Below are 56,489 nucleotides of genomic sequence, written 5' to 3' on the forward strand. Positions count from 1 at the left end.
AGTCAGAGCGACACGGACACCGACTCAGCCGCCCAGCGGCCGAGACACGAGGTAGGACGATGAGCGCCTGGCTGATCATGTGTTCAGACCGACTCGGTACGGATTTGCTTCCGACCGGTTGCCTGAGCTAAAGTACGAACCCTTGCCTCACCGAAACCCCTCCGAGAAGTTGTGGGTAGAAGTGTGTGCGTGTGTTCTTTGAGAACTCAATAGTGTGTCGATGAATGTCAGTGCCAATAATTATTATTGGTGCCAACTTCTCATGTACCCCCCGGTCATGAGAGTTGGACATTGAAAACAACAGCGAATCTTTTTTGCTGGTGTTTGGCTTTGCTAGGTTTTCGGACTCTAGTTAGATAATTTTGATTGCGCCCTTCGGGGTGTTTTCGAGAGTCTTCAACGGAGAGTTTGATCCTGGCTCAGGACGAACGCTGGCGGCGTGCTTAACACATGCAAGTCGAGCGGTAAGGCCCTTCGGGGTACACGAGCGGCGAACGGGTGAGTAACACGTGGGTGATCTGCCCTGTACTTCGGGATAAGCCTGGGAAACTGGGTCTAATACCGGATATGACCACCGATCGCATGGTCGGTGGTGGAAAGATTTATCGGTACAGGATGGGCCCGCGGCCTATCAGCTTGTTGGTGGGGTAACGGCCTACCAAGGCGACGACGGGTAGCCGACCTGAGAGGGTGACCGGCCACACTGGGACTGAGACACGGCCCAGACTCCTACGGGAGGCAGCAGTGGGGAATATTGCACAATGGGCGAAAGCCTGATGCAGCGACGCCGCGTGGGGGATGACGGCCTTCGGGTTGTAAACCCCTTTCGACAGGGACGAAGCGCAAGTGACGGTACCTGTAGAAGAAGCACCGGCCAACTACGTGCCAGCAGCCGCGGTAATACGTAGGGTGCGAGCGTTGTCCGGAATTACTGGGCGTAAAGAGCTTGTAGGCGGTCTGTCGCGTCTTCTGTGAAAACTTGGGGCTCAACCTTAAGCTTGCAGGGGATACGGGCAGACTAGAGTACTTCAGGGGAGACTGGAATTCCTGGTGTAGCGGTGAAATGCGCAGATATCAGGAGGAACACCGGTGGCGAAGGCGGGTCTCTGGGAAGTAACTGACGCTGAGAAGCGAAAGCATGGGTAGCAAACAGGATTAGATACCCTGGTAGTCCATGCCGTAAACGGTGGGTACTAGGTGTGGGTTTCCTTCCACGGGATCCGTGCCGTAGCTAACGCATTAAGTACCCCGCCTGGGGAGTACGGCCGCAAGGCTAAAACTCAAAGGAATTGACGGGGGCCCGCACAAGCGGCGGAGCATGTGGATTAATTCGATGCAACGCGAAGAACCTTACCTGGGTTTGACATACACCGGAAACCTGCAGAGATGTAGGCCCCCTTGTGGTCGGTGTACAGGTGGTGCATGGCTGTCGTCAGCTCGTGTCGTGAGATGTTGGGTTAAGTCCCGCAACGAGCGCAACCCTTATCTTATGTTGCCAGCGCGTAATGGCGGGGACTCGTGAGAGACTGCCGGGGTCAACTCGGAGGAAGGTGGGGACGACGTCAAGTCATCATGCCCCTTATGTCCAGGGCTTCACACATGCTACAATGGCCGGTACAGAGGGCTGCGATACCGCGAGGTGGAGCGAATCCCTTAAAGCCGGTCTCAGTTCGGATCGGGGTCTGCAACTCGACCCCGTGAAGTTGGAGTCGCTAGTAATCGCAGATCAGCAACGCTGCGGTGAATACGTTCCCGGGCCTTGTACACACCGCCCGTCACGTCATGAAAGTCGGTAACACCCGAAGCCGGTGGCCTAACCCTTGTGGAGGGAGCCGTCGAAGGTGGGATCGGCGATTGGGACGAAGTCGTAACAAGGTAGCCGTACCGGAAGGTGCGGCTGGATCACCTCCTTTCTAAGGAGCATCTGCATTTCTCGCCTCGTGTAGTCGAGGTTCGAGGATGCCAGAGCCGTTTCGGACTCATATGTAGTCCGGCGGTGCTCATGGGTGGAACACTGACAACTTTCATCGCATACGGTCGAAGCAATGTCTTCGACCGCGATGGGTATACCGACACACTATTGGGTCCTGAAAGAACACGCGAAAGTGTTTTTTCAAGGCAAAACATACGATCCGAGAGAGTTTTCCTCGAAACCGCCGGCCGTAAGGTTGGGTAGGTCTGGGTACGGAATTTTCGCGGGTGTGTTGTTTGAGAACTGCACAGTGGACGCGAGCATCTTTGTTAGTAAGTGTTTAAGAGCGTACGGTGGATGCCTTGGCACCAGGAGCCGATGAAGGACGTAGGAGGCTGCGATAAGCCTCGGGGAGCTGTCAACCGAGCTGAGATCCGAGGATTTCCGAATGGGGAAACCCAGCACGAGTGATGTCGTGTTACCCGCATCTGAATATATAGGGTGTGTGGAGGGAACGTGGGGAAGTGAAACATCTCAGTACCCACAGGAAGAGAAAACAACAGTGATTCCGTGAGTAGTGGCGAGCGAAAGCGGATGAGGCTAAACCGTGTACATGTGATACCCGGCAGGGGTTGTGTATGCGGTGTTGTGGGGTCTTCTTTCTTGATTCTGCCGGATCAAGCGGAAGTAAGAAACCAAGTTGTTAGTCGAAGTGGTCTGGAACGGCCTGTCGTAGAGGGTGATAATCCCGTAGACGAAAACATCTTGGCTTCCGTAGGAGATACCCGAGTAGCAGCGGGCCCGTGAAATCTGCTGTGAATCTGCCGGGACCACCCGGTAAGCCTGAATACTCCCTGGTGACCGATAGCGGACTAGTACCGTGAGGGAAAGGTGAAAAGTACCCCGGGAGGGGAGTGAAATAGTACCTGAAACCGTGCGCTTACAATCCGTCAAAGCCCTCGTACTTGTACGTGGGGTGATGGCGTGCCTTTTGAAGAATGAGCCTGCGAGTCATCGGTGTGTGGCGAGGTTAACCCGTTGAGGGGTAGCCGTAGCGAAAGCGAGTCTGAATAGGGCGAAATTTAGTCGCACATTATGGACCCGAAGCGGAGTGATCTACCCATGGCCAGGGTGAAGCGACGGTAAGACGTCGTGGAGGCCCGAACCCACTTAGGTTGAAAACTGAGGGGATGAGCTGTGGGTAGGGGTGAAAGGCCAATCAAACTCCGTGATAGCTGGTTCTCCCCGAAATGCATTTAGGTGCAGCGTCACGTGTTTCACATCGGAGGTAGAGCTACTGGATGGCCTAGGGGGCCTACAAGCTTACCGAAGTCAGCCAAACTCCGAATGCCGGTGTGTGAGAGCGTGGCAGTGAGACTGCGGGGGATAAGCTTCGTAGTCGAGAGGGAAACAGCCCAGATCGCCGGCTAAGGCCCCTAAGCGTGTACTAAGTGGAAAAGGATGTGGGGTCGCTTAGACAACCAGGAGGTTGGCTTAGAAGCAGCCACCCTTGAAAGAGTGCGTAATAGCTCACTGGTCAAGTGATCCTGCGCCGACAATGTAGCGGGGCTCAAGTACACCGCCGAAGCCGCGGCATTCACACAATAACCCGTCCTGCATTCGTGCAGGGCCAGGTGTGTGGATGGGTAGGGGAGCGTCCTGTGGCCGTGGAAGCAGCAGTGTGAACTAGCTGTGGAGGCCACGGGAGTGAGAATGCAGGCATGAGTAGCGAAAGACGAGTGAGAAACTCGTCCGCCGAATGACCAAGGGTTCCTGGGCCAGGTTAATCCGCCCAGGGTGAGTCGGGACCTAAGGCGAGGCCGACAGGCGTAGTCGATGGACAACGGGTTGATATTCCCGTACCCGTGTATCCGCGCCCAATGCTGAATCAGTTGTGCTAACTGTCCAAATGTTGTCTTATCGAGCCTTCGGGTGAGAGGGATGATTGCTGCACAGGACCCCGATTGTAGTAGGTAAGCGATGGGGTGACGCAGGAAGGTAGCTGGGCCAGGTGATGGAATACCTGGTGTAAGCGTGTAGGGCGTTGTGTAGGCAAATCCGCACAACATGTAGCCTGAGACGTGATGCGTACCCGTTGAGGGGAATTCAGTGATCCTATGCTGCCGAGAAAAGCCTCTAGCGAGCTGGTACACGGCCCGTACCCCAAACCGACACAGGTGGTCAGGTAGAGAATACTAAGGCGATCGAGAGAACTGTGGTTAAGGAACTCGGCAAAATGCCCCCGTAACTTCGGGAGAAGGGGGACCTGCCCTGGTGACGAGTCTTGCACTCAGAGCTGGGGAAGGTCGCAGAGACCAGAGAGAAGCGACTGTTTACTAAAAACACAGGTCCGTGCGAAGTCGTAAGACGATGTATACGGACTGACGCCTGCCCGGTGCCGGAAGGTTAAGAGGACCGGTTAGCGGACTTTGTCCGCGAAGCTGAGAATTTAAGCCCCGGTAAACGGCGGTGGTAACTATAACCATCCTAAGGTAGCGAAATTCCTTGTCGGGTAAGTTCCGACCTGCACGAATGGCGTAACGACTTCTCTGCTGTCTCAACCACAGACTCGGCGAAATTGCATTACGAGTAAAGATGCTCGTTACGCGCGGCAGGACGAAAAGACCCCGGGACCTTCACTATAGCTTGGTATTGGTGTTCGGTACGGTTTGTGTAGGATAGGTGGGAGACTGTGAAAGCGGCACGCTAGTGTTGTGGGAGTCGTCGTTGAAATACCACTCTGATCGTATTGGACTTCTAACCTCGGACCATGATCTGGTTCAGGGACAGTGCCTGGTGGGTAGTTTAACTGGGGCGGTTGCCTCCCAAAATGTAACGGAGGCGCCCAAAGGTTCCCTCAGCCTGGTTGGCAATCAGGTGTTGAGTGCAAGTGCACAAGGGAGCTTGACTGTGAGACTGACAGGTCGAGCAGGGACGAAAGTCGGGACTAGTGATCCGGCACCGGCAAGTGGAAGCGGTGTCGCTCAACGGATAAAAGGTACCCCGGGGATAACAGGCTGATCTTCCCCAAGAGTCCATATCGACGGGATGGTTTGGCACCTCGATGTCGGCTCGTCGCATCCTGGGGCTGGAGTAGGTCCCAAGGGTTGGGCTGTTCGCCCATTAAAGCGGCACGCGAGCTGGGTTTAGAACGTCGTGAGACAGTTCGGTCTCTATCCGCCGCGCGCGTAAGAAACTTGAGGAAGGCTGTCCCTAGTACGAGAGGACCGGGACGGACGAACCTCTGGTGTGCCAGTTGTTCCGCCAGGAGCACTGCTGGTTGGCTACGTTCGGAAGGGATAACCGCTGAAAGCATCTAAGCGGGAAGCCTGTTCCAAGATGAGGTTTCTCTCCCACTTGATGGGTTAAGGCCCCCTACAGACCATGGGGTTGATAGGCCAGAATTGGAAGCCAGGTAACTGGTGTAGGTGACTGGTACTAATAGGCCGAGGGCTTACTACAAAGGTGTTACGCGTCCACTGTGCGGTTTCTGAAACAACAGACACTGCAGCAAACCTGGTCATCGGGTCCCGTTCGGGGGGTCGGTGTTTCGGGGAGCGCTGTCGATAGTTTCATAGAGTTACGGTAGTTATAGCGGTGGGGAAACGCCCGGTCCCATTCCGAACCCGGAAGCTAAGGCCACCTGCGCCGATGGTACTGCACTCGACAGGGTGTGGGAGAGTAGGACACTGCCGGAACATCATTGCGAAAGGCCCTCAACCATTGGTTGGGGGCCTTTTTGCGTTCCCGAGCACCTGCCACACCGGGCCAGCAGTCCGAACCATCAACATTTCAGAAAACCTCCATGCCCGGGGTTCCGGTGCGCGACGATGATGCGACGTCGCTTCGGGAGGTCACCATGGACTGGCTCTGCACTCACCAGACACTGCGTCGTTACGCGACAGCGTTCGTGCTGCCTGCCGCACTGATCGCAGTAGTGGCGGCAACCGCCGCACCCGGCGCTGCGGCGCCCGCTCCCGACCCGCTGATCGGTGCGGTCGGCTCGGTCGCCGGCCTCGCCGGGATCGAGCTACCGGCCACCTACGGCCCCGAGACCGCGATCGTGGTGCTCGGGTACGGCCTGCTGCCGGACGGCACCATGCGGGCCGAACTCGGTAATCGCTTGCACGCGGCCCTGATTCAGGCCTACATGTCACCCGCTTCCCCGGTGATCGTGACCGGCGGCAACCCGCGCAACGGTGTCACCGAGGCGCAGGTGATGGCCGACTGGCTCAACATTCGCGGCGTCGCCAGGCACCGGCTGCATGCGGAGACCGAAGCGGGCTCCACCGTGCAGAACGCCGAGTTCTCGGCACGGATAATGGAAGCCCTCGGCGTTACCAAAGCAGTCCTCATCACCTCCGCCGACCACATGCGCCGAGCCCTGGACAATTTCCTCGCCGCGGGAATCCCGGTAGTCGCCACTATGACCCCGGACGTCGCCCCTCTCTGGGCCCAGCCCTACGGCGCGAACCGATAGTCGCGCCGATGTCGGTGATGCCGTTTACGATTCGGTGGCGTCACTGCGGGGTTGCGAGGGCGCTGTCGAAGTAATGGCGGATAGGGGAATGTGATGGACAGGCCGGTATGGGCGCCCGAGGGTGTCGATATTCAGTATCCGAGTCCGGCTCGGATGTATGACGCGCTGCTCGGTGGCTCGCATAATTTCGCGGTGGACCGTGAGGCCGCGGAGTACGCGATCAAACTGGTTCCCGATCTGCCGCGGCTCGCGCTGAGCAATCGGGCCTTCCTGCGCCGAGCGGTCCGCTTCATGCTCGATGCCGGGATCCGGCAGTTCCTCGACATCGGATCGGGCATTCCCACTGCGGGCAATGTGCACGAGATCGTCCACGAGCTGGACCCCGGGGCGCGGGTGCTCTACGTCGACATCGATCCGGTGGCGGTCGCGCATTCGCGGACCATCCTGCAGGGCATCGAGAAGGCAGGCGCGATCGAGGCCGATCTACGCAAGCCCGGCGACTTGTTCGCGGCGGTGCGCGAGACCGGGCTGATCGACTTCGACGAACCGGTGGGATTGCTGCTGATCGCGGTGCTGCATCTGGTGCACGACGACGAGGATCCGATCGGCAAGGTGGCCGCGCTGCGTGCGGCGGTCGCCCCCGGCAGTTTCATAGCCATTTCACATCTCACATCCGAGCTACGTCCCGAGGATGCCAGTAAACTGGGCGTGCAGTCGGTGAATCATGCCAAGGTCGGCATTCATTTCCGGTCCAAGGACGAGATCGTCGCACTGTTCGAGGGATGGGATTCGGTCGAGCCCGGCGTAGTCGAGCTGCCGCTGTGGCGGCCCGAGTCCGAGCGCGATCAGCACGAGAAGCCGGGCCGTTCGCTCGGTCTGGGCGGAGTCGCGATCAAGAAGTAGAGCCGCCTGCCATGGCGGTGGGATCGACGATGACAGGTGGATGAAGCAGTGGGGTCGTGGGAGTTGGGGCAGCGGTGGGCGGATGCCCTGGACGGTGTCGTAGCTCCTACGCTCAACCGCTCTCAGATCGACGAGATGCTGGCCGCCCTGTGTACCGGTCTGATCGACGCGGCGCGCGGTGGTGAAGACCCCGATATCGCCCGCCGCGCCGCTCGGATGCTGGTCGCGGCTAATTTTCGCGACCCGTCGGCGGTGAGCCGGTCGGTGCCGGTGCTGTGTTCGGATCTGGTCGAGGTCGCTGCCGACGGTCCCGCCGACCCAGCGCTGCCGCAGATCCGCGCGCGGGCCATCGGGCTGGCCGCCGATTTCGCCGCCGGCTTCACGGCGGCGTTACGTGCCGCCGCACTCGCCGAGCAGGAGGCCACGCTGGCCGCGGTGCTGGCCGCGGCCCAGGAGGCCGAAACCCGCCGAGCGCTGTCGGAAGTACGGTTCGAGGCGGTTTTCGACGGTGCGCTCGTCGGTATCGGCACTGTCGACATGACGGGTCAGGTGGTGAACTGCAATGCCACCATGGCCCAGATGCTCGGCCGGACCCCGGAGACGATGCCGGGCCGGACCGTCGCCGACATCCTCGGCCCACAGAACCTGAACTTCGCGTTCGAACAACTCCAGCGCATGGTCGCGGGTGAAACCGAGAGCTTCCGCACCGAGACCGAGCACCTGCACACCGACGGCAGGATCACCGCGATCGACCTGTCGATGTCGGCGGTGCGCGGCGCCGACGGCGGTATCGAATTCCTGATCGGCGTCGCGGTCGATGTCACCGAGCGTAAGCAGCTCGCCGACCGGCTGTGGCACGACGCCAACCATGACGCACTCACCGGTCTGCCGAACCGCCCGCACCTGTTCAACAAACTGGCCGACGCGCAACCCCCGATCGGGGTCTGCTACCTCGACCTCGACGGTTTCAAGGAGATCAACGACCTGTGGGGGCACACGATCGGAGACCGCGTGCTCCAGGTCGTGGCAGACCGGATGCGTGACGCGGTGCGTCCGGCCGACGCGGTCGCCGCCCGCATCGGCGGCGACGAGTTCCTCGTGCTTGTCGAAAACTGTTCCGGCGAAGCGCAATTGGCGACACTGGCCGATGAGCTGCTGTCCGCGCTCACCGAGCCGCTCGCGGCGAACGGGCACATGCTCGTTGTCGGAGCGAGCATCGGCACTGCCTTCTTCGAGCAATTGCCCGGTGCCGTAGACGAACTGGTGCACGCCGCCGACGCGGCGATGTATCGCAACAAGAACGACGCGCGCCGCGATCCGGCCCGGTAGCGGCCGGGCCGGAGTCGATCAGATCGATTGGGGCTCGCGCTTCGCCGCCCGCGCCAGTGAGCGATCGCGTTGCTCCTCGAAGCGCAGGACGTCCCCGCTCAGCCGGTCGAGGAACGCCGCGAGATCCTCGCGGGCACGCTCGCCACGGGGGCTGAAGTCGTTGCGCTCGAAGATGTCCCATTTGCGCAGCACCGGCATCAGAACCTCTTCGAGATGCTGGCGCAGATCGTAGATTCCGTGCTTGGCCATCAGCACACCGTTGCGTCGCCAGCCTGGCATGCCCGCGCCGGGCATCTGGAAGTTCTGCACGATGGTGTTGATCGCCTCGATGGTCTGGTCGGGGGCCAGGTCGAGCGAGGCGGCGCACAGGTTGCGGTAGAAGATCATGTGCAGGTTCTCGTCTGCGGCGATGCGGGCCAGCATCTTGTCGGCGACCGGGTCGTCGCAGACGCGACCGGTGTTGCGGTGGCTGACCCGGGTGGCCAGTTCCTGGAAGGTCACATAGGCGACGGAGAACAGGAATCCGGCACCGGTCGAGCTGTGGATGTCGAAGCCGGGCGCCTTGTCGTCGACGACGGCCATCGCCGAATATCCGTTGGTCATGTGGATCATTCGCGCCTGTTCGAGCGCGACCGGATCGACCCCACGGGTCACCACGAGGTAGTCGCGCAGCACGATGCCGTGCCGGTTCTCCTCGGCGGTCCAGCGGCCGACCCAGGTGCCCCACGCGCCGTCCTTGGAGAAGTTCTCCGCGATCTCGCGGTGGTAGGAGGGCAGGTTGTCCTCGGTGAGCAGGTTGGTGACCATCGCGGCCTTGGCCAGCTCGCTGAGTGCGGATTGTTCTGGGTCCCAATCGATTCCGCCCATCGCCGCGAAATTGCGGCCCTGGTCCCACGGCACATAATCATGCGGGTGCCAGTCCTTGGCCATCGCCAGATGGCGGTTCACATTGCTCGCGGCGATGGGTTCCAGCTCGATCAGTAGTTCCAGTTGGGTCAGGTTCCTGGCCACGCTCGTTGCCCTTTCCGGTTAGTGAAAAGCGAGAGTTGCGTCGGTCCGGTAGTGTTGCCCGTCGTCACAATAGACCCGGCGCACGGCGCCTGGAAACGACACGGTGCGCTCAGCACTGTTGAAGAATTTGGGCGCGTCGCGTCGAGTGCATATACGCTCCACCAGTTCAGCTCCATCAGCGGTTCCCGTTCAGTCGTGGCATAGCTAGAGAGAGTGAGCGAAAAATTATGACGGACATCGTGGTCACGAGCCTGGCGGCGACCACGTCGATCGCGGGCGACGTCGACTCGACCTGGAAGGGTCTGCTCAACGGCGAGAGCGGGATCGACGTCTTGGAGGATTCCTTCATCGACGACTTCGAACTGCCGGTGCGGATCGGCGGCCACCTCAAGGTGTCGCCCACCCTCTCGCTCACCCGCGAAGAGGCGCGCAAACTGTCCTACGTCGAGCAGATGGCCGTGGTCCTCGGCCGTGAGGTCTGGCGCAACGCGGGCAGCCCCGAAGTGGACCGCGACCGGCTCGGCGTCTCGATCGGTACCGGTCTCGGCGGCGCGGAATCGCTGATCTACGCCCGCGATCGCCTGCGCAACGGCGGCTACCGCAAGGTCTCGCCGCTGACCGTGCAGGCCATCATGCCCAACGGCCCCGCCGCCTGTGTCGGCATCGAATTGGGTGCGCGCGCCGGGGTTTCCACGCCGGTATCGGCCTGCTCGTCGGGCTCGGAGGCGATCGCCAACGCGTGGCGGATGATCATGATGGGCGATGCCGACATCGTGGTCACCGGCGGTGTCGAGGGCTCCATCCAGGCGGTGCCGATCGCGGCGTTCACGCAGATGCGGGCCATGAGCACCCGCAACCACGATCCCAAGGCCGCCTCGCGTCCCTTCGACGCCGACCGTGACGGGTTCGTCTTCGGCGAGGCAGGCGCGATGATGGTGATCGAGACCGAGGAGCACGCCAAGGCGCGTGGCGCGACGATTCACGCGCGACTGCTCGGGGCGGGCATCACCTCCGACGGATTCCACCTCGTCGCCCCGGATCCCGAGGGCACCGGCGCGGCACGGGCGATGACGCGGGCGATGGAGACCGGCGGGATCAGCCGCACCGACGTGACCCACATCAACGCCCACGCCACCGCGACGCCGATCGGCGACACCGCCGAGGCCAATGCGATCGGCAAGGCCATCGGCTCGCACGCTTCGGTGTACGCGCCGAAATCGGCACTCGGGCACTCGATCGGCGCGGTCGGTGCGCTCGAATCGGTGCTCACCGTGCTCAGCGTGCGCGACAGCGTCGTTCCGCCCACCCTGAATCTGGACAATCAGGACCCCGCGATCGATCTGGACGTGGTGTCGGGTCAGGCGCGGCGTGGTCGCATCGATTACGCGGTGAACAACTCCTTCGGTTTCGGCGGTCACAACGTGGCGATCTCGTTCGGGCGGTATTGACGATCCGCCCGGCAGTGGCGGGTTCTGGTCAATGTGCGTTGAAAAGGATTGGGAATGATCGGCGAGACTTTCGACGACTATGTAGACGAGCTGGGGACTATCCGGATTCCCGGCGATCAGACCTTGATCGACTTCGTCGACAAACACAGCGAGGCCAACGGGGACGACCTGGCCTACCGCTTCATCGACTATTCAACCGAGCGCGAGGGGGAATATCGGGAACTGACCTGGCGCGAATTCGGCGTGCGGTTGCGCGCGGTTGCCGCGCGGTTGCAGCAGGTGACCAAGCCCGGCGACCGGGTGGCGGTGTTGGCGCCGCAGGGTCTTGACTATGTCGTGGCGCTGTTCGCGGCGGTGTACGCGGGAAATGTGGCTGTGCCGCTGTTCGATCCGGAGGAGCAGGGCCACAGCGACCGGCTGCACGCCGTCCTCGGCGACTGCGAACCCGCCGCGGTGCTCACCGTCGGTAGCGCGGCGGCGGGGGTGCGCAACTTCTTCCGCGAACAACCGGCCGCGCAACGGCCCAGAATCATTGCGGTCGAGGCGATTCCCGATACCGTCGGCACGCGCTGGCGCAGGCCCGATATCAATATCGACAGCGTGGCGTACCTGCAATACACCTCGGGGTCCACCAGGGTGCCCGCCGGTGTCGAGATCACCCACCGCTCGGTGGGAACGAATCTGCTGCAGATGATCGACGCCATCGGGATCACCGAGAACGCACGCGGAGTCACCTGGCTGCCACTGTTCCACGACATGGGGCTGCTCACGGTGATCCTGCCGACCATCGGCGGCAAGTTCATCACCATCATGTCGCCGAGCGCGTTCGTGCGCAGGCCCGCGCGCTGGATCAAGGAGCTGGCCGCCCAGGCCGATGGTGCCGAAATCTACTCGGCGGCACCGAACTTCGCCTTCGAGCACGCGGCGATGCGCGGGTTGCCCAAGGGGAACGAGAGCCTCGACCTGTCGAACGTGATCGGTCTGATCAATGGCAGTGAGCCGGTGTCGGTGGCCTCGATGCGCAAGTTCAACGAGGCGTTCGCGCCGTACGGGCTGTCCAAGACCGCGATCAAGCCGTGCTACGGGATGGCCGAGGCGACGCTGTTCGTGTCGGCGACCAAGCGCGACGACGAGGCGCGGGTGGTCTATGTCGATCGCGGGCAGTTGAACGAGGGCCGGATGGTGGAGTGCGACGAGCACGCCGCGAACGCGGTGGCACAGGTGTCGTGCGGGCACGTCGCGCGGTCGCAGTGGGCGGTGATCGTCGATCCAGGCACCGGGGTGGAGCGCCGCGACGGCGAGGTCGGCGAGATCTGGTTGCACGGTGACAATATGGGCATCGGGTATTGGGGACGGCCGGAGGAGACCGCGGAGACCTTCCACAACCGGGTGGTCGCGCGCATGTCGGTCGGTAGTCGCGCCGAGGGGGCGCCCGACGACGCCAAGTGGATGCGCACCGGCGATTACGGTGCTTATCACGACGGCGAGTTGTTCATCACCGGTCGGGTGAAGGATCTGGTGATCGTCGACGGGCGCAATCATTACCCGCAGGATCTCGAATACTCGGCGCAGGAAGCCAGTACCGCCCTGCGGCCCGGGTTCATCGCGGCCTTCTCCGTGCAGGCGGGACAGTTGCCCGCGCCGGTGCTCGAGACCGGGAGTGGGTCCGACCCGGCGGCGGAGCAATTGGTGGTCGTCGCCGAAAGGGGCACGGGCGCCGCGAAACTGGAGCCGGGGCCGATCACGGATACGGTGCGGGCGGCCATCGCACGCAGGCACGGGGTGATGGTGCGGGATCTGTTGCTGGTGCACGCGGGATCGATTCCGCGGACGTCGAGCGGGAAGATCGCCCGGCGGGCCTGTAAGGCGGCGTATCTGGACGGGACGCTGCGCGGTGGGTACCGGCAGCAGGCGTATCCGGACGCACCGGAGGAGTGAGAAGCGGTCGGCCACCGGGTAATTCCGGTGGCCGGCCGGATACTGTCGCGCTCAGTGGGCGGCCGCCGGAGCACGGGGCGGCTCAGTTGACGCAGGGGATGGTGTCACCGATGTTGGTGGACAGGGGTTTTCCCGCATCGGGCAATGGCATCGAACCGGACGTCGTGGGTTTCGGTGGTGTGGTCGTCGATGTCGCCGGGCTCAGCTCGCTGGGCATGGTGAAGTCCGCGCCGAGCGCGATTCGCACCCGCCCGTCCTCGATCGACGGGGATGCGGAAACCGGCAGTCCACCGAGGAGTTCCGCCAGGGCGCCCGCGTCGTCGGCGGCGCCGAGGCCGTAGGTGATGGACGAGTACTGCCCGTCGCTCGAATCACCGTTGCCGATCAGGCCCGCAGCGTAACCGCGGCTCTCCAGTGCCGCCGAGAGCACCGCCGCCTGACCCTTCGCGGCGCCGACATTGTGCACATCGACCACGCTCGTCGGAACGGGGGCCGCCGCGCTGGTTTTCGGCACCTCCTGGCCGAAAGCCGCCCGCACCTCCCGTTTGATCGCCGCCGGATCGACGATGTTCACGTCCTGACCATCGATCACGTCGTAGCGCACCACCGGCAGCGTGCGGAATTCCACCGGCACCGAGCCCGCGGAGCCGAGGTCACGGGCGAAGTCGAACAGGTTCCAGCCGTCGGAGAGCACCACATCGCGATGGGCCACATCCATCAGCGCCGCGAGTTGGCTCAGGTTGGTCAGCGTCCCGGAATCCTTGAGCGACTTGGCAACCGAGGTGAGGAACGCCTGCTGGCGATGGGTGCGGTCGAGGTCGCCGTTCAGTAGGCCGTGACGTTGACGGACGAACGCGAGGGCTTGCGAACCGTCGAGATGCTGCCTGCCCGCGGGGAAGACCGCGCCGGAGAACTCACTGTCGTCGACGGCGTGGTTGAGGCACACGTCGACCCCGCCGACCGCGGTGGCCAGGTCGTAGAAGCCCGCGAGCGAGATCTCGGCGAAGCGGTCGATCGGCACCCCGACGAGATTGCGGACGGTGGTGACGATGGACGCGCGTCCGGCCTCGCGGCCGCGTCGCTCCAGGACAACCGGGTCCTTCTCGCCCTGCTCGATCAACTTCGCCTGCACCGCAGCCTTTTTCAGCCCGTACGCCTCTTTGATCTTGACCTGCTGGTAGCCGGGAATCCCCGTCACCGGCACGTAGTCGTCGCGCGGGATCGAGAAGGCGACGACCTTGCTCGCGTCGGCCGGAATATGCAGCAGGATCAGTGAATTCGCGTTGTAGCCGCCCTCGGAGCCGTCACCGGCGTGGAGCTGGTCGAGCACCTGTTTCGGCAGGTCGTTGCCGTTGAGGTCTTTGCGGGTGTCCAAGCCGATCAGCAGGATATTGACCGCGCCGCCACCGGAACGTGGGGCGTCCTCACCGAGCGCGGTGGAATGGGTGAAGCCGGAGTCGAAGTCCTGCTTGGCCGACCAGGCCAGACCGGTGCCCGCGAGGACGGCCAGCGCAGTGGTCGCGACCAGCGTGCGCGCCAGGATCATCCCGACTCGGCGAGCGCGGCCGCGCCGCGGAGCGCGGTGGTCGGTGACCTGCCTGCCCACGCGCTCCGGCCCCCGCCGTCTGTGCTCCCCGCGCGCCGTGCCCGCGGGAAAGTCGTTGTCCCCGTTCACCGCAGTGCGCTACCTGCCTGCCACTGTTCCCACGGCACACTCCAGTCGCCGTTCTGCCACACCTCGAGCGGGGCGCCGCCGGTATTCCTGATCTCGACCACGTCGCCGGGTTGGGAGAAATTGTAGAACCAGCGGGCGTTCTCGCCGCTGAGATTGAGGCAGCCGTGTGAGACGTTGGTGTTTCCCTGCGCCCAGATTGTGTCGTCGAGTTGGTGTAGGTAGATGCCGTCGGTGCTGATCTTCGTCGCCCAGCCGATGGTCTCCTTGTAGCCGAGCCGGGAGTTCACCGGCAAGCCGTAGGTGGACGAATCCATCACCACCGGATTGGCCTTCTCCATCACGGTGTAGATCCCGGGCTGGGTCCAGAAGGTGATGGTCTTGCCCGCGACGGTCTGACTGCCGCCCATACCGAGCGAGGTGGGCATGGTCCTGACCAGGGTGCCGTTCTCGTACACCCGCACCTGCTTGTCGTTGTCGTCGACGATCGAAACGTGCGAGTCGCCGATGGTGAAACCGGTCTCGGTGTCCTCTTGGCCGTAGAGGCCGCCGCCCAGATCCTTGCCGTAGATGTCGGCGGTGAGCGTCACCTTCGTGCCAGGTGTGTAGTAGTTCTGGGGGCGCCAGTGGGCATTGCGGTTGTCGACCCAATACCAGGAACCGGTGACGGGCGGATCGGTGCTGACCGACAGATACTTTTCGGCGGTCGCGCGATCGGGGACGTCCTCGTCGAAATGCGCGACTACGACCGTGCCGACGCCGAAGGTGTCCGAGGAGGAGAGCGGCATGCCGCCGGTGGTGCGGAAGGAGACCTCGGTCTGATTGTTGGGTGTCAGGGTGGAGAACGACGAGGTGATCGGACCGACCTTGCCGGTGACGGTGACCGCCTCGGCGGTGACGGTGTAGGTGCGCCCGTACCCCAGCGGCACTGACGGCTTCCACGCCGACTGGTCCGGGGTGAGGATGCCGTCGACGGTGCCGCCGTCCTCGTTGGTCATCGTGACCGCGGTGAGCTGCCCGTCACTGGTGCTGACGCGAACTGGTCCGAGCGGATCGATCTCGGTCGCGCCGTCCTCCGGGGCGACCGAGATCGTCGGTGCCGGGCGGTCCGCGGATTCGGTGTCCGACTCGGTGGGCGAGCCGCCACAGCCCGCGACCAGCACCAGGAGCGTGGCGGCGAGGCCTGCTCGGAAACGTCGTCCTGACATGCGCCCTCCTGTGCTCGGTGCCGTCAGCTCTGTAAGCCGACCTCGACGTCGAGCGAGAGGGTGATCTTGTCGCCGATCACGGCGCCGCCGTCGGCCATCGGCATCTCGGTGGTGAGGCCGAAATCGCGGCGGTTGATGGTGGCGGTCGCGGAGAAGCCGGCGACCGGGGCGTCGGCCATGCCGGGGCCGGTGCCGAGGAATTCGACCTCGAGGGTGACCGGGTGGGTGTTGCCGCGGATGGTGAAATCGCCGGTGACGGAGAATTCGGTGCTCAGCGCCTTGAAACCGGTGGCCTTGAAGGTGGCGGTCGGGTGATTGGCGACGTCGAAGAAGTCGGCGGTGGCCAGGTGCCCGTCGCGCTGCGCGTTGTCGGTGGTCACCGAGGCGACGTTCATCGCGACATCGGCGTCGGCGGTGCCGTCGGGGTGGACCACGAGCGTGCCCGAGAAGTCGGTGAAACGACCACGTACTTTGCTGACCATCAGGTGGCGCACCGAGAACTGCAGGGTGGAATGGGCGGGGTCGATGACCCAGGTTCCCGCGGGTAGTCCGGTAGGGGCCGACATGGTCTCTCCTCACTTGGCGATCCGGCCGTGTGGGCCGACGGGCGTGTGAAGCGATAGCGCCAACCAGCGTAACCCCGTGCAGCGGGTGCGGGTCAGTCCTCGCTGGTGGCGCGTTCGCCGAGAAAGCGCAGGAGGGCGGGATCGGTGGAGGTGAAGCGGTCTACTTCCTGACCGCCGGTGCATTCGAACAGGGCGATGGTCACGGAGTCGGGCCTGCGCCCGACAACCCGCCAGATCGCGCCGGAATCTTGCCAGCGAAGCAGTGTTTCGACGGGATCGGCGCTCACTCGATCCACGGTAGTGCGCCGTGATCGCGGATCGAACCGCGATGGCTCCGGCGGAGGGTGTGCGCTCAGATCCGTTCGCGGTAATTCGCGGCGACGAGCGCGAGGCAGCACGCGGCGATCACGGCCGTGACAACGTACATGGCGGGGTAGCCGAAACCGAGGCTGCTGTGCAGTGCCGACAGGACGGCGGGCACGCCGAAGCCCAGGTAGCTCACGGAGTAGAAGACCGCGTTCAGGCCGGCCAGATCGCTGGGGCCCGCGATGCGTTCGATCTGCTGCAAGCCCGCGACCAGGCCGATGCCGTAGCCGCTGCCGAGCACGACCGCGGTCAGCAGCGTCACCCAGATGCTCAGGGTGGCCGCCGTCCACGCGGCCAAAATCATGCCCGCGGTGAGCAACACCAGTGCCACCACCGCGGCGCGGGCGGTGCCGGGGCGGTCGATGCGCCTGGCGACCGATTGGATGGTGAATCCGCAGCCGAGCGTCACCATGGTGACCAGGGCGGAGAAGGCGATCGGGGCCTGCTGCACGCGCGGCAGCAGCAGCGTCGGGAGGACGGCGTAGGCGGTCGCGTTGGCGGTGAACAGCCACAGTGCGACCGGCACCGCGACGCGAAGGAAGCGCCGATGTCCGGCTGCGGGGATCTTCAAGTCGTCCCGCAGTTTGCCCGGATTCGCTTGGCGCGTCACGGTTTCCGGTGTCTTGGCGATCCAGAACGCAGTCGCGACGCAGAGCACCGCGTTGACGAGATAGGCGGTGGAATCGGGTAGCGGACCCCACTGCGCGAGGGTTCCCGCCACACCCGCGCCGAGGGCGAACCCGGCGGTCAGGCTCATCGCGGATCGTCGCGCGCCTTTGCCCGCGGCGGCCGCGGCGAACGGTGGTTGCGACAGCTCCTTGAGCCAGCTGCCGCCCACCGCCATCGCCAGGCCGAGCGCGACACCGCACAGCATCCGCCCGGCGGCCAGCATCGGCACCGAGGCCGCGCCCGCCGCGAGCAGCAGCGAACCGGCCGCGGCGATCAGCGGTGCGGGCAGCATCAGCGGGCGGCGACCGAACCGGTCCGAGAGTGGGCCCCCGACGAGCAGTGCGGGCACGATGCCGAGGACGTAGTAGAAGAGCAGCAGGTCGACCGCGGTGAGCGGGAGGCCGTGGGCTTTGTACATCACCAGCAGCGGCGTGAACTCGTTGCCACCCCACGCGATCGCCACCATGGCGGCGGACACGCCGAGCCAGGCGCGGGTTGCGGAGACAGCACTGGGCCGCTCGGTGGTGAGAATCGCCATCACAGGCCCTTTCCGTTGTGCGCGCACCGGGATCCAGGGACGTGGCGGGTCGCCGACCTGCTCGGCCGAAACCCGCCACCCGCGCACAGGGCGAAATGGTGGCAACCGGTCTCATTTTAAGGGCGGCCGTCCGCTGTATTACCGTCGGCCTGTGCGTGAGCTGCGGATGGGGTGTGCGATGTGGACTCATCCCGAGTGGCAGCAGCGGATGCCCGCGCCGGGGGAACGGTTGCGCGCCTATGCCGGGCACTGTGGTGCGGTCGAGGGCAACACCACTTTCTACGCGACACCGTCCGCATCGACCGTCGAGTCGTGGGCCCGGCAGACCGCGCCCGATTTCCGGTTCGTGCTCAAGCCGCCGAGAGCGGTGACGCACGAGCGCAGACTCGTCGACGCCGGTGCCGAACTCGGCGCGTTTCTCGACGTGATGGCGCCGCTCGGAACACGGGTGCACGCGCTGTGGATCCAGTTGCCCGCGTCGTTCGGGCCGACCGATCTGGGCGCGCTCGCCCGTTTTCAGCGGGAGCTGCCCGGTGGGTTGCGATGCGCTGTCGAGGTGCGGCATCCGGCGTTCTTCGAGGACGAGCGGGCCACGGTGCAGTTGGAGCGAGTGCTCGGGCGGATCGGGGCCGAATGGGTGCCGTTCGACACGACTGTCCTGTTCGACGGGCCACCGGGTGACCCCTCCGAATACGAGGCGAGGGCGAAGAAGCCGCGCGTCCCGCGCCGGCTGCGGGCGCTGACCGAGTACCCGATCGTGCGCTACCACGGGCGCGCCGACACCGACCGCACCGTCGCGGGCTGGCGGCCGTGGGTGGAGACCGTGGCGGGCTGGCTGCGCGAAGGTCGCTCGCCCACGGTCTTCGTGCACACGCCCGACAACGCCGCGGCCCGTGGCTTGGCCCGGCGTTTCCATGACGAGGTCCGCGTGATAGTCCCGGAGCTACCCGCACAGCCGATGCCCGAGTCCGACGAACCGATGACGCTGTTCTGAGGGCCGAACGGACATCTGCGGCGACCTGAGTTGATTTCGCGAACACTTGTCGGACCTGCGTGTCATGCTGTGCGCCACCACTGGGGAGTGGGTGGACTGACTCGAAGGGGACGAGCATGTCTACGGAGGGAATGTTGTTGTCGCCCGCGCCGCATTGCGAGCCGCAGTTGGAGGGCGGGGGCCTGGTGCATCGGTCCGCACAGGTGAATGCTGTTGCACCCCATCGGGTTACCTGTACCGGTCGTCGGCGGGCAGCGGGTGGAACGCCGGCCGGTATCCGCCGGGCAGTGCGCGCGTCCTGTCCAGATGCCGTGCCTGCCACCGATTCATCGGCCACGGCAAAGCGATTCACCGAGCACGTCCTTCGGCTGCTCTTGGAGGTAGTCGATCGGCGCAGATCGTCGACTCACCTGCGCGCGTTCACCGACGCGAAAGCGCTGGCCGCCATCAACACGATGCTCGCACAGGACTCGGTTCCCGACCGAAGCCTCGGGACCGCCACCTTGACCCGCGTCCATCTGACGCCCGCGGAGGGCGCCGCCGCCGAAGTCTTCGCTTCGTACCAACGCGGGCCTCGGACGTTGGCAATCGCGGGCCGCATCGAATCATCAAAGGGCAGTTGGCGATTGGTGGCGGTGCGGATGTTCTGACCTCAGTGTGGCGCGGTGACTCCGGAGAAGTCGTGCGACGCACGGTGATTGCGGTCGGGGAGACTGCCGAGGGCGTGGTCGGGGTGTAGGCCGAAGTACTGCCTGCGGGTCTTGCTGGTCCAGGCCAGTGCGGCCGCGGCGGCGATGCGGTGGAAGTGGACGGTGTAGCCGTGTTCGTAGACGCGCAGGAGGGCGTAGCCGCCGGGATACTCCTTCACGGCGGCTACCTCGAGGTACTCGACGTGGCCGGAGTCGGGGCGGGTGCGGCGATTTCGGTGGGTGTGGCCGCTGTGGTGCAGAAAGACGCCGGGGGTCGTTCGGTAGCAGGCCTGCAGCGCCGCGACGCTCGCGCGATCGAGGACGAAACCGGGGCCGCCGGGATTGCTCAGTGCAGCATAGCGAGTCGCGGGGTGGTGTCCGAAGACCAGCGTCGGGCGGTCGGGATCGGCGGCGAGGATCGCGCGTAGCTGGCCGAGTTGATCGGCGTCGATCGTGCCGCCCGCACCTCGCCCGCGCGTGGTGTCGAGGCCGATCAGGCGCAACCCGCCGAGTACATGGCAGGTGAGTTGCCCGAATGGCTGGAATACCCGGCCCCAGTGATCATCCGGGCCACGCGGCACGTCGTGATTGCCGCGGCACACGAAATGGTCGCGGCCCGCGATGCCCCAAGCATCGAGGCGCGCACCGATTCCCGCTGACTGTTCGGCGGTGCCGCAATCGGTGAGGTCACCGGCGACGACGAGGTGGTCGGCCGCGCGCTCGGGTCGGCGGATGTCGTGCAGCAGCGCCTCGGTCATCACCTGTGGGTAGTGGCCGTCGTCGTGGCGCAGACCCGGCGGCAACCCGGCGACGATCAAGCCGCTGCGGTCCTCACCCCAGTGCAGATCGTTGGCGAGGGCGATCGTGCGCAGCAGGCGTCCCGGTGGCGGCGGCGCGGTCAGGAAGACGCCGGTGACCTCCGGCGTCCCGGGCCGTCGCGTCACCCAGGTACGGCCTGGCACCGCGGTTTCGCCGTCGGAGCAGGCAGTGAAGCGATAGCGGCGGCCGGGCTCGAGCCCACGCACTTCCGCGTAGTGGTGTGCTGTGCGGCGGACATCGAAATAGTGGGTCGCGGGTGCGGTCGACCCGTCGGCGGGCGCGAGCCGTACCTCGGTGTCGGCCGCCGCCGGGCACAACTGCCCCGAGCGATCGCGTCGTTGCGTGGACCAGGTGAGGATCGCGGTGTCGTGCGTGACCGTCACGACCTCGAGATCGGTGACAACAAGCCGATCACGCAGGCCCGTCCAGGAATTCGGCCGCGCCATCGGCGCCCGAACCGTCGCCGCCGCGGCCCCCGAGGCCGCGTTGACCAACCATGCGGTGTGTAATCGCGGATCGAGCATGCCGGGCTCCGTTCGCCGTCTGACGCCGACGGTACGGCGCCCGGCTGAACACCCGTAGACGGCGATGTGGCCGTTGACCGCCCAGGTGGCGACGGTTATTCGGGACGGGGGTTGTTCTGGGTTGGCTGTGCCCCACCACTTTCCGGGGCCTCACCGTCCAACCCGTCCGGCAGGCGCCGCGCACCGCTCGCTACCTCGGCGATGAGATCGTCGTAGCCGCAGGACAATTCGTGCAGACGAAGTTGCGCGGCGTGGAGTTCGGCTTCGGCGCCGCAGGCAAGGGCGCGGTAGGTGAGGGCGGCGAAATGGGCCATGCGGTCGACGACGGCGCCGATGCTCTCGGTGTGCATCGGCGCGGAGGTCGCGGGGGTGGGGCAGCGGATGACGACCCAGCGATCGATCTCGCAGACCAGACGCGCACGCGCCCAATCGATGTCGCTGGTATCACCGGGAATCTGCTGTTCGCGGCGTTCGTGCAGGGTGGCCAGTTCGTGCGCGGCGGCTAGGACGGGATCACCGTCTCCGGCCACCCCACAGACCGCCTGCATCATCTGTGTTCGGTCCGGCAGTACCGGTTCCGGTCCGGGTCGTCCCGTCGAACCGCTGCCGTCCGTGTCCACTGTCGCCGCACCGTCCTCGTCGTCGCATATGTAGGCGTTTGTCGAAGGACATTCGTCTCGGCGGGGACGACGGATAGGTCACGAAATGACCCCTCAACAGCGAAAACCGGCCGCGAACAGGTGGTTCGCGGCCGGTCGGGATCACCGATGGAGCTGGCGGATCACAGACTCCGGGCGATGATTTCCTTCATGATCTCGTTGGTGCCCGCGTAGATGAGCTGGACGCGGTTGTCGACCCACATGCGCGCGATCGGGTACTCGTTCATGTAGCCGTAGCCACCGAACAGCTGCAGACAGGTGTCAGCGATCTGCATTGCCTTGTCGGTGGTCCACCACTTCGCCATGGCGACGGTCGGGATGTCGAGCTCGCCGCGCAGGTGCTTCTCGACGCAGTCGTCGATGAACACGCGCGCGATCCGTGCCTCGGTGGCGACCTCGGCCAGCTTGAACTTGGTGTTCTGGAAGCCGAACACCGCACGGCCGAACGCCTCGCGCTCCTTGGTGTAGCGCAGCGTGTGGTCGAGGGCGACCTCCATGCCCGCGACCGCGCCCATCGACACGATCAGGCGTTCCTGGGGCAGCTGCTGCATCAGCTGGATGAAGCCCTGACCCTCCTGGGTGCCGAGCAGGTTGGTCACCGGGACGCGCACGTCCTCGAAGAACAGCTCGGAGGTGTCCTGGCCCTTCTGGCCGATCTTGTCGAGCACGCGGCCACGACGGAAACCTTCGCGATCGGCCTCGACCAGCACCAGCGAGACGCCGGAGGCGCCCTGGGTGGGGTCGGTCTTGGCGACCAGGATGATCAGGTCGGCCTGCGCGCCGTTGGTGATGAAGGTCTTGGAGCCGTTGATGACGTACTCGTCGCCGTCCCGGATCGCCTTGGCCTTGACGGCCTGCAGGTCGGAGCCGGTGCCGGGCTCGGTCATCGCGATGGCGCCGACGACCTCGCCGCTGGCCATCTTCGGCAGCCACTGCTTCTTCTGCTCCTCGGTGCCGTAGGCGAGGAGGTAGTGCGCCACGATGCCGTTGTGCAGGCTGATACCCCACGAGGTGTCGACCGCGCGGGCCTGCTCCTCCATGAGCACCGCCTCGTGCGCGAAGGTGCCGCCACCGCCGCCGTACTCCTCGGGGATCGAGATGCACAGCAGACCCACTTCGCCAGCCTTGTTCCACAGGTCGCGGTCGACGTGGTGCTGCTCGCGGTACTTGTCGATATTGGGGACCAGTTCCTTGGCCATGAACGCACGGGTCATGTCACGCAGGGCGTCCAGGTCCTCATTCATCCAGCTGGACCGATTGGCGGCCATCGAGTCTCCTTGTTCGGCTCGGCACAGCACCGGTCCAGGCGTGACCGGTGGTTACGGATACCAGTGTGCCGCAGTATTGGCGTAGTGACAATAGTACCGCCGAAATGGCCTCTCACCAGCGGATCATGGGCAGCGGTGAGAGAGGATGGATGAGCGCGCGCCGCACCGTGAGCTCCACGAGCTTGAAGTGGAACCCGCTGTCGGGGTACCGCCGCAGCAGTGCGGAGTAGGCCGCGTAGGGCAGGCCGTAGCGTCGCGCGCCGAACGTCACGTCGATCAGATCGGCCCGCCGGAACAGCTCCACCGGGTCGGTCGCGTTGCCCGCCGAGCGCACCCGATGGTGGTCGCGAATCATCTCGGCGACGAGTTCGGCGATGTCCTCGCGCTCGTGCGCGATCAGCCAGTCGCCCGCCAACGCGCACGACGGTTCGAGATAGTCGAAGGTGCACGCCGCCCAGATGCCGAGATCGTGGAAAGTCGCCGCGGTGCGGAATTCCTCGCGGGCACTCGGTGGCGGTCCCGGCTCGCCGCTCCGGGCGAACAGTAGATCGGCCGAGCGCAGTACCCGCAGCACATGATGGAAATAGGCCTTGCGGTCGGCGCCGAGCCGGGCGGTCCACGGTTCGAGTCTTTCGGCGATCGCCTGGTCGAGTTCGCTTGTGTGCTCGGTCAATTCGTCACTCCGGAGTAGATCTCACGGGCGTGCGCCAACCCGCCCGCACCCCCGGACAACCCTAGGTGCCCGCGGTTCGCGCCGTCGGATGAACGGAGTTTCGCCCGGGCAGGTCCGCCGGTGGCGTGGGGCAGGCGCCGAGCCGGTCGGGTCGGGTTGTCCGCGAACGGTGTTCGGCAACGGTCGGGCACCGAACCGCCGGAAACTCTGGTTCCGGGGGCGGTGGGGGATTATCTTCGCTGATCGAGTGTCCGACCGAAATTGTTGGGCGTGTCGCGCGCGGCGCGCCGTGTTCGGGGTGCCGTGTAGGAGCATCGGTTTCGCGCTCGAGGGTATATCGACTAAGAATGGCCTGTGCCGTTCACACGTGTGGTCACCTGCCTGCCTTCGCGCGCCCTGGGCGGTGGTCTGGCATGACGATCGAGTCCGGTCTCGAGGACGACGTCAGCCAGCTCGCCCAGCGAGTCGAACGTGCCCGTGGGCGCCTCGCTTACCAATTCGATCCGGCCCTCACCGACGCGCTCTCCGAAGACGAGCTGCGTGCCGAACGTGAACTCGCCGAACGCATCCGTGAACAGGATCGCGAGCAGCGCTGGAAGCACACCCAGGCGATGGCGTCCGCCTCGGACCGCAGCCGTCAGACCACCGAAGCGATCGAGAAGGCCGACATGCGAGATCTGCTGCTCGCCAGGAAGGCGATGGCGTCCCAGCGTCGCGAATCGAGCCCGCACGCGAAGCTCGCTTCGCTGTATCGGCACCGGTCGTGGTCGCTGAAGGCGCTGGCCGGCGTGGTCGGCGCCGGCATGCTGTGGTCGGCGGTGAACGTGCAGCAGAACATCGCGCCCGGTGGGCCGAGTGATCCGCTGTTCTGGTTCAGCTACCTGCTCGAGGCGATGATCAGCGTGTGTCTGATCATCATCATGGTCGGCACGAACAAGGTCGCCGAGTGGGGCGTGATCGACAACCGCCGCCAGGTCGCGCTCGCCGAGCTCGCACTGCTCGGGCTCACCGTCACCCTCAACACCTATCCGTATGTGCGCGACGGTCGGTGGTACGACGTCGCCGTGCACGCGGTCGCGCCGGTGATGATCGGTGTCGCGCTGCTGATCCACGACGCGGTCAGCGCCCGCTACGGTCTGGCCATCACCCGCGCGACCAGTCAGGTCAGGGATCTGCCCGACCCGGCCGACAACATCCTCGGCCGCCAGTCCACCGAGGGCGTCCGTCTGACCTACACCCCGCCGATGACGGGCATGGCCCGTGCCGAGGCGGTCGCCGCCGCGGAAACGGCCGCCACCACCCCCATCACCCGCGAACCCGCCTGGACGCCCACCGAGCCGACCGCCAACGGCCGGGTTCCCGAGAAGCGCAAGCGTTTCGGCATCGGCAAGCCGTCCGCGGGCGACAAGGCCACCGCGAAGAAGACCGTCCAGGCACCGATCGCACCACCGGAGCCCGCCAAGGAACCGGCCAAGCCCGAACCGGCCGCCGACTCGGCCCCCGCCGCCCGCAAGAGCGCCATCTCCGACATCGAGGCCCGCGTCGAAAAGGCGTTCGCCGAAGCTAATTTCGGCTACGAGGCGATCGAGCCCACCAGCATCTACGACACCGGCCAATTCCGCATCGCGGAGAGCCTGGAGCAGGAACTCAACGACATGCGTGAGGCCCGCCGACAGGCCCGCAAGGAGCGCGCGAACTAGCAGATACGTCAAAGGCCGATACCCGCGAATGCGTGGGTATCGGCCTTTGTTGTGTGTTCGGGGTCAGCCGAAGATGCCGCCGCCGGTGCCCGCTTGCTGGCCGCCGCCGGTGCCGCCGATGAGGCCGCCAGGGGGGAGTTCGGAGGGCTGGACGATGACGAAGCCGCGGCCGGAGAAGGACAGGGTGCTCGCTTCGCCGGTGCTGCGGCCCATCAGGCGGCCGAGGCCGAAGGAATCGTTGCGTTTGATGCCGGTTTGCAGGCTGGAGGACCAGGCTACGGCGGCATTGGGGTCGGCGTAGGTGGCCTGGTCGACGGTGAGGACCACGGGGGAGCCGTGGGTGGTGATGGCGATGCGGCCGCGGCCGGTGAAGACGCAGTTGAACAGGCCCGCGTTGGAGGCGTAGCCCGCGGCGCCCTGGACCCGGCCGATGTCGTAGCGCAGGGTGGAGTCGAAGGCGAGGACGTTGGCGCCGTTGATGGTGAGGCCGTCGGTGCCGTCGAGGTCGATGATGTGCACGTCGGCGGCGCTGTTGGCCAGGAACAGGTCGCCGCGGCCGGTCACCTTCATCAGCGGCACGCCTTCGCCGGTGAGGTGCTGGCGGATGGCGCGGCCGATGCCGCCGGAGCCGAGCGCTTCGAACTTCAGGTCACCCTGGTAGGCCACCATCGACCCGGCCCGCGCCATCACCTCCCCGTTCATGCCGACCTTCACCATCTTGCCGCCCTGCTTCTGGATGCCGAGGCCGTTGACCTCGGCATGCGAGGGGTCGAAAAGGTCGCTGTGCACGGGCTGGGCTCCTTGCTGAGATGCGTACGTCGGCTGTTGCGCGGGTCCGCCGGGCTGTCCGTAGGCGGGCGGTGGGTAGCCCGGTGCACCCGAAGGTGCGCCGGGCTGACCGGGAGGCGGGGCGAATTGTCCAGGTGGCGGGGCGAATTGGCCGGGAGGCGGGGCGAACTGGCCGGGAGGGATCGGGGCGTTGGACCCGGGATGGTGCGCCGGGGCAGATTGACCTGCGCCGCCCTGCGCGCCCGGCGGCGGATAGCCGCCGGTGGCACCCTGTCCCGAATTACCCGGCGTCACAGCAGGTTCGGGCTCGTCGTCGAGGTTCACCCCGTAGGCCGACGCGATGCCCGCCAGCCCGTCGTCGTAGCCCTGCCCGATCGCCCGAACCTTCCACGCGCTGTTGCGGCGGTAGATCTCGACACACACCACACCGCTCTCGGTGGTGAGTCCGGGGATCGGGAAAGTCAGTGCGGTGGAACCGGATTCGATCGTGGTGGTCAGGGTGCCGACGGAGGCGAAAGTGGCGGGCCCGCGGCCGTCGAGGCTCGCGGTGACCACCACCTTGTCGACATCGCCGGGCAACGCCGAGGTCTGGACGGCAACCACATCGGGCCCACCGTTGCCGTGCCGGTACACCACACCCGGTCCGGTGGGCTGATTGAAGAAGACGAAGTCGGCGTCGGAGCGAACTGTGCCCGCGGTGTTCACCAGCAGCGCCGACACATCGACCGACGCCGAACTCGCCACGGTGACGGTCAACTGATCACCGGGCGCGGGCCGGTTCTCACCGGGAGCCAGCACGGTCACGACACAGCACCCGACGGTCGGGCGATTCGCAAGTGTTCCACGCGTTCGATAGTGCCGTGTATGCCGTCACCGCGCCAGCGGCAACCGTCACCGCGCCGGCGGCAACCCGTCAGCGCTACCGTCCACCGCCCTCCAGCGCGATCTCCAGGTGCACCGTCTGGAAACCGTCATGCGGACCGCGCGCGTCGTACACGATGTGGCCGAAGGTCGACCAGAATTCCAGCGCACCGGGCGTTCGCGCGTCGGTGTGCAGGTACAGCCGCTCGAATCCGGGGGTGGCGCGCACGTGCTCGACCGCCGTGGTGACCAGGCGGGTAGCCAGGCCGCGTCGATGGTGCTCCGGCCGCACGTAGACCCGGAACAGCTGCGCGGTGGACTCGCTGGGGTAGCGGTCCGCGAGCTCGGCGGGATGCGGTGGATGCGCGGGTCCCTGTGCCCGGATCGCGGTGGTGCCGACGATGACACCCTCGTGCTCGGCGACCCACAGCCGGTGTCGTGGATGCCGCAGATAGGCGGTCTCCGGGTCGATCACGTCCTGGTGGTATTCGGGCAGATAGCCGATGCCGAATACCTGGTAGAAGGTGTCGAGCATGACGCTGCGCGCGCCCGCGAGATCCGCGGTGCCTGCCTCGCGGATCCGGTACTCGGTGGTCATCGCACCTGCGCCAATTCACGATCGAGCACTTCCAGACCCTCCACGGCGACCGGCCCCGGCCCGGTGTAACCGAAGGGCGCCACGATGATCCGGTTCTCGCGGATCGCGCGCAGCCCGGCCAGTTCGGGACGTTGGCGTACTGCGGTGCGCACGGAATCGGGCGTCTGGTCGCCCTGGGTGAGCAGAATGATCACCTCGGGGTCCGCGGCGATGAGGGTTTCGGTGTTGGCTTCGAAATTGCGCTTGTCGATCTGACCATAGACATTGCCGAGGCCGAGAATCTTCATCTGTTCGTGGACGGTGCTCTTGGCGCCGTAGGCCTTGAGCTGGGCGCCGTCGCGCGACAGGATCAGTGCGGCGGCGGGACGGGGAGACGTTGTGCCACTGTGCCGTTCGGTCACCGCTTGGACGCGTTGCTTCAGTGTGGCGACCTCGGTGTCGGCCGCGTTGGCGGTGCCGAAGAGCTTTCCGTAGAGGGTGATGTCGGCGAAGATGTCCTCGAAGGTGCCCGCGGCGTCGCGGCAGTAGCCGCGGGTGACGATCAGCGGGATGTTCACCTGCGCGAGGTCGTCGGGGGTCACCGAGAGTCCTTCGACACTCACCACCAGGTCGGGGGATCGGTTGATGATCTCCTCGCGCGCGAGTTCCGCGGTGGGAGCGGTGATCTCGGTGTTCTTCAGCGCGTCACCGTATTGGCCGGGGAAGGCAGCGGCTTCGAAGGTGCGGGTGACGATGCGGTCGGCGGCGCCCGCGGCGGCGATCAGCGGCGCGGCGATGGAACCGACCGTGACGACGCGCTGCGGGGGCGAGGTGAAGGTGACGTCGCGTCCGCAGCTCGAGATCGTCAGCGGAAAACCGGTTTCCGCGGCGGTGGTGGCGGGAGCTGGTGTACCGCAACCGGTCACGATCGCACTGGTGAGCAGGGCTAGGACGGGGATGGCGGAGCGGCGGGCGGAAATGACACGGGTGAACACGGTGTTGGTCCTCATCGTTCGGTGTTGCGGATTCGCCGGTCGTGGTGACCGGGACAGATAGGTGGAGTTCAGGACTCGCCGGACGCACGGAAGCGGCGGATCAAGATGAGCAGCAGTGGTGCGCCGACCGCGGCGGTGACGATGCCGATGGGCAGTTCGCGAGGGGCGAAGACGGTGCGCGCGGCCACATCGGCGATCACCAGGAACAGCGCTCCGATCAGCGCGCTGACGACCAGCAGGTGGCGGTGGGTTCCGCCGGTGCACAGCCGCGCCACATGCGGCACGATCAAGCCGACGAAACCGATCGCACCCGCCACCGCGACCACCGCGCCGACCGCGAGTGCCACGATCAGCAACGCCCACAGGCGAATTCGATTGGGCGCGATGCCCAGGGTGCGCGCGGTGTCATCGCCCGCGGCCAGTGCGTCCAGCCGCGGTGCCATCAGCAGCACCGCGAGCAGCGACACCGCGACGACGGCCACGGTGGTCGCCACCGAGGACCACGCGGCAGGCGCCAGTGACCCGAGGAGCCAGAACAGCACGGTGCGCGCGCCTTCGGGCCGGTCGGAGGCGAAGATCAGGAAGCTGGTCGCGGCCGAGAAGATGTAGCCGATGGTGACCCCGCCGAGCAGCAGCCGCAGCGAGGTGAGCTGGCCGTTGATCCGCGAGATCACGAACAACAGCGCGGTGGCGATGAGCGCGCCGATGAACGCGCTCGCCGCGAGCGCGGTGGCGGTGGTCGCCGCGGCGACCCCGAACAGCAAATACACCGCGGCACCGGTCGACGCGCCCGAGGTGACGCCGAGGATGTGCGGGTCGGCGAGCACGTTGCGCACGATGGTCTGCAATACGGCACCGGTGATCGCCAGGGCGGCACCGACGAGCGCGCCGAGCAGCACACGCGGCACCCGCACCAGCCAGACGATGGAGTCCTGTGCTGCGCTCCAGTCGACGGTCACCGGCTGACCGAACGTGTGGTGGCCGATGATGCGCGCCACCGTGCCCGGCGGAACGGCGACCGGACCCAGCCCGGCCGCGACCACGAGGGTGAGGGCCAGCGCGATGGTCAGCCCCGTGGTCAGCAGTAGTGTTCGTCCGCGATGACGGGCATGGTCGAGGTCATCGATCGCCGGATCGGCCACCAGTGTCGCGGTCATCGTGTGGCCGCCTCTCTCGTCTGGGCCGCGGGTGCGACGGCGCTCGGGGCGGGCAGGTCCGGTGCAGGCGCGGTGGTGTCCGGGCCGATTGACAAGGCGTCACGTTCGAGCGTTCGATGCGCGGTGGTGGATGCTTCGCCGGTAGCCGCACCCGAGTGGTCGGGCACTGCCTGGGCGGCGACAGGCTCGACGTTGTCGTCGGCGGCCGCGGTGGCGCTCGCCGGATGCTCGTCATTGCGGTGGCCGGTCGCCGCCGTGGGCGGTTCGGTGGCCGGGCCGAAGAGGAGTTGGACGGCGCCGAATGCGGAGGTTCGGCGGACCGGGATCTGGTAGACGGGTTCGAGGATCTGCGGGGTCAGGACCTCGGCGACTGTTCCGGCGGCGGCGACGCGGCCCTGGTCGAGGAGCACGAGGCGGTCGCAGTAGCGGGCGGCCAGGTTCAGCTCGTGCAGCACGACAACCGTTGTGGTCGCGGTCAGGCCTCGGACCAGAGTCAGAAGTTCGTGCTGGTAGCGGATGTCGAGGTGGTTGGTCGGTTCGTCGAGTAGCAGGTGGTCGGCCTGCTGGGCGAGTGCTCTGGCGATCAGGACGCGCTGGCGTTCGCCGCCGGAGAGCGTGGCGAAACGGCGCTCGGCCAGTGCCCGCGCCCCGACGTGCTCGAGTGCGGCAGCCGCGGCGATCCGGTCGGCGCGCGAATACCCTTGGAACGCACCGACCCACGGCGATCTGCCGAGCAGCACCGTCTCGGCCACGGTGACCGGGGTGTCCGGCGGTGCTTCCTGCGCGACGACGGCGAGGCGGCTCGCGAGCTCACGCCCGCGCAACTTTTCCACCGGCGTCGCATCGATGACGACCGATCCGCCCGCGGGCCGCAGGGCCCGGTACATCAGCCGCAACAGCGTGGACTTGCCAGAGCCGTTGGGTCCGATCAGCCCGAGGGTGCTGCCGGGATCGACCTGAAAGCTGATGTCATCGAGGGTGATTCGGCCGTCGTAGGTGAAGTGGATCTGGTCGACGGTGATCATCGCGGCGTGCTCTCTGTTCGGGGAATGGTCAGCAGGTGGGGATGGTCGACGGTGGATACGCGCTGTTCGGCGTGCACGCCGGGGCGCCAGGAGTGGTGGACTGTGACCGAGCGGGCGAAATCGGCGCAGATCTGTTGCGCGGCGAGGACTTGCTCGCGCAGGCGTGGATCGGTGTCGGCGAGCAGGATGCCGGTGGTCGTGCCGCTGTGGGCGACGACTACGCCGGCCGCACCGATCGCGCGCGCGGCCAGGATCGTCGCGTCCAGATGTGGGCGGTCGCGCGTCGCCGCGCTCAACACCGCGCTGCGCGTGGCCACCGCGCCGATCGTGGCGACATCACCGTGGGCGATCGCCGCGCCGAGTTCGCCGAGCAGCCGGTCGAATTCGCGCTTGTCGGCCGGGCTGAATCGCGGTTCGTTCCGGTTGAATTCGACCGTGTCGACCGAGCCGCCCTCGTCCCCGGTGACGATCGTCAGCGCGGGCAGGGTGCCGAGCGGAGCGAGCAGGCGCACCTCACGATGGAGATAGGCCACGGTGCCCGGGTACATGACGCCATCGGATGGTTCGATGGCGCGCAGGTCGGCTTCGAGCTCGCCGAGCGGCACGGCGCGACCCTCGGCGTCGGCGATCGCCCGGGCGGTGGCGACGAGATCGGCGGTGGAGCTCGCCAGCCCCTTGCCCTCGGGCAGCTCGCTGTGCAGGGTGAGTCGCCCGCCGCACAGCACGGTGGACCGAGCGAGCATCGCGCTCGCGAGCCGATGTGCTTTCGACTTGTCCGCCGGGACAACCGCGATGTCGTGTTCGCTCGGTTCGAAAACCGCGACTGTGCCACGCCGGATGGGCAGCGTGACCAGGAAGTGCCGGTTCTGTTCGGTGACGCCTTGCAGGAGCTCCCCGCAGCTGCCGAAGGCGCGGCCGACGCCGATGCCGGGCACGGTGAGATCGATCGTCATCGGAGTCATCGCCTTTCACCGGGGGAGTTGGTGTCGTACGCCGTGGCGGTTGCGTCGCGCTCGACGTTGGGCTCCTGATCTGGCTGGCTGATTGTGTTGTCAGGCAAGAGATTTCGCTGGTGTAGCCGAAGCAGCGCGACGGCCGACAACAGACCGGCCGCAGCGCACAACAGGGCCGGCGGCCAGCTCGACGGGCCGCCGGTGCGGTCGAGCACCGCTCCGGTGACCGAGGTGGCGACGACGGTGAACAGTCCGGACGCCAGATAGAACGCGCCGAAATAGGTTCCGGTCAGCCGAGTTCCGGCGAAGCGGCCGATCGCCTCGTTGACGAAGGGCTGCACCGCGGTCACACCGATCGCCAGCAGCACCGCGGCCGCGACCACGGGCGCCACCCGGATCACCGTGCCCGCCACGCTGTTTCCCTCGAACGTGATTATGCCCGCGGCCGCCGGGGGTAGCAGGAACGCGGCACCCATGATCGCCATGCCGAGCGCCATCGCGGGTCCACGCTGTGGCCTGCGCGCGAGCACCGTGGTGACCCGGACCTGCAGTGCCACCACGGCGATCGTCTCGACCACGAACAACGCGGCCACCGCCGCGGGACCGTGTCCTGGCCCGGCGCTGTCCTGCGCTTGGAGGGTGAACAGGAAGTAGATCTGGCTCTGCAAGGCGAACATCGGCATCAGCGCGAGAGTGAACGCCCAGAACCGGCGATCGGTGAACACCGTCGCGAAATCGGCGCCGACCCCATGCTCGTGCGCGGGCAGCGGTCGTGCGGGCAGCAGCAGCCACTGCACCACCGCCAGCACCGCGAAGATCGCCGCCGCGACCAGGGCGGATATCCGGAAGCCCGCGGCGATCAACACCGTGCCGAGTACCGGCCCGATGGCCGAGCCCGCATTGCCGAAGACGTTGAACAGCGCGAAGGCCTGCGCCGAATGTGCTCCGCTGTCCCTGGAGATGAACGCGCGAACCGCCGGATTGAACAGCGCCCCCGCGAAACCCGTCAGCACCGAGGCGGCCAGCACCACCGGCAACGAACCGCCGACGGCGAACAGCGCGAACCCCAGCGCCCTGATCGCCAGGCCGACCATGATCACGCCGCGCGCGCCGAGCCGGTCGGCGGCCGAGCCGCCGACGAGGAACAGGCCCTGCTGGCTGAGATTGCGCACGCCGAGCACGATCCCGACCACCGCGGCCGACAGCGCGAGGTCGTCGAGGAGGTAGTCGGCCAGGAACGGCACGAGCAGGTAGAAACCGATATGGCCCACAAGGTGATTCACCAGCAGTAGCCGCACTGCCCCCGGCAGCGCGCGGAAGGTGTCGACGCCGTTCATCGCGGGCCGGTCATGCGTTCACCTCGGCGGCCGGGTCGCGGACGATCGAACATCGGCCCCAGCCGACCACCTCGGCGCTGTCGGGAGTCGCGATCGCGGTGGGTTCGGTGGCGGGCGAGCGGAAGAGCCCGTTGGCGCGGCACCAGTCGTCGTCGTAGATGGTGCACAGGTAGCGGTGTGGGCCGTCGGGGAACACGGTCAGCACCCTGGCGTCGGGTTCGCGCTCGGCGACCCAGCCCGCGACCAGGGCGGCGGCGCCGGTACTCCAGCCGCCCGCGATGCCGGTGGCCGCCGCGACCCGGCGACACGACGCGACCGCCTCGGCCGCGCCGACCCAGTGCACCTCGTCGAAGTCGGCGTAGGCGACATTGCGGGGCAGGATGCTGCTGCCGAGACCGCGCATGAGTCGGCGCCGGTCGGGTTGACCGAAGATCCGGGAGCCTACGGCGTCGACCCCGATCACCCGCAGCCGAGGCCACCGCGTGCGCAGTACCCGGGCGAGCCCGGCGCAGTGCCCGCCGGATCCGATCGAGGCGACCAGCACATCGACGGTGTCGACCTGGGCGAGGATCTCCTCGCCCATCGCCTGGTAGCCGCCCGCGTTGTCGGGGTTGTCGTACTGGTCGGGCCAGTACGCGCCCGGGGTGGTGGTGAGCAATGCCGCCAGCCGATCCAATCTGGCCTGCTGCCAACCGCCTGTCGGGTGGGGTTCGGTGACCACGTCGAGTGGTATCCGAAACGCCGAGAACAAGGCGCGCAGATCGGGTTCCAGCTCGTCGTCGACCACCAGCAGGACCGGATGTCCCAGCGCTTTACACGCCAGTGACAGTCCCAGACCGAGTGTGCCGCTGGTTGATTCGATGACCGTGGCGCCCGGCGCGAGATCGCCTCTCGCCGCCGCGGCGCGCAACATCGACACCGCCGCACGGGCTTTCATACCCGCGATGCTCGCTGCTTCGAGTTTCGCTGTGTACCAGCTGTTTCCGGTCGGGACGGGCACGACGGGGGTACCGCCGATCAACTGCAGGAGGGCGGGTTGTGATGGCGTCATGACTGCTCTCGATAGGTGACGATGGTGCTCGGCCCGCCGTCGAGGGAGAAGAACGGGTAGGGCTCGGCCGAGACCGCGTGCACCCCCGCGTCGAGGAACCAGGGCAGCACCGCGCTGCCGGTCTGGGCGAACAGCACCAGCGGCAGACCGCGCCGGTTCGCGGTGCCACGGAGTTCGTCGAATGTCTCGTTACCCAGTGACATTCCGGTGACCAGCAGCGCGTCGTAGTCCGCCGGAGCGTCGGCGACCGACTCGTACACCGGCTCACCCCATTCGGTGACCCCGCCGGCGAGGTCGCACGGCAGATACGCGATGGCACGTGCCCGCAGTTCGGCGAGCAGCGAACCGACCACGCCGACGACAAGCACCCGCGACACCCCGGCGGGCAGCAGGTCGACGACGGCGCTCGCCCGGCGGCGCGACTTCGTCAGCGAGGTCGGCCCGTCGATCAGCACCGGCTCACCGGCTACGCCACCCGCGTTCGGATGCGGGCGGACATGCATCAGATAGGCGTCGAGCGCCGCGATCCGGACCGCGGGCACCGGATGCTCGAGCAACTCGCCGATCGTCGCCGCGACACAGCTGTCGACCAGATCGTCGGTGGCCGTGCCGGGTTCGAGTCCACACGAGCCCACAGCCGCGCCGACCCGCAGGCTCAGCGCCTCGTTGCGGTATCCGCGGCCGCGCCCCGCGTGCCGGGTGCCGTAGGCGGTGCGAAATGCCGTCGAAGCCTGCAGCGTCGACGGCTCCGGCCCGAGCCGGCCGCGGCGTGCCCAAGTGATGAGCTCGGCGACGGAGCCGGGGCGCGGGGCGGGCTCGATCATCGCGCACCGTCGAGTTCGAAGCGCAGGTCGGCGATCAGTCGCTGCGCGAGATCGCCTGCGGTGCGGTTTTTTTCATCGACGACCATGACGTGGCCGAGGTAGGTGTTGTTGTCGGTCGCGGGGCGCACCGACGCGCCGGGGTCCGCGAATTTCTGTTCCACGATCCGGGTGTCGCCGGACCAGTCCTGAGTACCGTCCACCCGGCTCAGCACACCCGCCTCGGTGGGCACGGCGAATGCGACGGCCGCGCTGGCGATGCCGGTATCGCGTGGTGTGACATCGGGTTTCCCGCCCGCCACCGCCTCGGCGTGCACCGCGGTGAGGTCGATTCCGGTGACCCGTCGGACCAGCTCGGTGATGCGATTCCCGGCGGGGCGTGGGTTCACCTCGATCAGGCGTGGCCCCTGGGCGCCGAGTTTGATCTCGGTGTGCGCGACGGTCGCGTCGAGACCGAGCGCAGTGACCGCCGCGACTGCCAGCTCGGCCACGGCGGTGGTGTCGGCGGAGTCCAGCGCGGCGGGGAACATGTGGCCGGCCTCGATGAAGGCGGGGGCGCCGGTGATCCGTTTGTCGGTCACCCCGATCACCGTCGTCTGCCCGGCGATGGTGACCGTCTCCACGCTGAATTCCGGTCCGTTCAAGCATTCCTCGAGCAGGATGCGTGGTGAGCGGTGTTGTCCTCGGGCGTTGATCGGGAAGCCGGCGATGGCGTCGACCGCGACCCGCAACTCGGCGTCGTCGCGGACCCGGCGGACGAACATCCCGCCGCACAGGTCGACCGGCTTCACCACCAGCGGATAGCCGAGTTCGGCTGCGGCGCCGACGATCTCACTCCACTCCTGCGCGACAGCGAAGGCGGGGCCGGCCACACCGGCGGCACGGCAGACCAGTCTGGTCCGGTATTTGTCGCAGGCGTCTGCCACCGCGGTCCGGCCGGGGCCGGGCAGGCCGAGATCGGCGGCGATCGCGGCGACGGTCGGCAGGTAGTAGTCACACGAGGTGAGTACACCGTCGAAACCGAAGGCCGCCTGCAGTTTTCGTACGTGCGCCAGCAGTGTCGGCTCGTCGTTGGTCTCGGCGGTGAACACGTTGGCGGCGCCCAGTAGGGGGTGCGGAACGGGTGTTCCAGCCCGCAGGTAATGCCCGAGATCTCGGGTCAGAAAACTGAATTCGTGGCCACTGTCCTTGATTCCCGCAGGGAGCAGGGTGCTCATCGAACCGACCCAGCTCTCCACCATCAGCAGGTGTCCCACATGTCCTCCAACCTCGAGCAAGATGCTAATGATAACCATTTCCAATAGAAATGCGATAGTCGAGAGTCGAGCGAGGTCGTTACTGCTGCGAAGGGCCACCGGCTCGGATTACGCTGCGGACATGAGCTCTGCCGTGCACGGATTTACCGACGATGCCCTCGGGATGCTGGACGCGGTCGGTGTCGCCGCGGCGTTGCGCGCGGGGGAGGTGAGCCGGTCGGAGGTGATCGAGGCCGCGATCGCCAGGACCCGGCGGGTCGATCCGAGTCTGGACGCGGTCCAGATGACGTGCTTCGACCGCGCGGCCTCGACGCCGGAGACCGCGGGTGTGTTCGCGGGTGTGCCGGCGTTCGTCAAGGACAACACCGATATCGCCGGGCTGCCCAGCTGCCACGGCTCTGCCGCGTTCACCCCACGCCCGGCCACGGTGACCAGCGGGCCCGGCGCGCAGTTCCTGCATTCAGGCGTGATCGTGCTCGGTAAGTCGACGCTGCCGGAGTTCGGGCTCACCGCCAGCACCGAGTTCACCCATCGCGCGCCGACCCGCAATCCGTGGAATCCGGAGTACTCGGCGGGTGCGTCATCGGGTGGGTCGGCCGCGCTCGTGGCGGCCGGAGTCGTGCCGATCGCGCATGCGAACGACGGCGGTGGTTCGATCCGCATTCCCGCCGCGGCCAACGGTCTGGTCGGCCTGAAAACCACCCGCAACCGGTTGCTCGACCAGCCCGGTGCCCGCAGCCTGCCGGTCCACCTGGTGGCCGAGGGTGTGCTCACCCGCTCGGTCCGCGACACCGCGCACTACCTGGCCGCCGTCGAACAATTCAGCGCGAATCCGAAGCTCGCGCCGGTCGGCTTGGTCGAGGGACCGAGCGCGCGACGGTTGCGGATCGGCTTGATCACCGCCGACATCCTCGGCAGGCCGGTGCACGCCGACAACGGCGTCGTGCTGGCTTCCGCGGTGAAGGTGCTCGAAGGGCTCGGGCACGAGATCGTCGAGATGCGCCTGGATGTCGACCCGCGCTTCGTCGAGGACTTCAAGCGGTACTGGGCGATGATGGCAGGCGCGATGGCGCTGTCGTTCCGGCTGGGGCATCGCGGGTACTTCGATTCGCGCAAACTCGACCCGTTCACCACCGGCCTGATCGGGCTCGCCAAGCGCAATCCGCTCGGCGTGGCCGCGTCGACGTGGCGGTTGCGCGGGGGAGTCGCGGCCTACGACAGGCATTTCGCCGACGTCGACGTGCTGCTCACGCCGGTGCTGTCGCATCCCGCGCCGCGCATCGGCGAACTCGCGCCGGGCCAGCCCTTCGAGGCGCTGTTCACCAAACTCGCCGACTACGTGGGCTTCACCCCGCTCAACAATGTCGGTGGGGGACCGGGCATTTCGCTGCCGCACGGTCTGTTGCCGAGTGGTCTGCCCGGATCGATCCAGTTCGCCGCCCGTCGTGGTGACGAGCGGACGCTGCTGGATCTGGCCTACCAGTGGGAAGCGGCGAGCCTGTTCCCGCGGATCATCGATCGGGCCGCCGCCGCTGGTGCCGCCTGATCAGGCGGTGCGCACCGCGCTGATCAGGCGTTCGGCACCGTGTCGATCAGTTGTTGCGCACCGCGACATTGATCGGGCGCAGTCGTCCGGGGCTGTCGGTGCCCGCGTCGAAGGCCCAGTGCTCGCCGTCCCAGGTGGGGTATTCGGCGCGCCAGCGATCGACAAGGCGCGTGTCCTCGAGCGAGGCGACGACGCCGGCCGAACCGGTGTACTGCAGCCGCTCGTACTTGTGCCGAGTGACGGTGTCGATAGTGGGAACGATGGCTGGGGCTGACATTGACTCTCCGAGATCGAGGCGAAACGGTGGCGTGACGAGTGCGTGAACCAGGCCTTTCGGCCCGGCTGCCGCGGTGGCGCGTCACCGCTCGATCCGAGAGTATGCCGCTCGCCGTGACACCGCGCAGGTTTTGAAAATCCATTTCTTCGGATTAACGGATACCCGGTATGAGATCGTCGGCTCGCGTCGAATAGTTACGGCTCCGGTGACTTCTCACCAGCTCGGGCGGACTCTGCCTGGTGTGACCACGCGGCCCAAAGCCCTGCTGACCTGGTTGAGCGCGGTCGCGCCCAGTGCATCCGACCAGTTCTTGGTGAATTCCGCCAACGCGGCGTCGGCGGCCCGTGTGCATGCCCAGCCGCGCTCGGTGAGGGTGATCAGGCGGGCGCGCGCGTCGCGCGGGTGTGGGTTGCGGTCGGCGTAGCCCTTGGTGACCAGCTCGTCGACGAGCTGACTGGCCGCCTGTTTGGTGACGCCGAGGTGCTCGGCGATCTCCCCGATTGTCGCGCCGTCGGGTGCCATGCGCACGAAGGCGAAGCCGTGTGCGGGCCGGATATCGGTGAACCCCGCCGCCGCGACCCTGGCGTTCACGGTCTGGGTGATCTCGGCCGCCGCCGCGAGTAGCAGGAGCGGGAGGTCTGCGTTCGCGGGCACGACAGTCATTCTGGCACTTGACACAATAGTCAACCTACTTGACCATATAGACAAGTTACTTGACCTTATGGAGGTTTCGAATGCCGGTGATCCGTTCCGCTGACGCGCAGGTGCACGAGGTGCACAACGCCCGCTTCACGTCTCTCGTCCGCCCCGGCACCGGCAGTGCCGAATTGTGTGTCTGGCAGACCGAGGTCCGGGCCGGCTCGGTCGGCGTTCCCCATCGCATCCTGGGCGAGGAAGCTTTCGTTCTGCTGTCGGGCGAGGTGACCATGACGATCGACGGCGATTCCGTGCCGATGAAACCCGGTGACGCGGCGGTCGCGCCCGCCGGTTCATTGATCGCCCTCGCGAACTCGACCGACGAGATCGCCGCGCTGTTGGTGACCGTGCGCGTCGGCTTCACGGCGGAACTTCCCGACGGCTCCACTTTCGCCCCGCCTTGGGCATCCTGAGCCGTCTTCGCGACTGTTTCAAGCCCAGAACTTGAAAGTTCGGCTACCCGAACAATATAATTCTGGAATGAGGGTTGGGTTCTACCGTTCGCCGGCGCGACGTCGGGTGCTCGCGGCATGTGTTCTGAGTGTCATGACGTTCGCGCTCACCGCCTGCGGTGGGATCACCGCCGATGACGACGGGAAGAAGGTCGTCCTCACCACCTTCACGGTGCTCGCCGATATGGCACGGAATGTGGCAGGCGAGCACCTGCGGGTCGAGTCGATCACCAAGGTCGGCGCCGAGATCCATGGTTACGAGCCGACCCCGGGCGATATCAAGAAGGCCGCCAAGGCCGACCTGATCCTGGACAACGGGCTGAACCTCGAGGCCTGGTTCAACCAGTTCGTCGCCGATCTCGATGTGCCGCACGCCGTGGTGAGCGAGGGGGTGGCGCCGATGGACATCAGCGAGGACGCCTACCGGGGCAAGCCCAATCCGCACGCCTGGATGTCGCCGGTGAACGCGCAGATCTACGTCGACAACATGGTCCGCGCGTTCACCGATCTCGACCCCGAGCACGCCGACGCCTACCGTGCCAACGGTGACGCCTACAAAGCGCAGCTCGGCGCCGTGCGCGACGATCTCGTCGCCGCGGTGAACACCCTGCCCGCCGACCAGCGCGCCCTGGTCACCTGCGAGGGCGCGTTCTCCTACCTCGCTCGCGATGCGGGTCTGACGGAGAAGTACATCTGGCCGGTCAACGCCGAACAGCAGGCCACCCCGCAGCAGATCGGCTCGACCATCGACTTCGTCCGCCAGCGCGGTGTGCCCGCCGTGTTCTGCGAATCGACGGTGTCCGACGCGCCGATGCAACGCGTGGTCGAGGCGTCCGGGTCGCGGTTCGGGGGCGTGCTCTACGTCGATTCGCTCTCCGAAGCCGACGGGCCGGTCCCGACCTACTTGGACCTGATCCGCCACGACGCGAAGACCATCGCGACCGCACTCGCCGGAGCCCCGAAATGACCGCGCCGGTCGTCGAAATCCAGGATGTGACAGTCCATTACGGTGACGTGCTCGCGCTCGACAATGTCGAACTGACCTTGAAGTCCGGCCGGGTGTGCGGGCTGATCGGGATGAACGGCTCGGGCAAATCGACACTGTTCAAGACCGTGATGGGCCTGGTCACGCCCGATCGTGGCCGGGTGCTGATCAACGGTCGCCCCCCGGCCGCCGCGCGCAAGGCGGGCAGCCTCGGTTATGTGCCGCAGTCCGAGGACGTGGACTGGAGTTTCCCGCTGTCGGTGCGCGATGTGGTGATGACCGGGCGCTACGGGAAGATGGGATTCACCCGCCGGGCGAGCAAGGCCGACCGCGCCGCCGTCGACGCGGCGCTGGCCCGCGTCGAGCTCACCGACCTGGCCGACCGGCAGATCGGGCAGCTGTCGGGTGGCCAGAAGAAGCGCACGTTCGTCGCCCGCGGCATCGCCCAGGAGGCCACGATCCTGCTGCTCGACGAGCCGTTCGCCGGGGTCGACAAGCGCTCCGAGGCGACCATCACCGCGCTGTTGCGTGAGCTCGCCGCCGACGGGGCCACCATCCTGGTGTCCACCCACGATCTGCACGCGTTGCCCCAATTGGCCGACGAGGCAGTGCTTTTGAATCGCCGGGTGCTCGAGCACGGCGACCCCGATGTGGTGTTGCGCCCGGAGAACCTGGCCAAGGCCTTCGGCCTCGATGTGGACGGAGACCGATGAGCCTCGAGGAATTCCTCATCGACCCGCTGCGCTACGAGTTCATGGTGCGCGCGCTGGCCACCACCGTCACGGCGGCCGTGGTGTGCGCGGTGCTGTCGTGCTGGTTGGTACTGATCGGCTGGTCGCTGATGGGTGACGCGGTGTCGCACGCGGTGTTGCCGGGGGTGGTGCTGGCCTACATCGTCGGCTGGCCGTTCGCGGTCGGCGCGGTGATCTTCGGGTTCCTCGCGGTCGCGTTGATCGGGGTCGTTCGCGATACGAGCCGGGTGAAGGAAGACGCCGCGATCGGCATCGTGTTCACCACCTTGTTCGCGTTCGGCCTGGTGCTGGTATCGGTGACGCCGAGCCAAACCGACTTGAACCACATCGTTTTCGGCAACCTGCTCGGCGTGAGCCGCGGCGAGATGGTCCAGATCATGATTCTGGCCGCCATCGTCCTGGTCGCCCTGATCCTCAAACGCCGCGACTTCACCCTCTACGCCTTCGACGCCACCCACGCCCACGCCATCGGCCTCAACCCCCGCATCCTCGGCACCGCCCTGCTGGCCCTACTGGCCCTGACCTCGGTCGTCGCCCTGCAAGCCGTCGGCGTGGTCCTGGTCGTGGCGATGCTGATCATTCCCGGCGCCACCGCCTACCTGCTCACCGACCGCTTCTCCCGCATGCTCGTCATCGCCCCCACGATCTCGGTGCTGTGCGCGGTCACCGGCCTCTACATCAGCTACCACCTCGACACCGCGGCAGGCGGCATGGTCGTGGTAACCCAGGGCATCGCCTTCACTCTCGTCTACCTCTTCGCCCCCCGCCACGGCGTGATCGGCCGCCGAATCACCGCCTCCCGTGCCCGTAAGACGGTGGCCACGCTCGGCGCCGTCGACTAGCGGTCCCGGGTCGGCTGCGGCGGGTCGGATCCTGTCGGTGTGTGCTGTCAGGATGGAGGACATGAATGTCACCGGGGATGACGTCCGCGCCTACGTGCTGTCGCTACCACAGACTGTGGAGCAATTCGCTTGGGGCATGCCGATTTTCAAGGTCGCGGGCAAGCTGTTCCTCACGTTGCCGGAGGAGGAGTCCTCGATGGCGGTGCGCTGCCCGATCGTCGAGCGCGACGAACTCGTACTGGCCGAGCCCGCCAAGTTCTGGATCGCTTCGCATGAGGCAGGCAACCCCTGGGTCCGGGTCCGGTTGGCTGCCCTCGACGACCGCGAGGAACTGCAGGCCATCGTCACCGACTCGTGGCGCCAAGCCGCCCCGCGTGATCTGCTCGACGATCAGTAGCCGACTTGCTCAGGCGGCGAGGAGTTCGCTCATGCGATACAAGCCGTTGACCGGCTCGTCGGAACCTTCGACAGAGAATGTGACGTGGACGTTGTCACCTGAGACGCTGGTCACCACGGCATCCATCACATAGAGGCTCCATCGGACTCGGACCGGATCTCCCGGCTTCACCTCGGTGTTCTTCGCCTTTGCCATCGAGCCCACCTCCTATCTGTGCCAGCTGGTGCTTGCTATTTCTGTCAAGTATGCCCCGGTCACTTTGTCGAATCCAGTGGCAGCGCCGTCCAGCGACCGGCGCCATCGCTTGAAGGTGGCCAGGTCGAGCGGTTGGGTTGCTTTCACCGCAGCCAGCTGGGCGTCATTGCGATGCGCGATGGCGTTGCGTGCACTGTTCAGGCTGGTCAGAGTCGCGTTCCAGCCCTTGCCCCGCGACGGGTAGGCGGCATGCACCGCTGACCACAGTGACAGGCCGAGGAGCTGGAAGTCCGCGCCGAGTGCGCTCGGCTGTGCATTGCCCTGATCGAGCTTCCGCCCACGCACGAGGGTTGCCCGCAGAGCCGTGATTCGAGGGTCGGTCGCCGGACCGAGACTGAGCGCGAAGACATTTGCTGCGTCGTCGTGGAGGTCACGGCAGTAGCCCTGGAATTCTGCCGCGAGACTGACGAACAGGGCCAGGTTCAAATGTTCGGTCGCATATTGGCGCCCACGGCGCCGCCCCGTGACAGCACCATGGACCGCTTCCAAGCTGTCGAGCGCGGCGCAGCGTCGATTGGACCATCTAGTGAGCGCGGCGGAGTGGGTGCGTGGCACGCGAGGACAGTAGAGCGCACCACATGTGAGAGTCAAATCAATTGGCTATCAATCGCTTACGGTGCGAATGTGCTGGTGGGGGTGGGCGGGTTCGGGGTGGCCGGTAGGCTCGGATGTCCTATGGCACTCAGCGCAACATTGCACAACTTCGCCGTTCAGCTCGCCGATGTGGATCGGGGGGTGTACGAGGATCTGGAATTGCGGGTGGCTCGGCATCCGTCGGAGACAGCGGAGTACATGATTACGCGGATCCTCGCGTACTGCTTGCAGTACGAGGAGGGGATTGTGTTCAGTGACGGTGGGATTTCGGCTACCGATGAGCCCGCGGTGCAGGTGCGGGATATGACGGGGCGGACCACCGCGTGGATCGAGGTGGGGGCGCCGGACGCGGATCGGATTCATCGCGGGAGCAAGCTCGCTGGTCGGGCCGTGGTTTATACCCATCGGGATCCGGCGAAGGTGCTCGCGCAGTATGCGGGCAAGAAGATTCACAACGCGGCGCGGATTCCACTGTTCAGTTTCGATCGGGCGTTCATCGACGAGGCGGCGGCGCTGGTCGATCGCCGTAATACCGCCACGCTGTCGGTCACCGAGGGTGTGCTGTATCTGGACCTCAACGGCACCAGCTTGCGCACCGATGTCACCGAGCAGCCCCTCGGCTGACGCGGGCACGGGGTAACTTGGCGTCCACCGGTGACGCTCGGACCGAGCGCTTCGACTACGCCGGTCTACCTGTCGAGTGGAGGTCGCGGTGCCCGGTGTGATGAGTCGGTACGTGATTCCGGGATTCCTGCGGGTCACCCGGCGCAACCGGAACTACATCGATGCCGAGCTGGCCAGGGCGCACGTGCGTGAGCGAAGTCTGCGGCCCCTCGCGTACGGCCCGCCGCGCAAGCTGCGTGGTGTCGAGGTCTCGGTGGTGCACGACCGTGGCTGGCCGATCTACACCGTGACCCCGTCGGACGGGATCTCCCGCGGCGGCCTCGTGTACGCGCACGGTGGCGGCTGGGTGGGCGAAATCGCTTCGCAACATTGGCAACTCGCGGCCAGGATCGCCGCGCAGACCCATCTCGTCGTGACGGTCCCGATCTATCCGCTGATCCCGTTCGGCACCGCGGCCCAGGTGATCCCCCGCATCGCCGAACTGGTCACCTCGGCCGGCGAGCGCCACGGTCCGACCTTCCTCGCCGGCGACTCCGCGGGCGGTCAGATCGCGCTGTCCACCGCCCTGCACCTGCGCGACGCGGGCCACACCGTCCCCCGCACGATCCTGATCTCGCCCGCCCTCGACCTCACCCTCGAGAATCCCGAGATCGACGCGGTTCTGCGACGTGACCCATGGCTGGGACGCGACGGCGGCTTGGTGTTCGGCAAGCTGTGGAGCGGCGAACTCTCGATGAAAGACCCCCTGGTCAGCCCCCTGTTCGGCGAATTCGACGGGCTGGGTCCGATCACGGTGTTCACCGGCACCGACGACATCCTCAACCCCGACGCCCGGCTGCTGGCGGCGAAGCTGCGCGAGGCGGGAGTCGACCTCGAATATCACGAGGAATCCGGTCTCGTCCACGTCTATCCGCTGACTCCCAGCGCGGAAGGCGCCAGGGCCCGCCGCCGGATCATCACCACCCTGCGCACCGAACTCGATGCGGCACACAGTATTTCGTGATGATCCCTACCGCGCGGACAGGTGCACGTTGAACAGGATCGTCAGCTGAGTGACCGCCTGATCGAACGGATGCGCGGACTTGAGCGCGCGGCTGTGCACGATCGTGCCCTCGATGGTGGTGAGCAGGAACCCGGCCAGCGACACCGCGGTCGCGCGTTCGATCCCCGTGGCGACGATCCCGTCGGCGAGCCGCGCGGTCCATTCGGCGAACGCCTGGCCCGCGATGGACTGGACGGCGGGGTCGAGCTCGTCGAGCGCGGCCGCCATCATGAACGAGCCCGCGGCGTAGTCGGACTTTTCCAGCGGGACCCGCCAGAACGCCAGCAGGTCGGTGAGCCACTGCTGCGCCGAGGGCGCGGTCTGTAGGGAGTCGGCCATCGCGCTTACATGCGAGTACACCAGACGGGTCACGATCCGGGCCGCTGTCTGCACCAATTCGCCTTTGCCGGAAGGGAAGTGCTGATAAAGCGAATTGCGTGAGGTGTTGCTGCGCTCGAGCAGCTCGCTGAGGGAGGACGCGTGGACGCCGTGTTCCTGAACGGTGCTGATCGTGTGTTCGATGAGTCGGGCTCGTGGTCCGGCAGCCATCCGATCTACTCCTACCCCTTGATTGAACCGATCGGTTCATGTTAGACCTGTTCCTACGTGAACCGATCGGTTCATATGGAGAGGATGCCATGCCCACCCCCATTGCCACCGCGGTTCCGGTCACCCACGCGGGGATCTGTGGTCTCGGTGTATATCGCCCGCGCCGCGTTGTGCCCAACTCCGAGATCGTCGAGGCGATCGAGTCCTCGGACGAATGGATCAAGACTCGGTCCGGGATCGCCGCCCGGCACTGGGCCGAGCCCGACGAGACGATCGTCTCGATGAGTGTGGCGGCTGCCGGTGACGCGCTGAAGGCAGCGGGGGTGAGTGCCGAGCAGGTGGATGCGGTGGTGCTGGCGACGTCGTCGCAGATGGTGCTCGGTCCGTCGGCGGGCGCGGTGGTGGCCACCGAGCTCGGCATGCACGACACCGCCGCCTACGACATCTCCGCGGGTTGCGCGGGCTTCTGCTACGCGCTGGCCGACGCGGCCAATCTGGTGCGCTCGGGCCAGGCGCGCTATGTGCTGGTGATCGGGGTGGAGCGGCTGTCGGATCTGCTCGACACCACCGACCGCGGTTGCGCGTTCATCTTCGCCGACGGCGCGGGCGCGGTGGTCGTCGGCGCGGCGGAGCAGGAGGGGATCGGGCCGGTCGCGTGGGGTTCGGACGGCAGCCGCACCTCGGCGATCAAGCAGGACAAGGATTTCACGGAGTACTTCGCCGAAGTCGCCGCGGCGGAGGCCAGTGGTGGCACCTCACAGCGTCCGTACATCCGGATGAACGGCACCGAGGTGTTCCGCTGGGCCGTCACCTTCCTGGAGAAGGCGTGCCGGGACGCGCTCGACCTCGCGGGCCTCGCGGCCGCGGATCTCGACGCGTTCGTCCCGCATCAGGCCAATATCCGCATCACCGACGCGCTGGTCCGCACCCTCGCCCTTCCGGAGAAGGTCGCCGTCGCCCGCGACATCATCGAAACCGGCAACACCAGCGCCGCTTCCATCCCGATGGCCATGGAACAACTCGTCCGCTCCGGTGCCGCCAACCCCGGCGACACCGCACTACTGCTGGGCTTCGGCGCCGGGCTGGCCTACGCGGGCCAGGTCGTCCACCTGCCGCCGATCGCCTAGTTCACCAGCGCGCGCAGATATCGGCGACGATAGAACCGTTGCGCGACAAGCAGTATCGGAAAGACGAAGCGCCATGATCCGGTCGGTGCCGGTCTCGTCAGCGAACGCAGGGTGAGCGAGACCGTGCCGGTCGAATCCCGGTGCACGACAAAGGCTTCCTCGCCGCTGACCGGATGTCCGGGCAGGGTGCCGTAGGCGAAGCCGCACCGGTCCTCGGTGTCGACCACCGCGACTACGCGAACCGGCTCGTGGACGGAGACGGGCCCCCAACCCGCGCTGATCCGGTACTTCGCGTCCGTCGACACCGCGACGTCGGGGGCGACGCGGAAACCGCTGCGGCGCTTGATGCCCCATCGCAGCACGGCTTCGGACGCGGCCGTCCACGTCGGCTCGCCGTGTCCGATCACCACTGTGGTGTCGAGCCGGCGGAAGCCGGGGTATTCGGCCGTCCAGAGGTGGTCGGCGGGGCTGGTCGCGCCGGCTGGGGCGTAGGTGAGTCCCTCGTGCACGAGGGTGACGATAGGCGACGTCAGGTCGTCATGCGTTGGCCTTCTCGCGCAGCGACCGCTGGGTCACCGGGATCGCGTAGGCGGCGCCGTCGCGGATGCCGAATTCGAAGCGGCAGGGAAACAGTGAGGGCAGGCCGGTCGCGCGTAGGTCGAAGTTCGCGGCGAGGGTTTGCATGGCCCAGTTCTGTAGCGAGTCCGGGAGCTGCAGGGTGGTGCCGTCTACGCAGCACACGTAGGCGTGGGTCTGCTCGCCGTCGATAGGCAGCGGGTTGCGCAGACCGACCGCGCCGATTTCCAGAATCCGTCCGGCGTTGCGCGAAGTAGCGACGCTCGGCAAATCCAACTCGATGTCGTCCATGCGAAAAACGTTATCGCAGCAACCATTCAGAGAACATCGAAATCGCGTGGACTTGACGAACTTCGCTGATGTCGCAAATGCGTGAAACGGGGAGGTCGGCCCACGCGCGCGGCGGAGCTCGACGCGCGCGCGCCGGGCCCTGCCGCCGTGGTGTCAGCCGATCGCGAAGCGCAGCAACGCCTGGCGATCGCCCTGCTTGATCTTGCCCTTGCGGTCGAGGACCTCGAGCTGCCACACCGGGCCGTTGCGGAAGGTCCGGGCGATCGCGTTCGCGTTGTCCGCGCCGAGCAGCGACGGCCAGATATCGGCGACGGGCTGGGTATCGCCGCCGGTGGCGTCGTAGATCTTGAAGGACACGTTGTTCGCCTTCTCGAAGGACGAGCCCTTCTTGAACGCGACGGCGACGAAGACGATGGAGTCGATGGCAGGGGGGACATTCGTGAAGGTGACGTGCACGGTCTCGTCGTCGCCAACGGCCGCACCGGTCTGCTCGTCGCCGGTGTGCAGCACCGAGCCGTTGCCGAGCGGGTCGAGCGAATCCAGACCGGCGAACCGCACCGGCTCACCACCTTGGAACAGCACGGCGATCAGGTCAAGGTCGACACCGCGCTTGCGCCGGGCCATGCCGAGAATTCCACCGCTGGAACCCGCCGACGGATCCCAGCTCACCCCCACGCTCATCTTGGTGATACCGGCGAGATCGGCTGCGCCGTCTTCCTTCTTGAGAGTAATCACGATTTCAGGCTACGGACTTCGCTCGCCACGCGCAGGACGAGAATTCGCGCGTCAGCCGGAATGGGTCGCGAGGTAGACCAGGGCGGTCACCGCCAGTGCGATCGCGCCGAGGATTCCGCCCGCGATCGTGTCGGCGCGGTTGGTGGCCACGCCGTTCTCGATCCGGTCCCAGCCGATGAACGCGGCGGCCACGGCCCCGATACCGGCAGGGGCGGCGACGAACTCGCTGACGACGGGAATGAACGAGACCGCGCAGGCGATGATGCCGAGCACCAACGACGCGAGGCCGACGCCGTTGCGCGGCGGCGGCATTGTCTCTGGACCTGGCATTCCACGAGCGTAGTCGCGATGCGGGACGGGTGCCGGGCGCGCCCGCGGGCACTGGCCGGGTCCGCGGTCACAGCTTCGTCATGGTTGACCGTGCGGACGCCGGGTATCCCATGGAAATGGCAGCCCTGCCGGGATTCTTTCCGGGTCCCGGAGCCCGGGCTGTGGAGTTCGAGAAGGGATTGGGTTTGTCGATCTCAGCTGACGAATCGAAAAGTCGAAATCCGAACAAAGGTTATGTAGCCCTACTCGGCTGGAGTTTGAACGCAGTCGAGGCGATTGATCGCTTTGATCGTCGCTATATCGTGGTCGCGCCCGAATGGGCGCAAGATTATTGCACCGAGCACAATATTCCTTTCGTACCCTGGGACTTCGAGCGGCTCAACGACCGTTCGATGGAGATCGCGGAGACCCTGAAGGCGAGGGGGGTCGACGTCGCCATTCCGATCTTCGAGGAAACGGTGGAATGGGCGGGTGCGATCAACTCCGTGCTGCTCGACAACCCCCGCCTGCTCGGCCAGTCCATGCTCCTGCGTGACAAATCGCTGATGAAGCGGCGCGCGCAGCTCGGCGGTATCCGGGTCGGCATTTTCGAAGAGGCGCACGAACGCGACGACGTGATCCGCTTCCTCAAGCGCGTCAATCAAACCCTGCTCAAACTCGACGGTGATCCCAACGATCCGATTCACCTCAAGGCGTTCGACAAGGCGGGCTGCCTCGGTCACCGGATCATCCGGACCCCCGACGAGGTCGACACGATCCCCGACGACGAGTTCCCGATGCTGATGGAATCGCACCTGGACGGCTGGGAGTTCGCGGTCGAGGCCTGGGTCCACGACGGCCGCATCTGCTTTCTGAACATCTCGGAGTACGTGACGCTGGGATATTCGGTGTTCGTGCCCGCGACCCCGGAGCTGGAGAAGTACCGGCCCGAGATCACGCGGCAGGTCGAAAAGCTGATCAAGACCTTCGACATCGAGTTCGGGTTCATTCATCCCGAGTACTTCGTCACCAGCGACGGGGAAATGTATTTCGGCGAGGTCGCCTACCGGCCGCCGGGTTTCAAGGTGTTCGAGTTACTGGAACGCACGTACGGTTTCAACGCCTACCACGCGCTGGTCTTGGCCTTCGATCCGAAAACCACCGCCGAGGAGATCGACTCGTTCTTCCCGAAGGAGGTGGTGGACGCCACCGGCCACGCGGGGTGCTTCGGTGTGTATCCGCGGCGGCGGGTGGTGAGTCGACTGTCGGTGCCGCCCGAGACCGAGGACCACGACTATTTCGACTCGCACGAGCTCACCGCGCCGCAGGCCGAAAAGGTGACCAAGAGGACCGCATTCGGCAATCACTGGGGCCTGCTCTATTTCTTCGGTGAGGACCCGTACACTCTGCGGGATCTGTTGAAGCGACAAGAAGAGCTCGACTTCTATATTTGATCCGTTGCGAAGGCAACGGTGCGCGAAGGGATCGGCGATTGAGTCCAGACGGCCACGACCCGGCGAGCTTGGACCGGCGTCTCGCCGCGGTGGACCACGCCACTCAGTCCCTCGCCGCCGCGGGCGAATTCGGCAAGCTCGTCAAACTGCCCAGGGTCATGGACACCCTGCGGCGGGTGCTGTTGCTGCCCGGTGGGTGCGCCGCGGTGCGAGCCCGCGCCGAAAAGCTGGAGACCGCGGGCCTGTTCCTCGGCACGGACTGGACGCAGCCGCAGATCCTCATTCCGGCGCTGAGCTCCGGCTCGTTGCGCAGCCCCAATGCCGACACCATGGTGCTGGAGGCGGTGAGTGATCTGCGGTTGCTCGCGGTCGCCAAGGGGGATTATCAGCATGCGCTGATTTCGGCCGAACAGGCCAATGATCATCTGTCGCAGGTACTCGCGGTGAATCTGTCGCTGCTGTTCTCCCCGCCCACCGAGGCCGAACGGGAACAGCAGGGCCGGATGGCGCAGGTCTCGCGGGAGCTGCTGCACTACCTCGTCGCCGAGGTGGGGTACGAGAAGGTACTCGAGAACCTGGTCGACGAGATCTGGCGCATCCTGCGGCAGCGGCCGATCCAGGTCGACGGGGTCAAGCGGATGATCACCCAGATCGCCGTCGCGCGTGCCAATCCCGATGTGGACCTCGGTGCCAGTGGTCTCGGTGCCGACCGGCTGATCAGCAGCCTCTACGGCACCACCGAGGGGTGCCGGGAGGACCCGGGCGTCGAGATCTACCGCACGCGGCTGGAATCGATGGACGACAGCGCATTGCAGTACGAGGCAACAGGATTCGCGCGATCCATGCACGACACCGGGTTGGTCTCGCCGTATCACGCTGTGCTGCTGCGCTTTCTGCTCACCAAGGGTGCGTACCTGCTCGGTGAGGCGATGGGATTGTCGAGCACCGGTCGCGACAGCCTGCTCTGCTATCACGAACTGGTGCACAGCCTCATCGAGCAGGCTGTCCACGTCGAAACGGCGCAGTGCATCTACGGTCTCACCCTCCTGCTGGAGCGCGGCATCCTCTATCAGCCGCCGGTCGCGCCCGCGTTGTGGCGCCAACTGGCACTGCGGCTTTCGACCCGTTCCTGTCAGCGGCTGACCCAGGTGTTCGGGCCCGCGCCGGAACCGCGGTCGTGGTTGTTGTCCGGGATGCTGTCGGTGCTTGGCCTGCCGCTGGGAATCGGACAGGGCGACAACCCCACCTGCCAATCAGCGCGGGCACTGTCGATGTGGGCCTACAACGACCCCGATTATCTGCTGCAGACCCTGGTCTGGGCCGCGCGCGACGACGAGATCGTCATGCACTTCGAAGGGCAGCCGATTTCCTCGCGTGAGACCGATGACGCGGAATCGGCCGCGCTGCAATTGGATCTGGACCCGGTGTCGCTGCTGGTGGTTCCGCACCTGGACCGGATCTACGCGGAGATGGGGCGGCGCTGTGTTGGCCGCGACGGCGATCCACACCGCTGGATCAACCCGGAGTTCCACGGCTGGTGGTCCGGACGTGGCTTCCGGATCAATGTCGACGTGGCCACCGGCCACCTGACCGACGTCGACGAATTCCTGCGCCACTTCTACGCCGGCTACCACCCCTTCTACAACGGCAACCAGCCCGTGATCCACCCGCAGCCCGCCGGTATCGCCGTCACCGACAGCGCGGCCCGCTTCGTCGGCTGGCACGCGATCACGGTCCTGCGGGTCAGTCTCGATCCGCAGGATGTGATGCGGGTGTATTTCTACAACCCGAACAACGACAGCGGCCAGGACTGGGGCGACGGGGTGGTGGTCGGAACCGCCGGGCACGGTGAGCGTTTCGGCGAAGCGTCGCTGCCCTTCGAACAATTCGCCTCGCGCCTCTACATCTTCCATTTCGACCCGCTCGAGCCGGGTGAACTGGCCGCCGTCGAGCGCGCGGAACTGGACCGGGTGATCGGTTACCTGCACCGGAGTTGGGGTGCCGACCGGATGCCCGTGGAATCGGGTGCGGCCGAACAGGATTGATCACAGCAAACGTTCAGAGTCGAGAGTTAGGGTGGGGGCGACGGTGCGCTGTGCGCCGCGATGAGGTACGGGAGTTCTCGATATGGGTGTCAGCTTGTCCAAGGGCGGCAATGTCTCACTGACCAAGGCGGCGCCGAATCTCACCGCCGTCGCGGTCGGCCTCGGCTGGGATCTGCGGACCACCACCGGCACGGACTTCGACCTCGATGCCAGCGCCATCGGCCTCGGTGCCGACAAGAAGGTGGTGTCGAGCGGGCACTTCGTCTTCTTCAACAACCTGAAGTCGCCGGAAGGCGCGATCGAGCACGCGGGTGACAACACCACCGGGGCGGGCGACGGCGACGACGAGACGATCAACGTCGACCTGGCCAACACCCCGGCGACCATCGACTCCATCGTGTTCCCGGTCTCGATCTACGACGCGGCCGCCCGCAGCCAGTCCTTCGGCCAGGTGCGCAACGCCTACATCCGCGTGCTCGACCGCAGCAACGGTGAGGAACTGGCTCGCTACGACCTCTCCGAGGACGCGTCCACCGAAACCGCCATGGTCTTCGGCGAGCTCTACCGCAACGGTGCCGAGTGGAAGTTCCGTGCCACCGGCCAGGGCTACGCCTCCGGCCTGGAGGGCATCGCCCGCGATTTCGGCGTCAGCCTCTGATCCGATAGTGCGGGTCGGCTGCGAAATTTCTCGATGCCGGAGGCGATTTCGCAGCTGACCCCGCAGCTCCCGCCACACCGGGACTGTCGTTCCATTCGTCCAAGACCGGGCGGAATATCGGTCCTAGCGTTGGACCATGACAACAACACACACGGCTGATGACCAGCTGCTGGCCGTACTCGACGAGTGGCAGGTGGCGATCGTCGCCAACGACGCGGACCGGATCGGCTCCTACATGGCCGACGAGTGGATCATGGTGTCGGAGAACGGCATCACCACGGCCGAGCGGTTCCTTGCCTTCGTCCGATCGGGCGATCTCACACACTCGGCGATGCGGCGAGTCGGCGAGCCGAGGATCCGCTACCACGGCGAGCTCGCCCTGCTGACTACCCGGATCACCAATACTGCCCATTACCAAGGCACCCGGTTCGATGCCGACGAGTGGACAACCGACGTGTTCGTCGAGGAAGACGGTCGGTGGCGGTGCCTGCTGACCCAGATCACCGCCACCAAGACGTAGCGAACCCGGGTCGACTGCCGATCGCGAGAATCGCGGGGCCGGGTGCCGTTGCGGGCGGGGCCCCACAGCTCAGACGCGGGTGGGGTTCCAGGCCGAAATCGCCCAGATGACGATGAGGTCGATGACGATGAGGATCACCGACCACCACGGGTAATACGGCAGCGACAGGAAATTGGCGACGATCGACAGCGAGGCCAAGCAGTAGGCGAAGATTCGGGCCCAGGTCGCGGTCGCGATCATCCCGACGCCGACGGCGACCAGCAGGATGCCGAGCGCGATGTGGATCCAGCCCCAGGTGCTGACGTCGAACTGGTAGCTGTATTCGCTCGGTATCAGGAATATTTCGTCCTTGGTGACGCCTGCGATGCCGCGCAGGATGCTCAGTGCGCCTGCCACCAGGAGCATGGTCGCCGCGAGCATGGTGATGCCGGCCGCGAGACCTTGGCGGACGGGATGCGAGGTGGTGGTCATGATGTCGACGGTAGGGCCGTCGGTGCTGTGCCGTATCCCCCGTTACGGGTGAATTCGAGTGTCAGCTCGGCCGGATTCACCCGATTCGGATGATGTGTGCGGCCGGGGTTCTCCGCGACGATGGCGGGGCACAACCGTGGCCACCGGCCGGTGCTCACGCATCACAGAAGTGAGGTCGAATCATGTCGTCGGTGTGGGACGTTCTCTGGGTCATCATCGTGAGCTTCTGCTTTGTCGCCTACCTGATGTTGATGTTCTACATTCTCACCGATCTATTCCGTGACCGGTCCACCTCGGGCTGGGTGAAAGCGGTGTGGGTGGTGTGTTTGATCCTGTTCCCGCTGATCACCGGGCTGGTGTACCTGATCTTCCGCGGCGAGAGCATGACCGAACGGTCCGAGCAAGCGCAGAAGCAGGCACGCACCGAGACGGACAACTACATCAGACAGGCCGCAGGCACCAATTCCGCCGCCCAGATCGCCGACGGGAAGAAGCTGCTCGACGCCGGCGCCATCACCGAGGCGGAATTCCAGCAGCTCAAGGCCAAGGCGCTCGCCTGAAACCCGCGATTCACTGCGCAATTCGGCGTCGTTCACAGACAGTGAAAGGAATCTGATGACCAGTCAGCAGGGTGTCTCGGCCAGTATCGAAGCCAACAACGAAACGTTGTTGCGCACGCTACCGTTCGGCGACACACAGGATTTCACCGATGCCGAACGCGGCTTCGTCGCGGCGCTGACACCGGGGGTGGTGAAGAACGCCGCGGGCGAGGTGGTGTGGGACATCGACGCCTATACCTCTTTCCTCGACGGCGAGTGCCCGCCCACGGTGAATCCGAGTTTGTGGCGCCAATCGCAATTGTGTGCGAAGCAAGGCTTGTACGAGGTCGCCGACGGCATCTACCAGATCCGCGGATTCGACCTGTCCAATATGACGCTGGTCGAAGGCGACACCGGTGTGATCGTGATCGATCCGCTGATCTCGCAGGAGACCGCCGCGGCTGGGCTGGCGCTGTATCGTGAGCATCGTGGTGAGCGCCCGGTGACCGGGGTGATCTATTCGCACTCCCACATCGACCATTTCGGTGGGGTGAAGGGTGTGACCACCGAAGAGGATGTCGCGGCGGGGCGTTGCCAGATCATCGCGCCGGTCGGTTTCACCGAGCACGCGGTCGAGGAGAACGTGTACGCGGGCACCGCGATGGCGCGCCGGTCGGCGTACATGTACGGCGCCGTGCTTCCGCGTGGGCCGAAGGGCGCGGTCGGTGCAGGCCTGGGACCGACGAATTCGACCGGAACCCCGACTTTGATCTCACCGACGGTCTACATCGACCACACCGGGCAGACCGTGACAGTCGACGGGGTCGATATCGAGTTCCAGATGACCCCGGGTACCGAGGCGCCGTCGGAGATGAACTTCTACTTCCCGGCCCGGCGGGCGCTGTGCATGGCCGAGAACGCCACCCACACCTTGCACAACCTGCTGACATTGCGTGGTGCGCTGGTTCGCGACCCGCACGTGTGGTCGAAATACCTCACGCAGGCGATCAACCGATATGCCGCGCGCACCGATGTCGTGTTCGCTTCCCACCACTGGCCGACGTGGGGAACCGACCGGTTGACCGAGTTCCTGTCGATTCAGCGCGACCTCTACGGCTACCTGCACGACCAGACGTTGCGGGCATTGAACCAGGGCGCTACCGGTATCGAGATCGCCGAGGATTTCCCACTGCCACCGGCCATCGTGAACTCGTGGTCGACCCACGGCTATTACGGGTCGGTGAGCCACAACATCAAAGCGATCTACCAGCGGTACATGGGCTGGTTCGACGGTAACCCCGCCACGTTGTGGCAGCATCCGCCGGTCGCGAGCGCCCGACGCCATGTCGAATTCATGGGCGGGGCCGACGAAGTCATCGCCAAGGCGCGAAAGTCCTACGCCGACGGCGATTTCCGCTGGGTCGCCCAGGTGCTCAACTACGTCATCTTCGCCGACCCCGGCAATGCCGAGGCGAAGGCGTTGCAGGCGGACACGCTCGAGCAACTCGGCTACGGCTCGGAGAACGGCACCTGGCGCAACTTCTTCCTGATGGGCGCCTACGAACTGCGCAACGGCAATGTCGGTACCCCGCTGGCGACTTCCTCCGACGACATTTCCGCCGCGCTCTCCGTGGAGCAGGTGTTCGATGCGCTCGCGCTGCGGGTCGACGGCCCGAGCGCCTGGGACGCGAAGATCGTCATCGACTGGCGTCTCACCGATTCCGGCACTGTGCACCGCACCGAACTACGCAACGGGCTGCTCGTGCACTTCGATGTCGAGGGCGACCTCCCGCCCGCCGAGACGACGTTCGGTCTCACCGAAGTGGACCTGCGCGCGGCTCTTCTCGGCGGACAGGATCTGGGGAAGATGATCGGCGACGGCCGCGTCACGGTCGAGGGCGACCCCGCCAAGCTGGTCGAACTCGTCGGCTATCTGGTCGCCCCCGACCCGGATTTCGCCATGGTCACGCCGTGAACAACCTCCCGCCGACCGCGCCAGGGTACCGGCGCGATCGGCGGGAGTCGCCAGTCGCCCGGTCGGCAGCCGAAGGAGATGTGATGGGTGCGACGCCGACGGCCCACAACGCCACGGTGACCGAGGCCGTGCGCCGTGGCGGTGTGATGCCCACGGCGAGGCCGCGCTGTGGCTGAGGTCGTGCGCCGGGTTCGGCAGTGGCTGCGGACCGAGCGAATGTCGAAAGCCGATGTCGTCGCGGGGATTCCGGGTGCGATCGGTGGGGTGCCGGACGGGATGGCGGCGGGCGTGCTCGCGGGGGTGAGCCCGGTGCACGGGCTGTACGCGAGTATGGCCGGGCGATTCTTCGGCGGGTTCGGCACGAGCACGCAGCTGATGGTGGTCACCACGACGAGCGCGTCCGCGTTGGCGGTCGGTTCGACGCTGACCGAAGTCGACCCCGAACAGCGGTCGGCCGCCATTGTCATGCTGACGTTGATCGCGGGCGCGATGATGATCGTCGCCGCGATCTTGCGGTTGGGCAAGTACACCCGGTTCGTTTCGCATTCGGTGATGACCGGGTTCCTGCTCGGCATCTCGGCCAACATCCT

At 66.1% G+C, this 56,489-nt stretch carries 54 protein-coding genes and 3 rRNA genes (1 of these 57 running past the window's edge); 27 read left to right on the forward strand and 30 right to left on the reverse strand.

What is annotated here, in order from left to right; genetic code table 11:
* The first annotated feature begins 396 nt into the window (after positions 1–396).
* The 6 genes from ACWZHB_RS00005 to ACWZHB_RS00030 all read left to right on the forward strand — a co-directional run bounded on the left by ACWZHB_RS00005 (position 397) and on the right by ACWZHB_RS00030 (position 8,624).
* Positions 397–1,913: ribosomal RNA gene (locus ACWZHB_RS00005) — 16S ribosomal RNA — on the forward strand.
* A gap of 329 nt (positions 1,914–2,242) precedes the next feature.
* A 23S ribosomal RNA gene (locus ACWZHB_RS00010) occupies positions 2,243–5,374 on the forward strand.
* A 119-nt stretch (positions 5,375–5,493) separates the two neighbouring features.
* Positions 5,494–5,610: ribosomal RNA gene (gene rrf / locus ACWZHB_RS00015) — 5S ribosomal RNA — on the forward strand.
* The 16S, 23S and 5S rRNA genes sit together here, the layout of an rRNA operon.
* Positions 5,611–5,717: 107 nt before the next feature.
* Entirely contained in the window at positions 5,718–6,392 is a 675-nt protein-coding gene (locus ACWZHB_RS00020) for a YdcF family protein (protein ID WP_427905872.1), read from the forward strand.
* Between the two features lie 93 nt (positions 6,393–6,485).
* Positions 6,486–7,295, forward strand: coding sequence for an SAM-dependent methyltransferase (locus ACWZHB_RS00025; RefSeq protein ID WP_427905873.1), 810 nt, complete (start codon positions 6,486–6,488; stop codon positions 7,293–7,295).
* A 36-nt stretch (positions 7,296–7,331) separates the two neighbouring features.
* Positions 7,332–8,624: a diguanylate cyclase domain-containing protein gene (locus tag ACWZHB_RS00030; protein ID WP_427905874.1), complete on the forward strand. Its 1,293-nt coding sequence runs from the start codon at positions 7,332–7,334 to the stop codon at positions 8,622–8,624.
* Between the two features lie 18 nt (positions 8,625–8,642).
* Here the strand turns inward: ACWZHB_RS00030 and ACWZHB_RS00035 are convergent, their stop codons facing one another.
* Positions 8,643–9,635 carry an acyl-ACP desaturase gene (locus ACWZHB_RS00035; RefSeq protein ID WP_427905875.1) on the reverse strand — a complete coding sequence of 331 codons (993 nt, stop codon included), beginning with the start codon at positions 9,633–9,635 and terminating at the stop codon, positions 8,643–8,645.
* Positions 9,636–9,835: 200 nt separating this feature from the next.
* Here ACWZHB_RS00035 and ACWZHB_RS00040 point away from each other — a divergent pair, with 200 nt between their 5' ends.
* On the forward strand, positions 9,836–11,083 hold the full coding sequence (locus tag ACWZHB_RS00040; RefSeq protein WP_427909039.1) for a KasA/KasB family beta-ketoacyl-ACP synthase: 1,248 nt from the start codon (positions 9,836–9,838) through the stop codon (positions 11,081–11,083).
* Positions 11,084–11,140: 57 nt separating this feature from the next.
* The gene (gene fadD32, locus ACWZHB_RS00045) at positions 11,141–13,021 is read left to right on the forward strand and encodes a long-chain-fatty-acid--AMP ligase FadD32 (protein ID WP_427909040.1); all 1,881 of its coding nucleotides are present in this window, start codon (positions 11,141–11,143) and stop codon (positions 13,019–13,021) included.
* 82 nt (positions 13,022–13,103) lie between these two features.
* Here fadD32 and ACWZHB_RS00050 read toward each other — a convergent pair whose 3' ends face one another.
* The 5 genes from ACWZHB_RS00050 to ACWZHB_RS00070 form a co-directional block, all read right to left on the reverse strand.
* The gene (locus tag ACWZHB_RS00050; protein ID WP_427909041.1) at positions 13,104–14,567 is read right to left on the reverse strand and encodes an LCP family protein; all 1,464 of its coding nucleotides are present in this window, start codon (positions 14,565–14,567) and stop codon (positions 13,104–13,106) included.
* A 125-nt stretch (positions 14,568–14,692) separates the two neighbouring features.
* Positions 14,693–15,901 (reverse strand): L,D-transpeptidase, encoded by a 1,209-nt coding sequence (locus ACWZHB_RS00055; protein ID WP_427905876.1) that lies wholly within the window; start codon positions 15,899–15,901, stop codon positions 14,693–14,695.
* Positions 15,902–15,924: 23 nt separating this feature from the next.
* Positions 15,925–16,467 (reverse strand): YceI family protein, encoded by a 543-nt coding sequence (locus ACWZHB_RS00060; protein ID WP_427905877.1) that lies wholly within the window; start codon positions 16,465–16,467, stop codon positions 15,925–15,927.
* A 92-nt stretch (positions 16,468–16,559) separates the two neighbouring features.
* The gene (locus ACWZHB_RS00065; protein ID WP_266297926.1) at positions 16,560–16,754 is read right to left on the reverse strand and encodes a hypothetical protein; all 195 of its coding nucleotides are present in this window, start codon (positions 16,752–16,754) and stop codon (positions 16,560–16,562) included.
* Between the two features lie 65 nt (positions 16,755–16,819).
* Positions 16,820–18,040, reverse strand: a complete 1,221-nt coding sequence (locus ACWZHB_RS00070) for an MFS transporter (protein ID WP_427905878.1) — start codon at positions 18,038–18,040, stop codon at positions 16,820–16,822.
* A gap of 151 nt (positions 18,041–18,191) precedes the next feature.
* On the opposite strand from ACWZHB_RS00070, the gene ACWZHB_RS00075 reads away from it, so the two are divergent.
* Together ACWZHB_RS00075 and ACWZHB_RS00080 are read left to right on the forward strand one after the other, a co-directional pair.
* Positions 18,192–19,034, forward strand: coding sequence for a DUF72 domain-containing protein (locus ACWZHB_RS00075; RefSeq protein WP_427905879.1), 843 nt, complete (start codon positions 18,192–18,194; stop codon positions 19,032–19,034).
* Between the two features lie 311 nt (positions 19,035–19,345).
* Positions 19,346–19,684 (forward strand): Rv3235 family protein, encoded by a 339-nt coding sequence (locus tag ACWZHB_RS00080; protein ID WP_427905880.1) that lies wholly within the window; start codon positions 19,346–19,348, stop codon positions 19,682–19,684.
* Positions 19,685–19,686: 2 nt separating this feature from the next.
* Here ACWZHB_RS00080 and ACWZHB_RS00085 read toward each other — a convergent pair whose 3' ends face one another.
* The 4 genes from ACWZHB_RS00085 to ACWZHB_RS00100 form a co-directional block, all read right to left on the reverse strand.
* Positions 19,687–21,066, reverse strand: a complete 1,380-nt coding sequence (locus ACWZHB_RS00085) for a metallophosphoesterase (RefSeq protein ID WP_427905881.1) — start codon at positions 21,064–21,066, stop codon at positions 19,687–19,689.
* A gap of 95 nt (positions 21,067–21,161) precedes the next feature.
* Positions 21,162–21,617 carry a DUF4254 domain-containing protein gene (locus ACWZHB_RS00090; RefSeq protein WP_427905882.1) on the reverse strand — a complete coding sequence of 152 codons (456 nt, stop codon included), beginning with the start codon at positions 21,615–21,617 and terminating at the stop codon, positions 21,162–21,164.
* A gap of 230 nt (positions 21,618–21,847) precedes the next feature.
* A complete protein-coding gene (locus tag ACWZHB_RS00095; RefSeq protein ID WP_427905883.1) occupies positions 21,848–22,993 on the reverse strand; it encodes an acyl-CoA dehydrogenase family protein in 1,146 nt (381 codons plus the stop codon).
* 112 nt (positions 22,994–23,105) lie between these two features.
* A complete protein-coding gene (locus ACWZHB_RS00100) occupies positions 23,106–23,666 on the reverse strand; it encodes a hypothetical protein (protein ID WP_427905884.1) in 561 nt (186 codons plus the stop codon).
* A gap of 413 nt (positions 23,667–24,079) precedes the next feature.
* On the opposite strand from ACWZHB_RS00100, the gene ACWZHB_RS00105 reads away from it, so the two are divergent.
* Positions 24,080–25,366: a hypothetical protein gene (locus ACWZHB_RS00105; protein ID WP_427905885.1), complete on the forward strand. Its 1,287-nt coding sequence runs from the start codon at positions 24,080–24,082 to the stop codon at positions 25,364–25,366.
* 63 nt (positions 25,367–25,429) lie between these two features.
* Here ACWZHB_RS00105 and ACWZHB_RS00110 read toward each other — a convergent pair whose 3' ends face one another.
* The 10 genes from ACWZHB_RS00110 to ACWZHB_RS00155 form a co-directional block, all read right to left on the reverse strand.
* Positions 25,430–26,959, reverse strand: coding sequence for an AIM24 family protein (locus ACWZHB_RS00110; protein WP_427905886.1), 1,530 nt, complete (start codon positions 26,957–26,959; stop codon positions 25,430–25,432).
* 115 nt (positions 26,960–27,074) lie between these two features.
* Positions 27,075–27,614 (reverse strand): GNAT family N-acetyltransferase, encoded by a 540-nt coding sequence (locus ACWZHB_RS00115; RefSeq protein ID WP_427905887.1) that lies wholly within the window; start codon positions 27,612–27,614, stop codon positions 27,075–27,077.
* On the reverse strand, positions 27,611–28,603 hold the full coding sequence (locus ACWZHB_RS00120) for an ABC transporter substrate-binding protein (protein ID WP_427905888.1): 993 nt from the start codon (positions 28,601–28,603) through the stop codon (positions 27,611–27,613). Before ACWZHB_RS00120 ends, ACWZHB_RS00115 begins: the two co-directional genes overlap by 4 nt.
* A 53-nt stretch (positions 28,604–28,656) precedes the next feature.
* Positions 28,657–29,745, reverse strand: coding sequence for a FecCD family ABC transporter permease (locus tag ACWZHB_RS00125; protein ID WP_427905889.1), 1,089 nt, complete (start codon positions 29,743–29,745; stop codon positions 28,657–28,659).
* Positions 29,742–30,770 carry an ABC transporter ATP-binding protein gene (locus ACWZHB_RS00130; protein ID WP_427905890.1) on the reverse strand — a complete coding sequence of 343 codons (1,029 nt, stop codon included), beginning with the start codon at positions 30,768–30,770 and terminating at the stop codon, positions 29,742–29,744. Before ACWZHB_RS00130 ends, ACWZHB_RS00125 begins: the two co-directional genes overlap by 4 nt.
* Complete coding sequence (locus ACWZHB_RS00135; RefSeq protein WP_427905891.1) at positions 30,767–31,723, reverse strand: GHMP family kinase ATP-binding protein; 957 nt, start codon at positions 31,721–31,723, stop codon at positions 30,767–30,769. Before ACWZHB_RS00135 ends, ACWZHB_RS00130 begins: the two co-directional genes overlap by 4 nt.
* A 5-nt stretch (positions 31,724–31,728) precedes the next feature.
* Complete coding sequence (locus ACWZHB_RS00140; protein WP_427905892.1) at positions 31,729–33,060, reverse strand: MFS transporter; 1,332 nt, start codon at positions 33,058–33,060, stop codon at positions 31,729–31,731.
* 10 nt (positions 33,061–33,070) lie between these two features.
* Entirely contained in the window at positions 33,071–34,111 is a 1,041-nt protein-coding gene (locus ACWZHB_RS00145; protein ID WP_427905893.1) for a PLP-dependent cysteine synthase family protein, read from the reverse strand.
* Positions 34,108–34,935, reverse strand: coding sequence for a hypothetical protein (locus ACWZHB_RS00150; protein WP_427905894.1), 828 nt, complete (start codon positions 34,933–34,935; stop codon positions 34,108–34,110). The genes ACWZHB_RS00145 and ACWZHB_RS00150 overlap by 4 nt, the downstream gene beginning before the upstream one ends.
* Complete coding sequence (locus ACWZHB_RS00155) at positions 34,932–36,209, reverse strand: ATP-grasp domain-containing protein (RefSeq protein ID WP_427905895.1); 1,278 nt, start codon at positions 36,207–36,209, stop codon at positions 34,932–34,934. Before ACWZHB_RS00155 ends, ACWZHB_RS00150 begins: the two co-directional genes overlap by 4 nt.
* A gap of 100 nt (positions 36,210–36,309) precedes the next feature.
* Between ACWZHB_RS00155 and ACWZHB_RS00160 the strand changes: the two genes are divergently transcribed.
* A complete protein-coding gene (locus ACWZHB_RS00160; protein ID WP_427905896.1) occupies positions 36,310–37,734 on the forward strand; it encodes an amidase in 1,425 nt (474 codons plus the stop codon).
* Between the two features lie 46 nt (positions 37,735–37,780).
* Here the strand turns inward: ACWZHB_RS00160 and ACWZHB_RS00165 are convergent, their stop codons facing one another.
* Together ACWZHB_RS00165 and ACWZHB_RS00170 are read right to left on the reverse strand one after the other, a co-directional pair.
* On the reverse strand, positions 37,781–38,011 hold the full coding sequence (locus ACWZHB_RS00165) for a hypothetical protein (RefSeq protein WP_427905897.1): 231 nt from the start codon (positions 38,009–38,011) through the stop codon (positions 37,781–37,783).
* A gap of 213 nt (positions 38,012–38,224) precedes the next feature.
* Entirely contained in the window at positions 38,225–38,665 is a 441-nt protein-coding gene (locus tag ACWZHB_RS00170; RefSeq protein ID WP_427905898.1) for a MarR family winged helix-turn-helix transcriptional regulator, read from the reverse strand.
* Positions 38,666–38,745: 80 nt separating this feature from the next.
* Between ACWZHB_RS00170 and ACWZHB_RS00175 the strand changes: the two genes are divergently transcribed.
* The 5 genes from ACWZHB_RS00175 (at position 38,746) to ACWZHB_RS00195 (ending at position 42,135) form a co-directional block, all read left to right on the forward strand.
* Complete coding sequence (locus tag ACWZHB_RS00175; protein ID WP_427905899.1) at positions 38,746–39,120, forward strand: cupin domain-containing protein; 375 nt, start codon at positions 38,746–38,748, stop codon at positions 39,118–39,120.
* A 133-nt stretch (positions 39,121–39,253) separates the two neighbouring features.
* A complete protein-coding gene (locus tag ACWZHB_RS00180) occupies positions 39,254–40,126 on the forward strand; it encodes a metal ABC transporter substrate-binding protein (protein ID WP_427905900.1) in 873 nt (290 codons plus the stop codon).
* Complete coding sequence (locus tag ACWZHB_RS00185) at positions 40,123–40,857, forward strand: metal ABC transporter ATP-binding protein (protein WP_427905901.1); 735 nt, start codon at positions 40,123–40,125, stop codon at positions 40,855–40,857. Before ACWZHB_RS00180 ends, ACWZHB_RS00185 begins: the two co-directional genes overlap by 4 nt.
* Positions 40,854–41,738 (forward strand): metal ABC transporter permease, encoded by an 885-nt coding sequence (locus ACWZHB_RS00190; RefSeq protein ID WP_427905902.1) that lies wholly within the window; start codon positions 40,854–40,856, stop codon positions 41,736–41,738. Before ACWZHB_RS00185 ends, ACWZHB_RS00190 begins: the two co-directional genes overlap by 4 nt.
* Before the next feature lie 61 nt (positions 41,739–41,799).
* On the forward strand, positions 41,800–42,135 hold the full coding sequence (locus ACWZHB_RS00195; RefSeq protein ID WP_427905903.1) for an MmcQ/YjbR family DNA-binding protein: 336 nt from the start codon (positions 41,800–41,802) through the stop codon (positions 42,133–42,135).
* A gap of 9 nt (positions 42,136–42,144) precedes the next feature.
* Here the strand turns inward: ACWZHB_RS00195 and ACWZHB_RS00200 are convergent, their stop codons facing one another.
* Both ACWZHB_RS00200 and ACWZHB_RS00205 read right to left on the reverse strand, forming a co-directional pair.
* Positions 42,145–42,330 (reverse strand): hypothetical protein, encoded by a 186-nt coding sequence (locus ACWZHB_RS00200; protein ID WP_427905904.1) that lies wholly within the window; start codon positions 42,328–42,330, stop codon positions 42,145–42,147.
* Between the two features lie 12 nt (positions 42,331–42,342).
* Positions 42,343–42,945, reverse strand: coding sequence for a hypothetical protein (locus tag ACWZHB_RS00205; RefSeq protein WP_427905905.1), 603 nt, complete (start codon positions 42,943–42,945; stop codon positions 42,343–42,345).
* Between the two features lie 120 nt (positions 42,946–43,065).
* On the opposite strand from ACWZHB_RS00205, the gene ACWZHB_RS00210 reads away from it, so the two are divergent.
* A complete protein-coding gene (locus ACWZHB_RS00210) occupies positions 43,066–43,608 on the forward strand; it encodes a YaeQ family protein (RefSeq protein ID WP_427905906.1) in 543 nt (180 codons plus the stop codon).
* 100 nt (positions 43,609–43,708) lie between these two features.
* Entirely contained in the window at positions 43,709–44,611 is a 903-nt protein-coding gene (locus tag ACWZHB_RS00215) for an alpha/beta hydrolase fold domain-containing protein (protein WP_427905907.1), read from the forward strand.
* A 6-nt stretch (positions 44,612–44,617) separates the two neighbouring features.
* Here ACWZHB_RS00215 and ACWZHB_RS00220 read toward each other — a convergent pair whose 3' ends face one another.
* Positions 44,618–45,199, reverse strand: a complete 582-nt coding sequence (locus ACWZHB_RS00220) for a TetR/AcrR family transcriptional regulator (RefSeq protein WP_427905908.1) — start codon at positions 45,197–45,199, stop codon at positions 44,618–44,620.
* Between the two features lie 89 nt (positions 45,200–45,288).
* Between ACWZHB_RS00220 and ACWZHB_RS00225 the strand changes: the two genes are divergently transcribed.
* Complete coding sequence (locus tag ACWZHB_RS00225) at positions 45,289–46,326, forward strand: beta-ketoacyl-ACP synthase 3 (protein ID WP_427905909.1); 1,038 nt, start codon at positions 45,289–45,291, stop codon at positions 46,324–46,326.
* Here the strand turns inward: ACWZHB_RS00225 and ACWZHB_RS00230 are convergent.
* The 4 genes from ACWZHB_RS00230 to ACWZHB_RS00245 all read right to left on the reverse strand — a co-directional run bounded on the left by ACWZHB_RS00230 (position 46,323) and on the right by ACWZHB_RS00245 (position 48,258).
* A complete protein-coding gene (locus tag ACWZHB_RS00230; RefSeq protein ID WP_427905910.1) occupies positions 46,323–46,835 on the reverse strand; it encodes a DUF1990 family protein in 513 nt (170 codons plus the stop codon). The genes ACWZHB_RS00225 and ACWZHB_RS00230 overlap by 4 nt on opposite strands.
* 28 nt (positions 46,836–46,863) lie before the next feature.
* Positions 46,864–47,193, reverse strand: a complete 330-nt coding sequence (locus ACWZHB_RS00235; RefSeq protein WP_427905911.1) for a hypothetical protein — start codon at positions 47,191–47,193, stop codon at positions 46,864–46,866.
* Positions 47,194–47,346: 153 nt separating this feature from the next.
* Entirely contained in the window at positions 47,347–47,928 is a 582-nt protein-coding gene (locus tag ACWZHB_RS00240; protein WP_427905912.1) for a TerD family protein, read from the reverse strand.
* Positions 47,929–47,979: 51 nt separating this feature from the next.
* Positions 47,980–48,258, reverse strand: a complete 279-nt coding sequence (locus ACWZHB_RS00245) for a hypothetical protein (protein WP_427905913.1) — start codon at positions 48,256–48,258, stop codon at positions 47,980–47,982.
* Positions 48,259–48,650: 392 nt separating this feature from the next.
* On the opposite strand from ACWZHB_RS00245, the gene ACWZHB_RS00250 reads away from it, so the two are divergent.
* From ACWZHB_RS00250 to ACWZHB_RS00265, 4 genes are all read left to right on the forward strand, one after another.
* Positions 48,651–49,691, forward strand: a complete 1,041-nt coding sequence (locus tag ACWZHB_RS00250; protein WP_427909042.1) for an ATP-grasp domain-containing protein — start codon at positions 48,651–48,653, stop codon at positions 49,689–49,691.
* Between the two features lie 38 nt (positions 49,692–49,729).
* Entirely contained in the window at positions 49,730–51,736 is a 2,007-nt protein-coding gene (locus ACWZHB_RS00255) for a hypothetical protein (protein WP_427905914.1), read from the forward strand.
* Positions 51,737–51,818: 82 nt separating this feature from the next.
* Positions 51,819–52,394: a TerD family protein gene (locus ACWZHB_RS00260; protein ID WP_427905915.1), complete on the forward strand. Its 576-nt coding sequence runs from the start codon at positions 51,819–51,821 to the stop codon at positions 52,392–52,394.
* 136 nt (positions 52,395–52,530) lie between these two features.
* Positions 52,531–52,914 carry a nuclear transport factor 2 family protein gene (locus ACWZHB_RS00265; RefSeq protein WP_427905916.1) on the forward strand — a complete coding sequence of 128 codons (384 nt, stop codon included), beginning with the start codon at positions 52,531–52,533 and terminating at the stop codon, positions 52,912–52,914.
* Positions 52,915–52,983: 69 nt separating this feature from the next.
* Here ACWZHB_RS00265 and ACWZHB_RS00270 read toward each other — a convergent pair whose 3' ends face one another.
* The gene (locus tag ACWZHB_RS00270) at positions 52,984–53,385 is read right to left on the reverse strand and encodes a DUF7144 family membrane protein (RefSeq protein WP_427905917.1); all 402 of its coding nucleotides are present in this window, start codon (positions 53,383–53,385) and stop codon (positions 52,984–52,986) included.
* Positions 53,386–53,567: 182 nt separating this feature from the next.
* Here ACWZHB_RS00270 and ACWZHB_RS00275 point away from each other — a divergent pair, with 182 nt between their 5' ends.
* From ACWZHB_RS00275 to ACWZHB_RS00285, 3 genes are all read left to right on the forward strand, one after another.
* Positions 53,568–53,945, forward strand: a complete 378-nt coding sequence (locus ACWZHB_RS00275) for an SHOCT domain-containing protein (protein ID WP_427905918.1) — start codon at positions 53,568–53,570, stop codon at positions 53,943–53,945.
* Positions 53,946–54,000: 55 nt separating this feature from the next.
* Positions 54,001–55,899, forward strand: a complete 1,899-nt coding sequence (locus ACWZHB_RS00280) for an alkyl/aryl-sulfatase (protein WP_427905919.1) — start codon at positions 54,001–54,003, stop codon at positions 55,897–55,899.
* A 216-nt stretch (positions 55,900–56,115) separates the two neighbouring features.
* Positions 56,116–56,489, forward strand: the 5' portion of a protein-coding gene (locus ACWZHB_RS00285; RefSeq protein WP_427905920.1) for a SulP family inorganic anion transporter. Its footprint extends 1,258 nt past the window's final position; 374 of the gene's 1,632 nt are visible here — the first part of the coding sequence; it begins with the start codon at positions 56,116–56,118; the stop codon falls past the right edge of the window.

Source organism: Nocardia sp. FBN12, assembly GCF_054031145.1.

Bases quoted from the DNA above. Each gene is read 5' to 3' on its own strand.
- ACWZHB_RS00020 (WP_427905872.1), top strand. From the start codon at position 5,718: ATGCCCGGGGTTCCGGTGCGCGACGATGATGCGACGTCGCTTCGGGAG.
- ACWZHB_RS00025 (WP_427905873.1), top strand. From the start codon at position 6,486: ATGGACAGGCCGGTATGGGCGCCCGAGGGTGTCGATATTCAGTATCCG.
- ACWZHB_RS00050 (WP_427909041.1), bottom strand. From the start codon at position 14,567: ATGATCCTGGCGCGCACGCTGGTCGCGACCACTGCGCTGGCCGTCCTC.
- ACWZHB_RS00055 (WP_427905876.1), bottom strand. From the start codon at position 15,901: ATGTCAGGACGACGTTTCCGAGCAGGCCTCGCCGCCACGCTCCTGGTG.
- ACWZHB_RS00060 (WP_427905877.1), bottom strand. From the start codon at position 16,467: ATGTCGGCCCCTACCGGACTACCCGCGGGAACCTGGGTCATCGACCCC.
- ACWZHB_RS00070 (WP_427905878.1), bottom strand. From the start codon at position 18,040: ATGGCGATTCTCACCACCGAGCGGCCCAGTGCTGTCTCCGCAACCCGC.
- ACWZHB_RS00085 (WP_427905881.1), bottom strand. From the start codon at position 21,066: ATGCTCGATCCGCGATTACACACCGCATGGTTGGTCAACGCGGCCTCG.
- ACWZHB_RS00090 (WP_427905882.1), bottom strand. From the start codon at position 21,617: ATGATGCAGGCGGTCTGTGGGGTGGCCGGAGACGGTGATCCCGTCCTA.
- ACWZHB_RS00095 (WP_427905883.1), bottom strand. From the start codon at position 22,993: ATGGCCGCCAATCGGTCCAGCTGGATGAATGAGGACCTGGACGCCCTG.
- ACWZHB_RS00105 (WP_427905885.1), top strand. From the start codon at position 24,080: ATGACGATCGAGTCCGGTCTCGAGGACGACGTCAGCCAGCTCGCCCAG.
- ACWZHB_RS00115 (WP_427905887.1), bottom strand. From the start codon at position 27,614: ATGACCACCGAGTACCGGATCCGCGAGGCAGGCACCGCGGATCTCGCG.
- ACWZHB_RS00120 (WP_427905888.1), bottom strand. From the start codon at position 28,603: ATGAGGACCAACACCGTGTTCACCCGTGTCATTTCCGCCCGCCGCTCC.
- ACWZHB_RS00125 (WP_427905889.1), bottom strand. From the start codon at position 29,745: ATGACCGCGACACTGGTGGCCGATCCGGCGATCGATGACCTCGACCAT.
- ACWZHB_RS00130 (WP_427905890.1), bottom strand. From the start codon at position 30,770: ATGATCACCGTCGACCAGATCCACTTCACCTACGACGGCCGAATCACC.
- ACWZHB_RS00135 (WP_427905891.1), bottom strand. From the start codon at position 31,723: ATGACGATCGATCTCACCGTGCCCGGCATCGGCGTCGGCCGCGCCTTC.
- ACWZHB_RS00140 (WP_427905892.1), bottom strand. From the start codon at position 33,060: ATGAACGGCGTCGACACCTTCCGCGCGCTGCCGGGGGCAGTGCGGCTA.
- ACWZHB_RS00145 (WP_427905893.1), bottom strand. From the start codon at position 34,111: ATGACGCCATCACAACCCGCCCTCCTGCAGTTGATCGGCGGTACCCCC.
- ACWZHB_RS00150 (WP_427905894.1), bottom strand. From the start codon at position 34,935: ATGATCGAGCCCGCCCCGCGCCCCGGCTCCGTCGCCGAGCTCATCACT.
- ACWZHB_RS00160 (WP_427905896.1), top strand. From the start codon at position 36,310: ATGAGCTCTGCCGTGCACGGATTTACCGACGATGCCCTCGGGATGCTG.
- ACWZHB_RS00165 (WP_427905897.1), bottom strand. From the start codon at position 38,011: ATGTCAGCCCCAGCCATCGTTCCCACTATCGACACCGTCACTCGGCAC.
- ACWZHB_RS00175 (WP_427905899.1), top strand. From the start codon at position 38,746: ATGCCGGTGATCCGTTCCGCTGACGCGCAGGTGCACGAGGTGCACAAC.
- ACWZHB_RS00180 (WP_427905900.1), top strand. From the start codon at position 39,254: ATGACGTTCGCGCTCACCGCCTGCGGTGGGATCACCGCCGATGACGAC.
- ACWZHB_RS00185 (WP_427905901.1), top strand. From the start codon at position 40,123: ATGACCGCGCCGGTCGTCGAAATCCAGGATGTGACAGTCCATTACGGT.
- ACWZHB_RS00190 (WP_427905902.1), top strand. From the start codon at position 40,854: ATGAGCCTCGAGGAATTCCTCATCGACCCGCTGCGCTACGAGTTCATG.
- ACWZHB_RS00195 (WP_427905903.1), top strand. From the start codon at position 41,800: ATGAATGTCACCGGGGATGACGTCCGCGCCTACGTGCTGTCGCTACCA.
- ACWZHB_RS00200 (WP_427905904.1), bottom strand. From the start codon at position 42,330: ATGGCAAAGGCGAAGAACACCGAGGTGAAGCCGGGAGATCCGGTCCGA.
- ACWZHB_RS00210 (WP_427905906.1), top strand. From the start codon at position 43,066: ATGGCACTCAGCGCAACATTGCACAACTTCGCCGTTCAGCTCGCCGAT.
- ACWZHB_RS00215 (WP_427905907.1), top strand. From the start codon at position 43,709: ATGAGTCGGTACGTGATTCCGGGATTCCTGCGGGTCACCCGGCGCAAC.
- ACWZHB_RS00220 (WP_427905908.1), bottom strand. From the start codon at position 45,199: ATGGCTGCCGGACCACGAGCCCGACTCATCGAACACACGATCAGCACC.
- ACWZHB_RS00225 (WP_427905909.1), top strand. From the start codon at position 45,289: ATGCCCACCCCCATTGCCACCGCGGTTCCGGTCACCCACGCGGGGATC.
- ACWZHB_RS00235 (WP_427905911.1), bottom strand. From the start codon at position 47,193: ATGGACGACATCGAGTTGGATTTGCCGAGCGTCGCTACTTCGCGCAAC.
- ACWZHB_RS00245 (WP_427905913.1), bottom strand. From the start codon at position 48,258: ATGCCAGGTCCAGAGACAATGCCGCCGCCGCGCAACGGCGTCGGCCTC.
- ACWZHB_RS00250 (WP_427909042.1), top strand. From the start codon at position 48,651: ATGGAGATCGCGGAGACCCTGAAGGCGAGGGGGGTCGACGTCGCCATT.
- ACWZHB_RS00260 (WP_427905915.1), top strand. From the start codon at position 51,819: ATGGGTGTCAGCTTGTCCAAGGGCGGCAATGTCTCACTGACCAAGGCG.
- ACWZHB_RS00265 (WP_427905916.1), top strand. From the start codon at position 52,531: ATGACAACAACACACACGGCTGATGACCAGCTGCTGGCCGTACTCGAC.
- ACWZHB_RS00270 (WP_427905917.1), bottom strand. From the start codon at position 53,385: ATGACCACCACCTCGCATCCCGTCCGCCAAGGTCTCGCGGCCGGCATC.
- ACWZHB_RS00275 (WP_427905918.1), top strand. From the start codon at position 53,568: ATGTCGTCGGTGTGGGACGTTCTCTGGGTCATCATCGTGAGCTTCTGC.
- ACWZHB_RS00280 (WP_427905919.1), top strand. From the start codon at position 54,001: ATGACCAGTCAGCAGGGTGTCTCGGCCAGTATCGAAGCCAACAACGAA.